General features: G+C 59.7%; 57 protein-coding genes and 3 pseudogenes (1 of these 60 cut by a window edge). 34 read left to right on the top strand and 26 right to left on the bottom strand.

Features of this window, described 5'->3' with window-relative positions; all coding sequences use genetic code 11:
• Positions 1 to 467, top strand: partial view of a hypothetical protein gene (locus EN853_RS27935; RefSeq protein ID WP_127862269.1) — the 3' portion only. It extends 172 nt beyond the left edge of the window; the window shows 467 of its 639 coding nt (coding positions 173-639); its start codon lies beyond the left edge, outside the window; the stop codon is at positions 465 to 467.
• A gap of 15 nt (positions 468 to 482) precedes the next feature.
• Here EN853_RS27935 and EN853_RS27930 read toward each other — a convergent pair whose 3' ends face one another.
• The 4 genes and pseudogenes from EN853_RS27930 to EN853_RS35360 all read right to left on the bottom strand — a co-directional run.
• A complete protein-coding gene (locus tag EN853_RS27930; protein WP_127862216.1) occupies positions 483 to 2000 on the bottom strand; it encodes a PAS domain S-box protein in 1518 nt (505 codons plus the stop codon).
• A 593-nt stretch (positions 2001 to 2593) separates the two neighbouring features.
• Positions 2594 to 3217: a helix-hairpin-helix domain-containing protein gene (locus EN853_RS27925; protein WP_348631612.1), complete on the bottom strand. Its 624-nt coding sequence runs from the start codon at positions 3215 to 3217 to the stop codon at positions 2594 to 2596.
• A 212-nt stretch (positions 3218 to 3429) separates the two neighbouring features.
• Entirely contained in the window at positions 3430 to 3603 is a 174-nt protein-coding gene (locus tag EN853_RS35365; RefSeq protein ID WP_348631615.1) for a hypothetical protein, read from the bottom strand.
• A gap of 136 nt (positions 3604 to 3739) precedes the next feature.
• Positions 3740 to 3886, bottom strand: a pseudogene (locus EN853_RS35360) (hypothetical protein); the annotation flags it as partial.
• A gap of 12 nt (positions 3887 to 3898) precedes the next feature.
• Here EN853_RS35360 and EN853_RS34175 point away from each other — a divergent pair.
• The 4 genes and pseudogenes from EN853_RS34175 to EN853_RS27895 form a co-directional block, all read left to right on the top strand.
• Positions 3899 to 4600, top strand: coding sequence for a hypothetical protein (locus tag EN853_RS34175; RefSeq protein ID WP_168247760.1), 702 nt, complete (start codon positions 3899 to 3901; stop codon positions 4598 to 4600).
• A gap of 82 nt (positions 4601 to 4682) precedes the next feature.
• Positions 4683 to 4964 (top strand): hypothetical protein, encoded by a 282-nt coding sequence (locus EN853_RS27905; RefSeq protein ID WP_127862219.1) that lies wholly within the window; start codon positions 4683 to 4685, stop codon positions 4962 to 4964.
• A 37-nt stretch (positions 4965 to 5001) separates the two neighbouring features.
• Positions 5002 to 5619, top strand: a complete 618-nt coding sequence (locus EN853_RS27900) for an NAD(P)H-dependent oxidoreductase (protein ID WP_127862220.1) — start codon at positions 5002 to 5004, stop codon at positions 5617 to 5619.
• A 53-nt stretch (positions 5620 to 5672) separates the two neighbouring features.
• Positions 5673 to 6455: pseudogene (locus EN853_RS27895) on the top strand (sorbosone dehydrogenase family protein); the annotation flags it as partial.
• Between the two features lie 13 nt (positions 6456 to 6468).
• Here the strand turns inward: EN853_RS27895 and EN853_RS27890 are convergent.
• On the bottom strand, positions 6469 to 7074 hold the full coding sequence (locus tag EN853_RS27890; protein WP_127862221.1) for an alpha-ketoglutarate-dependent dioxygenase AlkB: 606 nt from the start codon (positions 7072 to 7074) through the stop codon (positions 6469 to 6471).
• 87 nt (positions 7075 to 7161) lie between these two features.
• Between EN853_RS27890 and EN853_RS27885 the strand changes: the two genes are divergently transcribed.
• Complete coding sequence (locus EN853_RS27885; protein ID WP_245517210.1) at positions 7162 to 7437, top strand: KTSC domain-containing protein; 276 nt, start codon at positions 7162 to 7164, stop codon at positions 7435 to 7437.
• A 131-nt stretch (positions 7438 to 7568) separates the two neighbouring features.
• On the opposite strand, the gene EN853_RS27875 is transcribed toward EN853_RS27885, so the two are convergent.
• The 6 genes from EN853_RS27875 to EN853_RS27850 form a co-directional block, all read right to left on the bottom strand.
• Positions 7569 to 8582 (bottom strand): ATP-dependent DNA ligase, encoded by a 1014-nt coding sequence (locus EN853_RS27875; protein WP_127862223.1) that lies wholly within the window; start codon positions 8580 to 8582, stop codon positions 7569 to 7571.
• On the bottom strand, positions 8576 to 8992 hold the full coding sequence (locus tag EN853_RS27870) for a GFA family protein (RefSeq protein WP_127862224.1): 417 nt from the start codon (positions 8990 to 8992) through the stop codon (positions 8576 to 8578). Before EN853_RS27870 ends, EN853_RS27875 begins: the two co-directional genes overlap by 7 nt.
• A gap of 89 nt (positions 8993 to 9081) precedes the next feature.
• Complete coding sequence (locus EN853_RS27865) at positions 9082 to 9423, bottom strand: hypothetical protein (RefSeq protein ID WP_127862225.1); 342 nt, start codon at positions 9421 to 9423, stop codon at positions 9082 to 9084.
• Between the two features lie 43 nt (positions 9424 to 9466).
• Positions 9467 to 9670, bottom strand: coding sequence for a CsbD family protein (locus EN853_RS27860; RefSeq protein ID WP_127862226.1), 204 nt, complete (start codon positions 9668 to 9670; stop codon positions 9467 to 9469).
• A gap of 617 nt (positions 9671 to 10287) precedes the next feature.
• On the bottom strand, positions 10288 to 10752 hold the full coding sequence (locus EN853_RS27855; RefSeq protein ID WP_245517209.1) for a group 1 truncated hemoglobin: 465 nt from the start codon (positions 10750 to 10752) through the stop codon (positions 10288 to 10290).
• Positions 10753 to 11261: 509 nt separating this feature from the next.
• Entirely contained in the window at positions 11262 to 11717 is a 456-nt protein-coding gene (locus EN853_RS27850; protein ID WP_127862227.1) for a hypothetical protein, read from the bottom strand.
• Between the two features lie 722 nt (positions 11718 to 12439).
• Between EN853_RS27850 and EN853_RS27845 the strand changes: the two genes are divergently transcribed.
• Positions 12440 to 12673 (top strand): hypothetical protein, encoded by a 234-nt coding sequence (locus EN853_RS27845; protein WP_127862228.1) that lies wholly within the window; start codon positions 12440 to 12442, stop codon positions 12671 to 12673.
• Between the two features lie 331 nt (positions 12674 to 13004).
• Here EN853_RS27845 and EN853_RS27840 read toward each other — a convergent pair whose 3' ends face one another.
• A complete protein-coding gene (locus EN853_RS27840; protein WP_127862229.1) occupies positions 13005 to 13223 on the bottom strand; it encodes a hypothetical protein in 219 nt (72 codons plus the stop codon).
• Positions 13224 to 13597: 374 nt separating this feature from the next.
• Here EN853_RS27840 and EN853_RS27835 point away from each other — a divergent pair, with 374 nt between their 5' ends.
• Together EN853_RS27835 and EN853_RS27830 are read left to right on the top strand one after the other, a co-directional pair.
• Entirely contained in the window at positions 13598 to 14206 is a 609-nt protein-coding gene (locus tag EN853_RS27835; protein ID WP_127862271.1) for a cysteine hydrolase, read from the top strand.
• Positions 14207 to 14747: 541 nt separating this feature from the next.
• Positions 14748 to 15665, top strand: a complete 918-nt coding sequence (locus tag EN853_RS27830; protein ID WP_127862230.1) for a hypothetical protein — start codon at positions 14748 to 14750, stop codon at positions 15663 to 15665.
• A gap of 1013 nt (positions 15666 to 16678) precedes the next feature.
• On the opposite strand, the gene EN853_RS27820 is transcribed toward EN853_RS27830, so the two are convergent.
• Positions 16679 to 17514 (bottom strand): IS5 family transposase gene (locus EN853_RS27820; protein ID WP_210234813.1). Its coding sequence is split into 2 segments (ribosomal slippage): positions 16679 to 17184 and positions 17184 to 17514, totalling 837 coding nucleotides; the frame shifts between segments, so codons are not numbered across the junction.
• Positions 17515 to 18749: 1235 nt separating this feature from the next.
• Between EN853_RS27820 and EN853_RS27815 the strand changes: the two genes are divergently transcribed.
• The 3 genes from EN853_RS27815 (at position 18750) to EN853_RS27805 (ending at position 19861) form a co-directional block, all read left to right on the top strand.
• Positions 18750 to 19010 (top strand): hypothetical protein, encoded by a 261-nt coding sequence (locus EN853_RS27815; protein WP_127862232.1) that lies wholly within the window; start codon positions 18750 to 18752, stop codon positions 19008 to 19010.
• Positions 19011 to 19226: 216 nt separating this feature from the next.
• Positions 19227 to 19460 carry an AbrB/MazE/SpoVT family DNA-binding domain-containing protein gene (locus tag EN853_RS27810; RefSeq protein ID WP_127862233.1) on the top strand — a complete coding sequence of 78 codons (234 nt, stop codon included), beginning with the start codon at positions 19227 to 19229 and terminating at the stop codon, positions 19458 to 19460.
• Positions 19457 to 19861, top strand: a complete 405-nt coding sequence (locus EN853_RS27805) for a type II toxin-antitoxin system VapC family toxin (RefSeq protein ID WP_127862234.1) — start codon at positions 19457 to 19459, stop codon at positions 19859 to 19861. The genes EN853_RS27810 and EN853_RS27805 overlap by 4 nt, the downstream gene beginning before the upstream one ends.
• Positions 19862 to 20009: 148 nt before the next feature.
• Here the strand turns inward: EN853_RS27805 and EN853_RS27800 are convergent, their stop codons facing one another.
• The 3 genes from EN853_RS27800 to EN853_RS27790 form a co-directional block, all read right to left on the bottom strand.
• Positions 20010 to 20414 carry a hypothetical protein gene (locus EN853_RS27800; RefSeq protein WP_127862235.1) on the bottom strand — a complete coding sequence of 135 codons (405 nt, stop codon included), beginning with the start codon at positions 20412 to 20414 and terminating at the stop codon, positions 20010 to 20012.
• A gap of 384 nt (positions 20415 to 20798) precedes the next feature.
• Positions 20799 to 21770, bottom strand: a complete 972-nt coding sequence (locus EN853_RS27795; protein ID WP_127862236.1) for an ornithine cyclodeaminase family protein — start codon at positions 21768 to 21770, stop codon at positions 20799 to 20801.
• Positions 21771 to 21787: 17 nt separating this feature from the next.
• The gene (locus tag EN853_RS27790; protein ID WP_127862237.1) at positions 21788 to 22582 is read right to left on the bottom strand and encodes a glucose 1-dehydrogenase; all 795 of its coding nucleotides are present in this window, start codon (positions 22580 to 22582) and stop codon (positions 21788 to 21790) included.
• 215 nt (positions 22583 to 22797) lie between these two features.
• Here EN853_RS27790 and EN853_RS27785 point away from each other — a divergent pair, with 215 nt between their 5' ends.
• The 5 genes from EN853_RS27785 to ugpC all read left to right on the top strand — a co-directional run bounded on the left by EN853_RS27785 (position 22798) and on the right by ugpC (position 28071).
• Entirely contained in the window at positions 22798 to 23673 is an 876-nt protein-coding gene (locus tag EN853_RS27785; protein WP_127862238.1) for an NAD(P)-dependent oxidoreductase, read from the top strand.
• A gap of 307 nt (positions 23674 to 23980) precedes the next feature.
• Positions 23981 to 25162 carry a sugar ABC transporter substrate-binding protein gene (locus tag EN853_RS27780; RefSeq protein WP_348631614.1) on the top strand — a complete coding sequence of 394 codons (1182 nt, stop codon included), beginning with the start codon at positions 23981 to 23983 and terminating at the stop codon, positions 25160 to 25162.
• A 79-nt stretch (positions 25163 to 25241) separates the two neighbouring features.
• Complete coding sequence (locus tag EN853_RS27775) at positions 25242 to 26153, top strand: sugar ABC transporter permease (RefSeq protein ID WP_127862239.1); 912 nt, start codon at positions 25242 to 25244, stop codon at positions 26151 to 26153.
• The gene (locus EN853_RS27770; RefSeq protein WP_127862240.1) at positions 26143 to 26973 is read left to right on the top strand and encodes a carbohydrate ABC transporter permease; all 831 of its coding nucleotides are present in this window, start codon (positions 26143 to 26145) and stop codon (positions 26971 to 26973) included. The genes EN853_RS27775 and EN853_RS27770 overlap by 11 nt, the downstream gene beginning before the upstream one ends.
• 27 nt (positions 26974 to 27000) lie before the next feature.
• Positions 27001 to 28071, top strand: coding sequence for a sn-glycerol-3-phosphate ABC transporter ATP-binding protein UgpC (gene ugpC, locus EN853_RS27765; RefSeq protein ID WP_127862241.1), 1071 nt, complete (start codon positions 27001 to 27003; stop codon positions 28069 to 28071).
• Positions 28072 to 28277: 206 nt separating this feature from the next.
• Here ugpC and EN853_RS27760 read toward each other — a convergent pair whose 3' ends face one another.
• The 4 genes from EN853_RS27760 to EN853_RS27745 form a co-directional block, all read right to left on the bottom strand.
• The gene (locus EN853_RS27760; protein WP_127862242.1) at positions 28278 to 29417 is read right to left on the bottom strand and encodes an alanine racemase; all 1140 of its coding nucleotides are present in this window, start codon (positions 29415 to 29417) and stop codon (positions 28278 to 28280) included.
• Positions 29418 to 29446: 29 nt separating this feature from the next.
• A complete protein-coding gene (locus EN853_RS27755) occupies positions 29447 to 30967 on the bottom strand; it encodes a M81 family metallopeptidase (RefSeq protein ID WP_127862243.1) in 1521 nt (506 codons plus the stop codon).
• Between the two features lie 93 nt (positions 30968 to 31060).
• Positions 31061 to 31996, bottom strand: a complete 936-nt coding sequence (locus EN853_RS27750; RefSeq protein ID WP_127862244.1) for a LysR family transcriptional regulator — start codon at positions 31994 to 31996, stop codon at positions 31061 to 31063.
• Positions 31997 to 32138: 142 nt separating this feature from the next.
• Positions 32139 to 33581 (bottom strand): aldehyde dehydrogenase family protein, encoded by a 1443-nt coding sequence (locus EN853_RS27745; protein ID WP_245517208.1) that lies wholly within the window; start codon positions 33579 to 33581, stop codon positions 32139 to 32141.
• 289 nt (positions 33582 to 33870) lie between these two features.
• Between EN853_RS27745 and EN853_RS27740 the strand changes: the two genes are divergently transcribed.
• The 3 genes from EN853_RS27740 (at position 33871) to EN853_RS27730 (ending at position 36647) form a co-directional block, all read left to right on the top strand.
• Positions 33871 to 34653 carry an SDR family NAD(P)-dependent oxidoreductase gene (locus EN853_RS27740; RefSeq protein ID WP_127862246.1) on the top strand — a complete coding sequence of 261 codons (783 nt, stop codon included), beginning with the start codon at positions 33871 to 33873 and terminating at the stop codon, positions 34651 to 34653.
• A gap of 166 nt (positions 34654 to 34819) precedes the next feature.
• Positions 34820 to 35896, top strand: coding sequence for a tartrate dehydrogenase (locus EN853_RS27735; RefSeq protein ID WP_127862247.1), 1077 nt, complete (start codon positions 34820 to 34822; stop codon positions 35894 to 35896).
• A gap of 520 nt (positions 35897 to 36416) precedes the next feature.
• Positions 36417 to 36647, top strand: coding sequence for a hypothetical protein (locus tag EN853_RS27730; RefSeq protein WP_167524625.1), 231 nt, complete (start codon positions 36417 to 36419; stop codon positions 36645 to 36647).
• Here EN853_RS27730 and EN853_RS35355 read toward each other — a convergent pair.
• The 3 genes and pseudogenes from EN853_RS35355 to EN853_RS34810 form a co-directional block, all read right to left on the bottom strand.
• Positions 36569 to 36961, bottom strand: coding sequence for an isochorismatase family protein (locus EN853_RS35355; RefSeq protein WP_348631613.1), 393 nt, complete (start codon positions 36959 to 36961; stop codon positions 36569 to 36571). The two genes, EN853_RS27730 and EN853_RS35355, sit on opposite strands and share 79 nt — an antisense overlap.
• 213 nt (positions 36962 to 37174) lie before the next feature.
• Entirely contained in the window at positions 37175 to 37357 is a 183-nt protein-coding gene (locus tag EN853_RS34815) for a hypothetical protein (RefSeq protein ID WP_245517214.1), read from the bottom strand.
• A 124-nt stretch (positions 37358 to 37481) separates the two neighbouring features.
• Positions 37482 to 37688, bottom strand: a pseudogene (locus tag EN853_RS34810) (inorganic diphosphatase); the annotation flags it as partial.
• Between EN853_RS34810 and EN853_RS27715 the strand changes: the two are divergent.
• Entirely contained in the window at positions 37660 to 38094 is a 435-nt protein-coding gene (locus tag EN853_RS27715) for an EamA family transporter (RefSeq protein WP_127862250.1), read from the top strand. The pseudogene EN853_RS34810 and the gene EN853_RS27715 sit on opposite strands and share 29 nt — an antisense overlap.
• A 188-nt stretch (positions 38095 to 38282) precedes the next feature.
• On the opposite strand, the gene EN853_RS27710 is transcribed toward EN853_RS27715, so the two are convergent.
• On the bottom strand, positions 38283 to 39956 hold the full coding sequence (locus tag EN853_RS27710) for a winged helix-turn-helix domain-containing protein (RefSeq protein WP_127862251.1): 1674 nt from the start codon (positions 39954 to 39956) through the stop codon (positions 38283 to 38285).
• Positions 39957 to 40170: 214 nt separating this feature from the next.
• Between EN853_RS27710 and EN853_RS27705 the strand changes: the two genes are divergently transcribed.
• Complete coding sequence (locus EN853_RS27705; protein WP_127862252.1) at positions 40171 to 40368, top strand: hypothetical protein; 198 nt, start codon at positions 40171 to 40173, stop codon at positions 40366 to 40368.
• A 719-nt stretch (positions 40369 to 41087) separates the two neighbouring features.
• On the opposite strand, the gene EN853_RS34170 is transcribed toward EN853_RS27705, so the two are convergent.
• Positions 41088 to 41243, bottom strand: coding sequence for a hypothetical protein (locus tag EN853_RS34170; RefSeq protein WP_167524628.1), 156 nt, complete (start codon positions 41241 to 41243; stop codon positions 41088 to 41090).
• Between the two features lie 1214 nt (positions 41244 to 42457).
• On the opposite strand from EN853_RS34170, the gene EN853_RS27695 reads away from it, so the two are divergent.
• The 6 genes from EN853_RS27695 (at position 42458) to EN853_RS27670 (ending at position 47300) form a co-directional block, all read left to right on the top strand.
• Complete coding sequence (locus tag EN853_RS27695; protein ID WP_281061514.1) at positions 42458 to 43231, top strand: amino acid ABC transporter ATP-binding protein; 774 nt, start codon at positions 42458 to 42460, stop codon at positions 43229 to 43231.
• 85 nt (positions 43232 to 43316) lie between these two features.
• On the top strand, positions 43317 to 44090 hold the full coding sequence (locus EN853_RS27690) for a transporter substrate-binding domain-containing protein (protein WP_127862274.1): 774 nt from the start codon (positions 43317 to 43319) through the stop codon (positions 44088 to 44090).
• 54 nt (positions 44091 to 44144) lie between these two features.
• Positions 44145 to 44858, top strand: a complete 714-nt coding sequence (locus tag EN853_RS27685; protein WP_127862254.1) for an ABC transporter permease subunit — start codon at positions 44145 to 44147, stop codon at positions 44856 to 44858.
• A gap of 1 nt (position 44859) precedes the next feature.
• Positions 44860 to 45579 carry an ABC transporter permease subunit gene (locus EN853_RS27680; protein ID WP_127862255.1) on the top strand — a complete coding sequence of 240 codons (720 nt, stop codon included), beginning with the start codon at positions 44860 to 44862 and terminating at the stop codon, positions 45577 to 45579.
• On the top strand, positions 45567 to 45920 hold the full coding sequence (locus EN853_RS27675; protein WP_127862256.1) for a cupin domain-containing protein: 354 nt from the start codon (positions 45567 to 45569) through the stop codon (positions 45918 to 45920). Before EN853_RS27680 ends, EN853_RS27675 begins: the two co-directional genes overlap by 13 nt.
• Positions 45921 to 45968: 48 nt before the next feature.
• Positions 45969 to 47300, top strand: coding sequence for an FAD-binding oxidoreductase (locus EN853_RS27670; protein ID WP_127862257.1), 1332 nt, complete (start codon positions 45969 to 45971; stop codon positions 47298 to 47300).
• A 224-nt stretch (positions 47301 to 47524) separates the two neighbouring features.
• On the opposite strand, the gene EN853_RS27665 is transcribed toward EN853_RS27670, so the two are convergent.
• Positions 47525 to 48199: an FCD domain-containing protein gene (locus EN853_RS27665; RefSeq protein ID WP_127862258.1), complete on the bottom strand. Its 675-nt coding sequence runs from the start codon at positions 48197 to 48199 to the stop codon at positions 47525 to 47527.
• 137 nt (positions 48200 to 48336) lie between these two features.
• Here EN853_RS27665 and EN853_RS27660 point away from each other — a divergent pair, with 137 nt between their 5' ends.
• The 6 genes from EN853_RS27660 to EN853_RS27635 all read left to right on the top strand — a co-directional run bounded on the left by EN853_RS27660 (position 48337) and on the right by EN853_RS27635 (position 55000).
• A complete protein-coding gene (locus EN853_RS27660; RefSeq protein WP_127862259.1) occupies positions 48337 to 49833 on the top strand; it encodes an NAD-dependent succinate-semialdehyde dehydrogenase in 1497 nt (498 codons plus the stop codon).
• A 426-nt stretch (positions 49834 to 50259) separates the two neighbouring features.
• Positions 50260 to 51531, top strand: a complete 1272-nt coding sequence (locus EN853_RS27655) for an amino acid ABC transporter substrate-binding protein (protein WP_127862260.1) — start codon at positions 50260 to 50262, stop codon at positions 51529 to 51531.
• Between the two features lie 158 nt (positions 51532 to 51689).
• A complete protein-coding gene (locus tag EN853_RS27650) occupies positions 51690 to 52562 on the top strand; it encodes a branched-chain amino acid ABC transporter permease (protein WP_127862261.1) in 873 nt (290 codons plus the stop codon).
• A gap of 1 nt (position 52563) precedes the next feature.
• Positions 52564 to 53556, top strand: coding sequence for a branched-chain amino acid ABC transporter permease (locus tag EN853_RS27645; RefSeq protein WP_127862262.1), 993 nt, complete (start codon positions 52564 to 52566; stop codon positions 53554 to 53556).
• On the top strand, positions 53553 to 54290 hold the full coding sequence (locus EN853_RS27640; RefSeq protein ID WP_127862263.1) for an ABC transporter ATP-binding protein: 738 nt from the start codon (positions 53553 to 53555) through the stop codon (positions 54288 to 54290). The genes EN853_RS27645 and EN853_RS27640 overlap by 4 nt, the downstream gene beginning before the upstream one ends.
• Positions 54287 to 55000: an ABC transporter ATP-binding protein gene (locus EN853_RS27635; protein WP_127862264.1), complete on the top strand. Its 714-nt coding sequence runs from the start codon at positions 54287 to 54289 to the stop codon at positions 54998 to 55000. The genes EN853_RS27640 and EN853_RS27635 overlap by 4 nt, the downstream gene beginning before the upstream one ends.
• The last annotated feature ends 255 nt before the right edge of the window (positions 55001 to 55255 follow it).

Genomic DNA, 55255 nt, shown 5'->3' with positions numbered 1-55255 from the left:
CTCTGCGCCTGCCAGAGGGCTCCGATGCGGATGTTCAGCGGGCTTCGGCGATCGTGTCCGAGGCCATGCACGACATCGAAGACTTGCCGGTGATTCCGCGCGAGGTCGAGGACATCCTGACGATCAAGCAGGGTGAGAGGCACCGCTGGCTGAAGGACGGTCGTTTGCAGAGCGGCGGAACGCGAACGGTCAAACTTCGCGGCCGCGCCAGGAAGATCACCTTTCACGTCTTCGATCCGCGCTACATCGAAGATGTGCTGGACCGCGACCTAGTCACCGTCTGGCGCGAAGAGGACGCAGCGACGGCCGCAGAGAACCGTCGGCGCGCCGCGACAAAGGCCGCCCTAAAGCGCGCGCGGAAGAGGGATCTTGAGGCTCCCAATTCAGCCAGGAATGGCCCAGACGAAAGCTCGAAGGCCAAACTGCGCGGTTGGGAAGATTTTGAGAGCGATGGGCTGCTGCGCTGACAAGCGGCTCGGGCATCAGGCCGAGAATCTTTCAATATTGATCGTGAGCTCAAGAACAACCCCGGCGGGATCCCAATTTCGCACGATTCCGCCAAGCTCACTCGCGGCGGCGCGGATCAAGCGGCTTCCGAAACCTTCGTCTTCGGTTGCGACCGGAGGTGGTCCTCCTACCTCTCGCCAGTGGACAGTCACCTTACCGTCCCGATTGGAGCAAGCGATCTCTATCGAGCCGGTGGCCGCCGAGAGGCTGCCATGTTTGGCAGCGTTGGTGGCGAATTCGTGCAGCAGGAGGGAAAGTGGCGTAATCAGTGCCGCGGGCACGGGGATATCGATGCCTCTGATAGCGAAGTGGGGGAGCTCATCAGTCACATGGCGGTATGGCGCAAGGATCGCGGCGATCAATCCGTGTAGGCTCGTAGCGTCCTGAGCAGGGCTCCTGATTGACGTTAGCATCGTCAGCGCATGCGCCCGCGCCAAGGCACCGAGACGGTCGGACACGATCGAGGCGAGTTCCGCCGGCGTTTCAGCGGCTGGCGCGCTCAACTTGATAATGCTGCTTGTGATGGCGAAAAGGTTCTTCACGCGATGGTCCATCTCGCGAAGCAGCAGCTCCCGTTGCTCTTGCGCGCGTAGCCGCTCGGAGATGCCACGGGCGATTTTGGAGACACCGACAATTGCGCCAGACGCGTCCGCGATTGGGGAAACGGTCAAAGAGATGGGAACGATACTGCCATCCTTGCGCAGGCGAACGGTCTCGAAATGCTCGACATGCTCTCCATTTCGAATGCGCGCCAGCATCTCCCGATCCTCCTTCTGGCGATCGGGTGGTATCAGCAACGTGAGCGGACGTCCGATAATTTCGTTTCGGCTATAGCCGTAGAGTCGCTCGGCGCCGTTGTTCCAGTCCGTGATGCTGCCATCCATATCGGTCGCGATGATTGCGTCATCCGAGGATTCGACGAGCGCGCTCAGTCGCGCCGCAGTGGTTTCCGCCCGCTCCCGTTCGATCGCAAACCCGAGCTGACGGGCAATGGTCAACGCAAGTTCGCGTTCACGATCGGCGAAGCGATGGGGAGCTGGATAGTAGACCATGAACTTGCCGATGAGCTCGCGGGAGCTGACAATCGGGATAAAGGCCAGCGCTTCGATTCCCTCGCCAAGGACCGTGTCGATGAGTTGCCGAGATTCACCGCTGAGACGAATATTCTCGACAAAGATGGGCTTGGCGTCGCGCTCATTGCTTGTCCACGGTGTGTGGCCGTTGACAGCCTTGCGATATTTTTCAGAGAGTGAGCGCCACGCGACGAAGCTCATGACGCCATCTTTGTCAAATCTCAGGATGGAGGCGCGAGACGAGCCGAGGGCGTCGCATATGGCATCCAGCGCTGCATCGTAGATCTCACCAAGGCCGTTGGCTCGGTAAAGTCGGTCGGTGAGGCGAAAGAGGACGGCTTGCTCGCGGACAATATCGCCGTCGGCTTGCTCACGCTGGCCTCGCCCCATGGCCGCATCACTCATGGCCCTGTGCTGCATGGCTTTATCCCCGCGGGACGGCTCTACTGGCGTTCGACCAAGTCCTTGACCCAGCTAGTTGTCGCAGTGCCGCGTCTAGAGCTCATGGACTGACGATTGCGATCCCGGCCTTCCAGACAATATGCGCCTTGCGCAGTTTCGCAATGGGACTTCGTGCGTGACTATGATTAGGACCGTCGGTCGTAATTGCTCGCTTGGGTGCACGACTTCGACAGCCGACGAGACGAAGAACCTTGAGGCAAGACGGCTCAAGCTTTGGCGATCGATACAGGAACAAGTCGGATTGGGCCGAGTTCAAGAACAATGCCCGGAGATCGACGCGAGAAGCTGGCCGAATTGCTACGCCGCCAATTTGCGAGCGAGGCAGTGCGACGGCATCTGCGTGGGCTTCCGATCTTTCGTGTTGAGCAGTGGTTGCCCGAGCAGCTGCGGGCCTTGCTGGACCGACTCGCCAAGAAAGAGGACGGGAGGCCGCGGTAATAGGCGGAGCCGAGAACGCGCCGGCATCACCCGATCGACCAAACGTGCAAAAGTCGCATTGTCCCCGTTATCGCCAGGGGGATCGGGGGATGTGACCGGATAGACAAATCGCGCTACGAAAACCGCTCTAACCAGTGGCGGCGGCGCACCTGGCGCGAGACGCTCGATGCGAGGCCCGTCGATCGTCGATCGAAGACAGCTAAAGAGGGGGCAACTTGGTGCGTTGAGTGTCCTTCGTCCGCACCGGCCTTGTGTAGGTGAAGCTGTGTTTCGCCACTTCGCGCGATGGCCCAGTTCTGCAGGATTTTCGTCTGAAGCGGAGCACCGAGGCCTTTGACTGGCCGGATGCGATCTGCCTTTGCCGCGGCTTCGAGCTCAGCCAACGAATTCACGCCGAGCGCCTGATGAAGCTTCAGGATCTTGTCGGGCCGAAGCCCTGGTATGGCAAACAGCTCCATCACACCCGCCGGCACCTCCTCGCGCAGCTTCTCAAGGCGTGGATGCGTGCCCGTTTCATAGAGCTTGCGCACAATGTCCGCGATCGCGTCACCGATCCCCGGGATTCCCGTGAGGGCGCCGGCGGCGATGATCCGATCGAGCGGCTGCGACAACGCAGCCAGATTATCGGCCGCGCGCAAGTAAGCCTTGGTGCGATAGGGATTGTCTCCGCGCAGCGACGTGCGATGTGCGTATTCCCTTAGGAGGCTGGCGACTGTCCGCGGATCGGTTTTGGCCATGGTCGAGGCAAACGGGGCCAATCTCCGCAGGTTCCAATCAGGCCGAAGCAGCGAACCCCTTAATCCAGCCTTGCTGCCTTTCGCGGTATGTGGCTACAGATTTGGCAATGACTGGTCGGCTCGACCCCATCCCGCCAGAGACTTGCTGGCTGCGCGTTTCTTCAATTCAGGAGCATCGCCGACGTGGAAATGCGAGGGCGCATCAATCGTCTTCATCTCCGCCCAGGTGATCGGGCCCGCGCCGGCGCGCCCGGTCGGGACGTTGCGCTGTAGGGCATGATCGCGGTCGCCCCACGCTGGTTGCGCAAATAGTCCACAAAGATGCGACCTTTTCTGCGCGCTTTCGACAACGCGGCCGTAAAGTGAGCGGGATCGCTTTGAGCCACCGCTTGAGCGAGGCGATGTGCGAAGTCTTTCACTTACGGCCACTCGGTCTGAGGGGTGAGGGGCGCGATCACATGCGCCCTTTTCTCCCATCAGCATCGGGAAGGTCGTAAATCCCAACGATTTCAGAACATCACGAAACTGGAAAGCGGCAGCGCGGACAGCTTCGAAATCGAGACCCTCATCGGGGTCGAGGTCGAAGACGACGCGGTCGGCCTTTTCGACATCCTCGATCCGAGCTCCCCACCCATGTAGCTCGATCGTTCCCATCTGGACGCAAGTCATCAGCCCATTGGCATGGACAGTGATGGTGATTTCTCTGTTCGCATCATCCTTATGCCCAAACAGGGTGGGCCCAAATGCTTTCAGAGCGCTTTCGGGTCATCTTTTGAAATTGGGATGACTCAGAGTCGCTTCCTCGATCTTGGCAATAACTCTCCGCTGAAGTCCTTATTACGGTTGAAAACAACGACGGCAGCTTTTGTGTCTCGCCGGCTCAAGAGAGCGGCTGGCAAGTGCCGCTGCGCCGATCCGCCGGCGACCAGCGATCGCTCTTTCGGAACATTCTCCCGCCGCGACAGTTCAGCGCTAAAGGAATACACCCGTGAAACGATTGGCTTTGATACTGGTCGCAGGCCTCATCGCAGGATGCAGCGACAACGGCGTCGATGGCTCGAAGACGAACTCGGTAAGCAACCAGCCGCCAGACCAGAACCCGCAAATCGACAGGGATCCAACCGCAGAATCAAGCACCGGCGGCAATCAGCAGGGCGTCCAGCCCGCGCAACCCGCCGCGCCGAAGCAATAGGACGATGCGCGATGGAAGACAAATCGATTACGCCCTCAAAATCGGGTCGCGCTCCCGAATGCGACGCCGAAGCCCAGTTCGAGAAACGTCACAAGGGCGCCAAGAACGACGGCGTTGTAAGCGCTGATCCACGTGTCATCTCGGGAAAGAAGGATGGGGACGCGACCTTTCCGATCAAGAAGGACAAATGATCCCTTCGAGACGCCGGAGCTTTGTACGGTCTTCCAACCTTTAATTCCAACGCTTGCAGAAGCCTCCTTCAGGGAAAGCAGCATGCCCAGTTTTCGGTTCGAGGTAATCGCCGGCGGTCAGTCCAACATGATCAAGGAAGATCTTGCGAGCGTCGATCTGGCGAGCCCCAGGGCCGTGGAATTGGCGAAGGGGGCAGCGAGCACCGCTTCTCCAGATGCCGACCATTCAGGCTCCCGCGTGAAAGTCTATGACGCCGCCGGCTATCTGATCGCGACCGTCAATTTCTCCGATGTGTTTGGAGGTGGTCCACTAGGCCAAACCGAGCCGCTCAATGAAGAGCCGGGCGTGAAGCGCTCCGGCTGACCTTCAAAGGATGTCGTCATTCAAAAGGAAAAATAGAATGCTTACCGCCTTCGCCCTCAATTGTTCGCTGAAAGCCTCGAACGACAAGGAGAAATCCTCGACCGAGAAGATTCTCAGTGATCTATTCTCCGCATTTGAAAGTCACGGCGTGAAGGGCGAGATCGTTCGGGCTCTGGATCACGACATCAAGCCGGGCGTTCTTTCCGACATGGGCAAGGGTGACGACTGGCCGAAGCTGCGCAGCAAAATCCTTGCCGCCGATATTTTCATTCTCGGCACCCCGATCTGGCTTGGTCAGCCTTGCAGTGTCGCCAAGCGCGTCATGGAACGGATGGATGCTTTTCTCGACGAGGCCGACGACAAGGGCCGCATGCCGGCGGCCGGCAAGGTTGCCGTGGTCGCCATCGTCGGCAACGAGGACGGCGCCCATCACTGCCATGCCGAATGCTATCAGGCACTGAACGATGTCGGCTTCACCGTGCCTGCCAACGCCGGCGTGTACTGGGTAGGAGAAGCGATGGGCGACGTGAACTATGTCGACCTGCCCAAGACCCCTGACAAGGTCGCGGAAGTAATCGAGATGGCGGCGTCCAACACGGTTCATCTGGCCAAGATGTTGGCGGGCAGCATCTATCCGGGTGTCGGTAAAGGCTGAATCATCATTCCCTGTCCGCGAGGCTGCCACTCGATGAGCCGTGTTATAACCCGGGCGATACCAAGATCACCGCCCCCGGCAAGGTACTGACCGAACTGCCCGGAGGGCCGATCGATCACCATTGGACCAAGAGCCTTGTCGCGAGCCCTGACGGGTCGCTGCTCTATGTCGGCGTCGGCTCGAACAGCAACATCACCGAAAACGGCATCCAGGCCGAGAAGGACCGCGCCGCGATCTGGGAGGTCGACCGCGCCACCGGCCGTTCACGCATCTTCGCCAGCGGGCTGCGCATCCCAACGGCCTTTCGTTCGAACCCGAAAGCAAGGCACTGTGGACAGTGGTCAACGAGCGCGACGAACTCGGGCCAAACCTGGTGCCCGACTACATGACGTCGGTGAAGGACGGCGCTTTCTATGGCTGGTGCCCTACAGCTATTACGGCCAACATGTCGATCCGCGGTGATGCCGCCGCGGCCGGACATGGTGGCGAAAGCCATCCCGCCGGATTACGCGCTGAGTTCGCATGTCGCACCGCTTGGGCTCGCCTTCTACACCGCGACCAATCTGCCGAAATCCTATCGCGGCGGCGCCTTTGTCGGCGAGCATGGCAGTTGGGACCGCGATCGCTTCAATGGCTACAAAGTCGTGTTCGTGCCATTCAGCGGCGGCCACCCCAAGGGCATGGCGCAGGACGTCGTTATCGATTTCCTCAATGACAAGGGCGAGGCGAGGGGCCGGCCGGTCGGCGTGGCCGTCGACAAAGCCGGAGCGCTGCTGATTGCCGACGACGTCGGCAACACCGTCTGGCGAGTGACCGCGGCGGCGCCAGGATCGTAAGGAATCTGCAAGTTCAAGCTGCACGCAGCGTTCGAAAGGTAACCGAGAAGCGGTGTTCCGCGACTGGCGGGATGCTGTGTTCCCATTCATTCCGGGCGGGGCCGGCCATCAGATAGGCGGACCTCGGCTCGACCTCGATCGTTTCGCGATCCCAACGCGTGCCGTTCTTGCGGCGGAGCCGGAAGCTGCATGGCGCCAGAAGCGACACACCTGCGACGAGCTCGAAATGAGGCTTGTCCCTATGCCAGCCTATCCCGGCGCCCGGCCGGTATTCGTTGATCAGCACCTGCGCGAAGGCGCTGGCGGGCTGTCCGGCAAAGTCAGCAACTTTCTCGCGCAAAGGTATCAGGAACTGAGGGATAGGTGGCGCCTCGACGACCTGGCGGCGCTCATAATCGTAGCGAAGGCCGAAGCCGATAACCTGCCTGTTGGCGAGGTGGCCATGAAAGTCGAACGGCTTGAAGGACAGGTCGGCGATGTGGCGGACCAGGACGCCTTCTTCGTTCTGCGTGATCAGTTCCGGCTGGTAGCGGAATCCTTCTGGCAGGCCGTCGGGAGCAGCGAAAAGATCGCCTTGGCGAGCTGGCGCGACGGTTCTTGATCTGGTTGTTGATGTCATGGAGCCTCAGATAGGCACCTCTGCCGCCATCGCAAGCCACTTTAAGAGCCCGCAACAGGGCGGAATCTTGCGGCGGCGTGGATTGCGGTGGCATGCCCTCCACCGACATCCGGAAGATGCACTACGATCCATCGACAAGAACACTGTCCGTTTAGCTCGTTCCAAGCGGCGTATCGCTACGACTACGAAAATGTCGGGCCTGACACCTACAGCGCCTTCAGGGCGGCGTCTTCGAAAGGACGGTCCTTCAATGAGTTCGTGCGCGATCGATATCGATACCGTTTGATGGAACACACGGACCCCGGCATTGAACGCGGGGCCGCGCGATCAAACTCCTCTTTCGGTGATGGGCTATGGCGGTAACGACATCGACGTTTCGCAGATCGCGTCGGAGCTTGTCTCGACGTCGATCGCCGGCGCAAAGGACACGGATGCGGGACTTGCTCGCGTTCAAGGCATGATCAAACACCCTTCTTCGAGAATTGAGGCGCCAGTCACTCGATCTGCTCGAAGGTGCATTGCCGCGGTGCCTTATCCGGCCGCCAGCGCAAGAGTTTCGTTCCGTGCCGGAAGCGCTCGCTGGTGATGTGGTCGAAGCGCACTTCGACGACAAGTTCGGGCTTCACCGGTTCCCATTGTCCGCTGCGCTCGGTGCTCCAGCGGCTCGGCCCGCCCGGCGCCTTGCCGGTGAAGCCGGATCCGCCACGCAGCCGTTCGAGTTTGTCCGTCAGCGCCGCCCGCTCATCATTGGCGATGGTCGAGGTGAAACCGACATGGTCGAGCAAGCCGCGATCGTTATAGAGGCCAAGCAGCAGCGACCCGACCTGCCGCTTGCCGTTCAGATAACGGAACCCGCCGACTACGCAGTCAGCAGTGCGCAGGCGTTTCACCTTCACCATCGCGCGTTCGCCCGGCCTGTAGCGATCGTCGAGCTGTTTGGCAACGACACCGTCCGTGGCATCATTGCCGGCGCCCTCCAGCCACTTTTCGGCCGTCGCGAGGCTGGTGGTGGCGGGCGAAAGCCGCAAGGCCTTGGCCTTTGCCCCGGCAATGAAATCCTCCGCTGCGGCGCGCCGATCGTGCAAAGGCAGTTCCATCAGCGATCGCCCGCCCGGAGCGACGAGCATATCGAAGAGCACCAGTTGCGCCGGCGTCTCCCGGCTGAGCTTCCAAATACGGCTCTCCGCCGGATGAAGCCGCATCTGCAACGCATCGAAGGAGGCGCGCCCATCGACTTCAATGACGATCTCTCCGTCTACGACAAAGTCCGATGTTTCGAGATCACCGAGCATCGCCGTCAGTTCGGGAAAATAACGGCCAAGGGCTTTGCCGGACTTCGCCCTGAGATCGACCGACTTGCCGCCTTTGAAGGCAAGGCAGCGGAAGCCGTCCCATTTCGGTTCGTACTGCCAAGGTCCATCGTCCCGCGGCAATGCCTCCGCCATGCGCGCTTCCATTGGCTCCGTGCTAAAGGGTAAGGGAAACTCGATGCCGGACGCTACTACCATCGCTCTTCCGTATCGCGGTGAGGCAGGTCGATGCCGCAGCAAACCCATCCGAGCCGTTGCGAGGAGCCGTAATTATGGTGCGGCTCGAGCTCCTCAGGCTTGTCGAAGGTTCCGACATGCAGCGCGATTTGACCTGGGTCGGCATCGTAGGAAAGGGTGAGCGGAGAACCGCAAGCCTGACAGAAACCTCGCTGGGCGATAGGCGATGATCTACGCACGGCAGGCGCTTCACAAAGCCAGGAGACAGAGCCGGACGAAACCCAGGCAAGAACCGCGAAGGCGCTACCGGTCGCACGCCGACACATATCGCAATGGCAATAGTGGACACGTGGATCGGCGGTGACGCGATAACGAATTTTGCCGCAGAGGCATCCGCCGGTACGTTCAAGGGCGATAGCCTGAGCCGTCATAGTATCCATCCTGCTTGAACGTTCCATGGGGAATGTGGTTTCGTGCCGCCATCGCGGCATGATGCGGGCGCTAGCTCGGCCCCGAGCAGTCAGGCCTCGAGATCAATCAGCGCCGATCCGATCTCAGGACGTTTCCTATGGCGCAGGATCAGGGCGATTCCTCCACTGTGATTTCCAGCGTCGGTTGAACGATACCTTGAGCCGATTGCCGGACGCATTTTCCAGCGGGGATTGACCATGACTGATAGCCAGACTGCCATCGAGCCCTGTCTTGAAGCAGGGTAGGTTGTCACCGAAGTCAAGCCGGGGAGCATCTCGCCGACCATGAAATGTGCCAGCAGCTTTACTAGTATCAGATCTTCCAGCGTGCAGGCAAAGATCGAGAACTCTCGGGCATTTTCATAGGAGATGGCGAGCCGTATCGCCCGCAATGCGTGCGCTCGAAGAGGCTACAACTTGCCTAGCAGGGCGACGCTACCAGCCTTGGCGGCTCGCCCATTCGTCGATGTCGCGGCGGACGCGGTCCTTCTCGATGCCGTAGCGCTCCTGGATCAGGCCTTCCAACTGGTCGCGCTTGCCGGCGATGCGGTCGAGGTCGTCGTCGGTGAGCTTGCCCCACTGTTCCTTGACCTTGCCTTTGACCTGCTTCCAGTTTCCTTCGACGCGGTTCCAATCCATAGTGTGATCTCCTTCGTTTGCTTGGAAGCTAACGGCGGCGCAGCCCCCCGGTTCCTGGTACGACGAGGGAGCCTTTAGGTGTCATACTGCTGGATGGCGCGCAGTCCCCGCATCCTCGTGGAAGCCGCGCCTAACGACGGGTAGCCAGAATCCGATCTGGCTGCCTCGGATTCCTCCTCCGGGGCGGCCTTCCAAATTGAGAGATCGAGAGGGATTATCCTTTGTGCGACGGCGGACTATTTGGAGCAATGGCCAGGACTTGGCGCGAGGCTGCAACAAAGTCTGCCGACGAGCATTGAGAATTCGTGGATTAGCAATGCGGTTCTTTTCTTCTCCGATCTTTGTCAGGACCAACCGGCCGGGCTTCCGCCATGGGGTCAATCACCTAAAAGAAGCCGCTGAGCAACTCCGCAAATAGTCAAAACGTGGTCCTCGGTGGCACAAGGCAGTGACCTTTGCCAGTGCTGCGAAACACTATCTCGGACTCCTAACCGGTTGCCCGCAACGTCCACAACCGTATTACGCGTGCAGCTTCAGCCCTTTTTGTAGCCGGCGGTGACCTCGTCTTGTGCGCGGCGAAGGCTTCCAGCACCTCGGTCTTTTCGGCCTTCGGAACCTTAAAGTGGTCGAGCGTCCGCCCGAGTTCCGCCGCGACCTCGTCGAATTCCGCGGGAGAAATCTTCAAGTCCCGATGGGCCTCCTCGAGGCCGAGCGGCGTCGCGCCCGGCCTGGTGGCCACGAACTTGAAGGGGCCGCCGGGAAACGTCGCACACCCACAGCGTGCGCATGAACTTGAGGCCCGGCAGCCGTTCGAGGTTCTTGGTGTGCCATTTGCGCAATTGCGGGTTCTTGGACTTCTGGCCGACGATCGGGTTCTTCACCACCGCGTCGCTAAAGTGATCCACCACGGCTGCGATGGCGAACACGCCGCCCAGCCGCTCATATAGGCTTTTGTCAGCCGAGCTCTGCTTGGTCTGCGCGCGCGCATCGCCGGCGGCCAATATGGCAGTTGACGCGGCCGCCGCCGCCAGCACCGCGACGACGTTTCGTCTTGTAAGAGAGGTAGAAACAGCCGTTTTCATTCTCCGGTTCCTCCCAGCTAGGCCAGAGCAAGCCGCTCTGGCGGCTTCAACGCGTGATTTTTCGGGACATATCATTAAGTCGTGCCCCTGCGGATAGTCAGACGCTCTGGCGATCGGAAGACCTTGCGAGAAGATAAACGCGCCTGCGCCCAAGCTTGGCAGGTGCGGTCTCTACAAAAAGCCGTGCCTGAATAGCCCGGCTTTTGCCCAATCAGGTGACCCTGGGTCTAGCAGACCGGGCTATCCAGCGAGTATTGGCCCGCATTCACATTCTGCATCCGACCGGACCACAAGGAAAGCCCGCCGCCTATTGGTGGGACGTTGGCGACGGGCTTTTGCTGCTTGAGGCGGCTACATCCTGAAGGAAATCGACCGCTTCGTGGATCAATTCACAGCAGCGTTCTCGGTTCCAATTTTGATGAGTAAATTTCAAGCTGAGATACGCAGCGATGGATGCTGAGATGGGGAGCTTCCTAGAAACCCCGAAAGCTGGCGCACCGCAGCTTCGGCTATCCCCTAAAAAAGCGAATTACTGGCCAACCGGCGATCGTCTCCCGCAGTTTGCTGAAAAGCTTTCCATCTTCGTTGGCGGCGGCCCGGACTTGCACGGCAACCCAGCCGGCTTTCATGGTGGCGCCGACATGGCAATGGCAAACGACGGCATGCAACTGCCAATCCGATAGCTCGAAGAAGCGTCTCGCCTCGCCATAGGTGTCGCTCTTCAGACCCTGCGCGCGCAAGATTGGATCCGCGAACGCGATGCTCAGCGGAGATTCGGGACATTGCGCTTTGTCTCGTTCATCCAGTCGCATGTACTCGGTGCCGGGCAGCGCTCCGAGGCACCGTTCTGGATCGCGCTCCAGAAGTGCGGCCCAGCGTTCCAATCGCTGGCTCCGCGTCATCGCCGGGCAGGCTGTATCGACCTCCGCGACCGCATTTAGTTCTTCGCGTGTTTGGTGTTTCATGGCCGTCTCCTGTTGGCCAGCCGCTCTGCCTGCCGCAAAGCCGCTACAGGTCGGAGTAGCCCATTTCGTCCCTATGGCGCTCGAAACCTCTATTTCACCCGAAAGTTCCACCGCCACAAAAATATGTTTCGGGGATCCATCTGTAGTGCCATTTCAGATCTTGGCACCGTGGCGGCCTGGCTCCGATGCATGTGCAGGGCAACCTCTGGGCCAGGCCACGCCGACCTTCGCGTATTCGTCTTGTCGAGGTTCCGCGACAGGACTGCGTTGAGCGAGCTTCCACATGGAAAATCCGAGGTCAACTGCAGCAATAGCCGGCCGCCACCTTGTCCTTTGCTGAATCCCGATCGCTTGTTTTGGCGGCACCTTGTTTGTCTATTGGCTGACGGCTGGAATGACGGGGCCTGCATCGACAAGCGTGGGCCTTTGCAAGGATCGACGACCGCGACGAGAGCATTGGTACTGTTCGAAATCGATCAGCCGCTGACGAAACTATCGAAGATGATCGGCGGCGCTGCTGCTGGGCAGGCAATGGCGGCGTTCGCGGCTTGCTCTGTTCAATCCTCAAGGGCGGATAACGGAACTCGGCATCCCCCTGCAGCCAGGTGAGCACTCCGTCGCTGAATCTGGCTGACACTACGCTGGGTCCAACGGACTTGCGAAAGGAAGCTGAGGCACGTCGGCGAACGGGCATCGGCGCATCGTTTCTAACCCGTGGAAGGTTGCGGGATGAATTCGGCATAGATCGCGGCGGCGCCATTCTTAGCCACGATGACCTGGCGCTTTCGAGAAAACTTAGTGCAGGCCTGTTGTTGGCCGCGCTCAACAAAAAGGCGCGCTTCTACGCTCCAGCCGAGGCGATGGTGATCGAGCACAATCGCCCTGGTATAGCCGTCGTCATGCGCCAGGGGGCCCACAATCACAGCCCGCCATCTCGTTCTGACGACTGGTTATGAGCTGTTCGATGTCGTGCCGGCCGTCAGCCACAAAGTCGTTTCTTTATGTCCGTGCGACGGCCGACAGGTGTGTGATTTGCGGCGGCGAGGACGAGGATTTCACCAATAAAAGCGTCGCAACGCACTAACGGACAAAAAGGCAGCTCAGCTCTCAAAAAAGCTCGAGCGGATTTTCCCGTTGCTAGACACCAGGGCGTAGTTCGCCTGGACGGGCACAAGGCTGCGGACCATCGGCGCATTACCCGACCATCCTCGCATACATGCGGTGATAGGCTATGGCGGCAATGCCATCCTCTTTTCACAGATCGCTTCTGAGATCGCGCGGCGTCGATCAAGGGCGCAGAAGAGAGGGGATGCGGCACTGTTCGCGTTCAAGGCGTGATTCCGGGATGATGGCCGACCCGATCACCGCCTCCTGGGCGAGGGCGCTTTGTTCGCGGTCTCGTCGATTAGTTCGAATGTGCATTGGCGTGGCGCCTTTTCCGGCCGCCAAGGCTTTATTTCTGTGCTGGAAGCGCTCGCCAGTGACGTGGTCGATGCGAACGGCCATTCCATTTCGGTTCGTACTTCAGGTAGGCTACAGCCTTCTGGTCAATCGCTTCGACGGCGTCGCGATCCGACGCCAACTTTCGCCAATGGGTTACCCGATCTTGTCTCTTGGGCCGGCATGAGCCCTGCCGCACGATAAGCACGCTCACGGCTTCGATCCTGCGTTTGCTCTTGCATCTAACCGAGAATATGGCCGCTGGTTCCATACGCTGCGCGGCTCGCATTCCTTCCAGGGCAAGCTATCATCGCCGTCGCAGGAACGAACGTCGGTGCGTCGCGTTTGTCGCCGGGTAGAGACCGAATGGGCAAGGCGATGGTCAATGTTGAACGCCGGCAGCTAGCCGCCGATCTGATCGCGCGGGGAACGGCGTCGTGATGTCTGCGCCGGGACTGGCTTACGGTCCGTTGGGTGAGAGGTGCATGCATCTTTGCGTCGACATGCAGCGGCTCTTTGCCGAACCATCGCCTTGGGCGACGCCTTGGATCACCCGTGTCCTGCCGCGGATCGAAAGTCTTGTCGAAAGACGCGCCGCCCAGACCGTGTTTACCCGCTTCCTGCCGGCACGCAAACCGGGGCAAGGCATCGGCACCTGGAAGCGTTACTATCAACGCTGGGCGTCGATGACGCTGGGGGAGATTGGCTTCGAAATGGCCGATCTCTTGCCCTCGCTGGCACGGCACTGTCCACCGGCGGCCATTATCGACAAACATATCTACTCGCCCTGGTTCGAGGGCAAGCTCACGACTCTTCTGGCGGAGCGGAAGATTGACACCTTGGTGATCACCGGCGGCGAGACCGACGTATGTGTGCTCGCCACCGTATTGGGAGCCATCGACTTCGGCTTCCGTGTGGTGCTGGTAACCGACGCGCTGTGTAGCTCGTCCGACGCCACGCATGATGCGCTGTTGACGGTCTACCACCAACGGTTTGCACAGCAGGTCGAAACGGTGGAAATGGAGACGATCCTCTCAAGCTGGACTTGATGCGAAGCTGGAATTCCGCCCGCCGAGCTGATGCGAGACGGCTGGACCCGTCAGTGCTTCGTCAAGCGACCGCAATATCGGCGAAAGACGTGTCGGCTGAGCGCGATGGCACTTCGAGCTGTCCAGACGACCCCTTACCTGTCAATGCAGTCGTCCGGTAGTGCCGAGCATCTGAGGCGTAACCGACCCCAGGTCCAAAACCGCGTCGCATGGGTCCATCCGGGCTCGGTCCGCCCAGTTCGCGCTGGGTCAGGCGAAAGGGCAAGTGCCTTCCGCAGCACATACCGGGCCTCAAGCGGCCCGATCGAGGCCCGCCCGTCCACTTTTGCGGGCAGGTTTTGCCCAATCGAGCTGCCCCTTTAGGGCAAGTCTCGGCGCTTCGTTCATCGAAAGGAACGAAAGCGATTCTGGGGAATTGGGTACAAGCATTTGAATATTGTTGCAGGAGGAAAACATGGGACGAGGTATTCTGCTCTGGCTGCTCGGCGTTCCGATCCCGATCATTATCCTTTTGATGCTTTTCGCGCGTTAGGAGCCGACGATGACCAATGCCTTCTCCGCGGTTGACGAACCTGCCGCGATCGAAACAGCCAGCTCTGCGGTCAGTTGGGGTCCTATTGTGGCCGGCGCTTTTGCGGCAGCCACCCTCACAGTCATCCTGATGCTCGTCGGTTCAGGGCTTGGCCTGACCATGATGTCGCCCTGGGGCAGCGCATCCGTGACGACATTTGCGGTCTCGACCGCGATCTGGCTCGTCATCGTGCAATGGCTGTCATCCGCGCTAGGCGGCTATATTGCTGGGCGGCTTCGCACCAAATGGGTCAATGTTCATACCGACGAGGTGTATTTCCGCGATACGGCGCATGGCTTCCTGGCTTGGGCCTTGGCCACCTTGCTTGTGGCCACCGTCCTTGGCTCGGCGATCTCCGGAATTGTCGGGACAGGCGCCCAGGCTACGACCGGCTTGTTGAGCGGCGCCGTCGCCGGAGCGGCTTCGCAGGCTTCATCGGCACAGGCGCCGTCCGCCAATGATTTGGCCGGATACTTCGTCGATTCGTTGTTCCGACCGGCCGATAGCGCCGCCGGGGCACCGCCTTCGGCTGGTACGCCCCAGAACAATGCCGATGTCGCCGGAGAGGCGACACGCATACTGGCCATCAGCGCGTGGAACGGGGAGATGAGCGCAGACGACAAGGCCTATCTCGCGCGCCTGGTAGCATCGCGCGCGGGCCTTTCCCAGGCTGATGCCCAGAAGCGGGTCGACGATGTCCTGGCGCGGGTCGATAATGCCAAGAACAAGGCCAAGGTAGCCGCCGATAAGGCTCGCAAGGCAAGCGCCACGACCGCACTGGTCGGGGCTTTGTCGCTGGTAATCGGCGCCTTCATTGCAGCCGTTGCTGGAGTGCTTGGTGGCCGCCAAAGAGACGAGGACGAGGCTCGCTTTGCGCGAAACGGCTGATGCGCATCGCCGCCTCGCGTTCGCCGCCTAAAGGCCGGCAAATCCCGCGTCTGATAGCCGTCGCTACTGGTCGCGAGCGGAATGGCGGCCATGAAATTCAGACCGCTCGGAGCGATCCGCAAATCCACTGTCGCCAGCTCGCGAATGGCCAGCCTCATTGCCTCGGCGCCTTGGGCGCGAGCCACGGGCGGACCTTCGACCGTGGTTCTCGCCCTCCCGCCCACCGGCGGCAGGCACTTCTTGCGCGACGATCGACGCCAAATTGATGCCGATGGACGGGCGGCGCGTGATGGCCGCCTGCGATCGAGTTGATCGGCGACGTGACCCATGTCGAGGGAAAGGGTGATCGTGAATTTAGGAATTCCAATCACTGTCGACGCCGACACCGTTAGGCTTGAAACCCCACGTACGGCCTAAGCGCAAGACGACGCTGGTGGACAACGACGCTGGTGGACAAGGGAACCTAAAGAAAAACCCGCCGACCTAGGCCGACGGGCCATCTTCCCTCAAAGGCTGTGCGCCCCTTTCCCGGATGGTCCGCCCAACCCAGGAACCCTGCACAAGGCCCTTTTAGCTCATGTTCCCCCGATGGCGCTGTAGCTTCGCCGCAACAGCGACGCAGATTCACAGTTTGGAAGGTCAGCTTTCGTGCCGGAAATCCTGCAGCGAAGTGTGGCGAAGGTCTACGCTGTCTCATAGATCGGGCCGCGCCTATTTTTTGGCCATTCTTAGAGAAATTCCAGAGCGTCCTCGATGCATGCGAGTTCTTGGAGCAGGCTGCTTCCGCTCTTGACGAAAACAGGGCTATCGAACATCCGGTCGTTCATAGGATCCTCCAAATCGAACGAACAATTGAGTGTTGGCAGAGCCGCGATGTACAGCAATGTCTCTGCCCTAGAGGCGTTTGAGCATTTTTGTCGTCAAGAGGGTTCTCAAACCCAGATTGATCCCCGCTTGGCGCGAACGCAGGTTTGGTCAAGCTGAGAGCCCTAAGAGCCTGACTCGAAACTCGCCTATGCACGACGCAGAGTTGCCTTTCGACGAAGCAGAAGGCGGATGGAGGCGATGAAGATCCACGCTTCGGCGCTGGCGATGGTCGCCTCGAAGTCCTTGGCGAGCCGGCGACAACGTCCCAGCCAGGCGAAAGTTCGCTCGACGACCCATCGTCGAGGCAGCACCTCAAAGCCCTTGGCATCGTCGGAACGCTTGACGATTTCGATGGTCCACGTGCCGAGATCGGTCAGAGCCTGCGTCAGCTTTTCTCCGGCATAGCCGCCGTCGGCGAACAGATGGCGCAACCAAGGATAAAGCCGTCGAATGGAAGCGATGACGCCTACTGCCCCATCCCTGTCCTGGATATCGGCCGTGTGCACCGTCAGCCCGACCAGATGCCCTTCGGTGTCGGTGATGATATGGCGCTTGCGGCCTTTGATCTTCTTGCCGGCGTCGTAGCCACGCAGACCGGTGAGGTCCGTGGTCTTTACCGATTGGCTATCGATGATGCCGGCGCTGGGCTTGCCTCGCGACCGAGTGCAAGGCGTGCTGCGGCCACCAAGTGGAAGTTTATGGTCTTCCACAGCCCATTGTCCCGCCAGGCATAGAAATAGCGTTGAACCGTCGAAACGGGCGGGAAGCGATCCGGCAGCGCCCGCCACTGGCAGCCGGTCCAGGCGATATAGAGGAGCGCGTCCACCACCACCGCTCGAAGTTCAGTCGTCCGCGGACGTCCCGTCGCCTTCGCTTTCGGCAAAAACGGCTCGATCAACTCCCATTCCTTGTCCATCAATGCGTTTGCATCTCGCTGCCCCGCGCGGCAATATTGCCACCGAGTGGCCTTCGTCCAACTCATGTCATGATCTCGCTCGGTCTAGGGGGTGTACTCATGATTCCGCCATGTCCGCTTGAGGGCGAATGTGTACTCGGCCAATGGATGTTCGACTGACAGAAATGGGCAATAGGCAATAATAGAATCCCTTGGAGCTAACTGGAGATCGAAAATGAGGTGGGGCCCCACGACCTCGGTTCAAGGCGAATACCTCATGACACTCTACGTCCCAATCGTCGAAGCGAACAAGCGCGCGCTGCAGGCAGCTTAAACACTCGAATAGCGGCTCCGAGATTTCTCGGAGCCGTACGTGATCTCTCCGGTGCCACTCGCTGATTGAAACAACCGGCTCTTATCTGGAAGGAGCGCTTGGCTTCCCCATAGGTGTCCGAATTCAAGCCCGAGGCATAACAATGGATCGTTTAATGCAACCGAGATCGGCGATCCGGCTTCTTCGCGAACCCCAGGATAAGATGCGGTGCCATCGAGAGCGGCAAGGCAGCGCGAGGGTTTTCTTCGAGCAACTCGGCCCACCGCTCCATTCGTTGCGTCATGGTCGGAATGTCGCGGCAGGATGAGACCGGACGTTCTTGAGCCCGGGCCCCGAGAGGCCGACCGGATTGCGTACCGATCTTGAGCAGACATCAAGTAGCGGTATCTCGTGGCACAGATCTGCCAGCTTTCTCCTATGTTTCAGCTCCAAAGCAAGATTCCACAGGAGCAAGTGGACGGTGAATGAAAAAGTAAAGTGAAATCCTTGAGTTCCAAGGCTTCGCGCTCCCGTGCCGCAGTACCTCTCAGTAACCCTGAGCAGGCGATTTTGGTACATCTCTGTTCCCTTCCCGCTCTCCACAATTCCGTTATCCAAGCGACCTCTAATGTGATAGGGTGCCGACCACCTAGCCCGCATCCGGCCCTGTATCCCTTGTACGGCCAAGCGAGCTTCGTCCGGGGAGGGGCCGGCCACTTCAGGCAACGACCGGGCCCTCTTCCCTTCTCTGCCAATGCGGTTATCCTCACATTCAGCCCGTAGCCTGGGAGTCCCCCTCCTTGGACAGTGCTGCTGGCTAGAGGGCTGCCCGGAGTGGCCCTCTTTTTTCACCCGATAAAACGATGAGACGTCGGACTTCGGTGGCACCCAATTGACTCGAAGCTGACCTTTTTTGGGTGTATCTTCGTCAAGTCGTTCGTACCGGATAGAGGCACGCGGACTGCATGGAAGCGCTACGATGCTTTCGCCCGGTACCGGGAGGCATGGCATGTTAGCGCGCAGCTTGAGAGAGCCCATCCATCAGGCGAAAACGATCAATCACAAACCAGCAAGTGCTGCTGCCAAGGAGATTGTCCGCCAGGCGCTCCTAAGCGGGCAGTTTGGCGAAACGGTCTCGGTCAGGGCAACCATAGCGGCAGTTCGTGAACTCGGCTCCGAACTCATTGAGACGGATTGCCAGCTCACCGAAATCATCATGTTTGAAGCCATTAACCTGGGCCGGTTCATCGCCTTCGATCTGCATGAGTGACACGCACTCCAGCTAGTGAAGCGTTTCCGAGCGTCTCCCATCAATCGCGAGTAGCTCGCGAAAGCCTCATTCAATCAATGTGTGGCGCGAGACCCTGGCCGCTCCCGGCTCAAACCGATATGCGCATAGCAATTAGCAAGTTTCTTTCGATGGAGGTTGAAAATCACCCCGCGAGGTAGTACCTCCTGAAAAACTGGTATTACCGAGGTGTGAGCAATGGCAACGACTGTCACTGCCAAAGGACAGGTGACCATCCCTAAACCGGTTCGCGAGCTGCTCGGGGTGGTTCCCGGCAGTAAGGTCGATTTCCGCCGCGCCGATGACGGTAGCGTAGTCATTGTACCGAGCGACAAGAAACGACCCGCGAGCCGCTTCGCGAAATTGCGCGGCCATGCCGGAAAGGGGCTTAGCACCGACGCGATCTTGGCTCTTACACGTGGCGACAAGTGACGTTGGTCGACACCAACGTCTTGCTCGACCTGGTGACTGATGACCCGACCTGGGCGGATTGGTCGATCGCTGAGCTCGAGAAAGCGAGCCTCCAGGGTCCGTTGTTGATCAACGATGTCGTCTATGCCGAGCTCGCCGTTCGGTACGATCGCATAGAGCATCTCGATGCTTTTCTTGATCAAGCGGGTCTCGAGATGGCTGCAATGCCTCGTTCGGCCCTATTTTTGGCGGGGAAGGTTTTTACCAAGTACCGGAAGTCGGGCGGATCGCGCACGGGCGTTCTGCCGGACTTCTTCATCGGCGCCCATGCTATCGTCAGCGGGCTGGCACTGCTCACCCGAGATGTCGGTCGCTACCGCGCCTATTTTCCCGCGCTGAGACTGATCGCGCCCAAGGCCTGATTGCCTGGCAGGCAGAACGCCCCTATCGGATTAGCCTTGCCGCTCGCCCGAGCTGCCGCGCGGCATCGTTGCAATAGCGAGGACAGATCGATGCTGGATGCTGCGACCATCGCTTCCGGCAGAGGGATACCGCGTCGAGCGGCTTCGGTCAGAAAGCCGGAACGCAGTCCGCGCGCGCTGACAGCTTCTGGATCGAGATCCGAGATCCCGCCTGTAACCAAAGCGCGTCTGCGCCTCGATGCGGAGCGCTCCAGGACTGTCTGCAACGAAGCCAACGTTCTTGTCCGGCCAGGCCTTGACTTGCGATCTGCCGCGGGGCGATCGCGCCGCCAAGTCTGGTACGGTCCGCTGCCGCCGAATCTCGCCAAAGCGGTCCGCGAAAGCTCCTCGCATTCGCCAAGGTTGCAATGTGGTTGTCCTCATTGAGCTTGGCATCGTCGAGCCCGAAGCGGTGGTTGGCCCGCCGCGCGATACTCACATGGTCGATAAAGTCGAGGATCGCTGATGCGCGTTCCAGCGGACGCAAATAACGCGGCGCCTTTTCAATGAGCACTGGCTTGTGGCCGGTCCTAGCCTGCATCACACCGCGCTCGGCTGTCAGACCTGGAGCGTTGGTTCACCCAGCTCGGGGCTTTGAAGAACCCTATCCGGATTTCATGGGACTAACCCATGTTGGATTATGTGGACCAACAAGCATCTGTGGCCGCTGCATCATCAGGCGACTGTCGAGCAAGCACAATTCCACCTTCGGCGACGTTCAGCGCAAATGGACCGCGATATCATGGCTCGGAGCGCGGCGGTTCGGCAGCCGCAACGTGGGGCCGCGCAATTGTTCAGTGTTGGCCGGGGTCAAGTCTTTTCGCAGGCCGCCATGCTCCAACGCAACCGATAACAGAATAATCCCGCCGACCGCGGGCAGCCCAGCCATAGGGAGTGATCAGAATTCCACTCGCGATCCGAGGCCTTTGTCGGTCGCACGCCGCACGGCAAGATTTGCCACGACCAGATCCTGAAGGGACACGCCGGTGCCGTCGAAAATTGTAATCTCCTGTGCCGATCGGCGTCCCTCCGCCATGCCTGCAATGACGGCGCCGATCGAACCGCGAATGTCACTTTCCCCGATCAGGGCCTGTGCGTAAGCATGCTGAAATTCGCCTATGCTGAGTGACTGTGCCATCTCGTCGACGAAGAGCGCCGCGGCGGAGACAAGCTCCGGATCGAGCTCTTGCTTGCCCCGCGTATCTGCCCCCATGGCGGAAATATGGGTTCCGGGCACGACCCACTCTCTTTCGACAAGCACCTTGGTGGAGGGCGTGACCGTGACAAGGATGTCAGAGAGCCGGACGGCGTCCTCGCGGTTTTTATGGGCGCGGTAGGCAATGCCAAGCTCGGCAACCGTCTTGCCGAAGGCCGTCAGATTGTCTGGCGAGGGATCCCAGGCGTGGACGGTCTTAATGCTGCGGACAGCCAGAGTCGCCTTGAGCTGATAGACAGATTGCGTGCCCGTCCCGATGATCCCGAGTGACTCGGAATCGGGGCGCGACAGGTGCTTCGTGGCGATCGCGCTTGCCGCTCCGGTGCGGATGCCTGTCAAGTAATTGGCGCTGACCAGAGCCGAAGCCCGTCCTGTATCGGGATCGAAGAGCAGCGTCGAGGACTGATGATTGGTCAATCCACGTGCCAGATTGTGTGGCCAGTAGCCGCCAGCTTTGAGGCCGAGAAACGGCACGGAATTGTCCGCGCCGGTCTTTACGCCGAATACTGCATCCGCGTGGCCGACCACCTCCCGCACGACAGGGTAGTTCCTCGCCAAGCCGCGGGCCATGGCGCAGAAAGTCTGCTCGACCGCCTCCAGGGCCTCCTCAATGGCCACAAGATCCCGAGCAAGTGTTTCGGAGATGACTAGCATGGATTCCCCTGGCGGTCTCAGGCTTCGAGGATGAATTCATCGATCATGACGTTCATGCCTGCCAGCATGCCGCCGTCGACCGGCAGGACTACTCCCGAAATATACGCAGCATCGTTTGACCCTAAGAAGGAAACAGCCTTGGCGATGTCCATCGGCTCGGCGACGCGGCCAAGCGGATACCAACGGCCAAGCTTCTCGAAGACGCCCGGGTCCTTTTGCTGGCGAATGGTCCAAGTGATGTTGTCGGTGCGCACTGAACCGGGAGAGACGGCGTTACATCGAATGCCGTCGCGGCCGAATTCGGAGGCCACCGACATGGTCAGGTTGATAATGCCCGCCTTCGCAGCGCTGTAGCTCGGATTGCCGAAATAGCGCATCCCGTTTACCGACGCGATGTTGACGATGGCGCCGCCGCCCCGGGATCGCATGCGCGGGAGGACGACGCGTATGCAATGATAGGTGCCATTGAGATTGATATCGATTTCGCGATGCCAGGAGTGGAGGCTTATGCCCTTGAGATCGCCTGCGTCGGTAAAGGCTGCGTTGTTGACAAGCAGGTTGACCGGACCAAGCGCGTTCTCGGCCGCGACGAAGGCACTCTCCACCTGATCGGCATTTGTTATGTCGGCCTTGACAAAAACCGCACGGCCGCCGGCCTCAACGATCTGCCTGACCGTCTCGCTCCCCTTAGGCTCGTCGATTTCGAGAACTGCCACTGCAGCGCCTTCGCATACCAACTGGCTGGCGATGGAACGCCCGATCCCGTGGCCTGCACCCGTCACGACCGCTATCGTCCCGTCATGGCGAGCCATGTCTAATCTCCCGGTCGCCTGTCCAGGCGGTTGCTCTTCTCACCGATCAACCACTACCGGCCGTCAATGCGGTCTTCCAATGCAGAACGGGCATGGCAGGATCAGTATTTCGCATTCGCCTACCGATATCCTGGGACCGTAGGGTGTCCTCGATTGGCTGGCCGGGTGAAATCCGCAGGAGCTTTGGCCGGCGTGGCAGATACAGGGAACATTCAATGAAGAACATCGTCGTTACCGGCGGCAGCGGCAAGGCGGGCAGGGCAGTCTGTCGTGGTCTGGTGGAGCACGGTTACAGCGTCTTGAATGTCGACGTGCAGGCTTCAAAGGATCCCGTCTGCCCGTTCTACAAAGTCGATCTCAATGATCTTGGCCAGGTGATCGACGCTTTGCAGTGGGGCGGCGGCAAGGATCACCCTTTCCGCAAGTTCCGCACGCCAGACGCCGTGGTGCATCTGGCGGCCATTCCGGCACCCGACCTGATGCCCGACGATGTCATTTTCCGCAACAATGTCGTGACAACCTATAATGTCTTTGACGCGGCCATCCGGGTGGGCGCCAAGCGGATCGTTTGGGCGTCGAGCGAGACCACGTTGGGCCTGCCTTTCAGCCCATCCAACCCGCCTTCCTATGTGCCGATTGACGAAGACCATCCCATGCGCCCGGAAAGCGCCTACTCACTGTCGAAGGACCTTGGCGAGGAAATGGCCCGACAGATGCAGCGGTGGAACCCCGAGACGACCTTCATCGGGCTCAGGCTTTCCAATGTCATGGAACCGTCGGACTACGAGCGTTTCTCGTCCTGGCAGCATGACCCGCATGTCAGGAAGTGGAACTGCTGGGGCTACATCGACGCGCGCGATTGCGCCCAGGCAGTGCGCAAGGCGCTCCATGTTGATCTCGTCGGCGCAGATCATTTCATCATCGCCAACGCCGACACCGTAATGGAGCAAGGAAGCGCTGAACTCATGAGATCGGTCTTTCCTGACGTACAGCTCAAGCGCGAGATCAAGGGGCGAGAGACGTTGTTGTCGATAGATAAGGCACGACGTGTCCTCGGCTATGAGCCGGAGTTTAATTTCGGACGAATCTAAAACGCGTCGTTATAACTATACTACTGCAACACAACAGAAGGCGATTAGATCTGCCTTTTGTTGTGCTGCGCTTTTTTTGCGAAAAGCAACTGTGTGTGTGCCGCCATGCATCTTATGCCGCATCTTCATGCCTCCATGCGATAATTGTATTTTCACCTATCGTTTTGCAGGCGCACAGTGTCTTTGTCAGTGCGGCGCCTCGGTGCTGCCGCTTCGGGTCGAAAGAAGAGAAACACCCTATGAGGAGAACAAGTTCATGACTTTCAGCATTCGCAAAGCGATGGCTGCGTCAGCCTTCGCCGTGGGCATGGCTTGGGCGGGCAGCCCGGCTTATGCCAAAACGCAGGTCAACTTCACTGTGGCGGAGTACAGCTCCAAGACTGGTCCGTACTTTGAGGAAGTGGCGGCGGCCTTCGAGAAGGAGAATCCCGACATCCATATCAACATCCAGGTGGTTCCGTGGGACACGCTCCTGCAGCGGCTAACCACCGATATCGCCGGCGGCCAAGCCCCCGACATTTCGATCATCGGTACGCGCTGGCTGGTTGACTTTGCCTCCCAGGGCATCGCCGAACCGGTCGATTCCTACTTGACGCCAGAATTCAAGTCGACCTTCATCGACACTTTCATGGCGCCGTCCGTCATCGATGGCAAGACCATGGGGCTGCCGGTCGCCGCTTCTGCCCGCGCCATGCTGGTCAACACCGAACTGCTCGACAAAGCCGGCGCCAAGGCTCCCGCCAACTGGGACGAGTTCTATACGACTGCCGAGAAGCTCAAGGCTGTTCCCGACACCTTTGCCTTCGGTCTGCAGGGCAAGGAAATCGAGACCGACGCCTATTTCTACTACAGCCTTTGGACTCACGGCGGCGACATCTTGAAGGGTGATGGGACGTCGGGCCTCGACACGCCTGAGGCACTCCAGGCTGTGACATTGTACAAGAAGATGATCGACGAAGGACTGACCCAGCCTTCTCCGACCAACTACACCCGTGAAGACGTTTTCAACCTCTTCAAACAAGGCAAGGTCGGGATGGTCTTCACCTTCCCGATGCTCATTCCCCAGATCAAAGCCGAGGCGCCGAACCTGAAGTACAAGGTCCTGCCCTTCCCGGAAGGCAAGGCCAAGGCGACCTACGGTGTGACCGACACGCTGATGCTCTTCTCTTCCTCGCAAGTGAAGAAGGAAGCCTGGAAGTTCATCGAGTTCGCCTACAAGGACGAATGGCGGACCAAGTTCGATCACGGCGAAGGCTTCCTGCCCGTAACGAAGAATGTCGCGGCCGAGAAATACTACACCAGCGATCCTGACATTGCCGGCTTTGCAGCGGGCCTGCCCTATGCGAAGTTCGCTCCGACCATCGCGAATTGGGAAGAGATCGCCGACACGACAGTTCGCGCCTTGCAGCAGATCTATCTTGGCCAAGCCAAGCCTGACGAAGCGCTCAAGGCTGCCGCGGCCGATATCAACAAAATTCGCAGCAAGTAGGCGCTGCCGCAAAAGATGGGCGGGCGGGGGTAGCCCGCCCATTTCCCTGAGCGAGCCTCAATAGCCGTGGAACGGGACGATGAAATCGCGGACGCGCATACCGACGACACCCCTGTTGATGATCCTGCCGAGTTTCCTTCTGGCGATGTCGATCATCGGCTATCCGATTCTTGACCTCGCCTGGACGTCAATGCAGGAGGTCAGCCGCTTCGGAAAGATGATGGGGTTCGTCGGCTTGGTGAATTTCGCCGAAGTGTTTCGCGATCCGCTTTTCTATTCATCATTGGTGCGCACGGTGATCTGGACGGTCGCGGTGGTTGGCGGAACGCTGATCATATCACTGCCGATCGCGATAATGCTCAACGACGATTTCTATGGTCGAGGCCTTGCCCGCGTAATTGTTATGTTGCCCTGGGCGATTTCACTCACCATGACAGCCGTGCTCTGGCGCTGGAGCCTCAACGGTCGCGCCGGACTCATCAATGCGACGCTGATGGATTTCCACATCATCACCGAGCCGATCGAATGGCTCGCCACGGCTCCACTTGCCTTCACCGTCGAGATCCTTGTCGGTATCCTGGTCTCTATTCCGTTCACAACGACGATCTTTCTTGGCGGTCTGTCCTCTTTGCCGCAGGATTCTTATGAGGCGGCGGTTGTGGACGGCGCCAAGCCCTGGGAACTGTTCCGCTATATCACGCTGCCGCTGATGAAGCCCTTCATCAACATCGCGATCGTGCTCAACGTCATCTATGTCTTCAATTCGCTTCCAATCATCTGGGTCATGACGGAAGGCGGGCCCGCCAACGGCACCGACATCCTGGTGACCTATCTCTACAAACTGGCTTTTCGCTTCGGCCAGCTCGGTAAAGCGTCTGCGATCTCGCTTATCATGTTCTCTGTGCTGTTCGTCTTCACCATCGCCTATGTGCTGATGGTGATGCGGCAGGAACACGACAGCGCTGACGAGGAGGTGAAACATGACGCCTAAGCTGAAAAAGAGCCTTCTTTACTGGCTTTTGCTGTCACCGCTTTGCGTTGTTATCCTGTTGCCATTCGGCATCATGTTCGTGACCGCCCTGCGACCACGCGACGAACTCTTCGTCTACCCGCCTACCTGGACCTTCAGCGAATTTCGTTGGGAAAACTTCGCCGAAATGTGGGTGAAGACCAATTTCGGCGGGGCGCTTCTAAACAGTCTCTATGTCAGCTTGACCTCGACGATCATCGCGATCGTGCTCTCTATTCCTGCCGCTTACGCGCTGTCGCGCTACCGCTTTTCCGGTAAAGGGCTCTACAGGAATTTCCTTTTGATGACACAGATGATGTCGCCGATCGTTCTTGTCCTAGGCCTGTTCCGACTGATGGTGCATCTCAACCTGGTCAACAGCCTCAATTCGCTGGTCGTCACCTATGTCGCCTTCAATATGGCCTTCACGATCTGGATGCTGCAGAGCTACTTCAACACGATTCCGCGCGAGCTCGAGGAAGCGTCGTGGATAGATGGTGCAACCAGCTTTACCAGCTTGGTGAAGATCTTCTTGCCGCTGGCCGTTCCGGCCATGGTCGTGACCGCGATATTCACCTTCATCAACAGCTGGAATGAATTCGTGCTGGCGCTCACCTTGATCCGTAGCCAGAACGACTACACGCTGCCGGTACAGATATTCTCCCAGGTGGCTGGACGTTACCAGGTCGAGTGGCACCACGTCATGGCGGCGACTGTGCTTGCCACGGTCCCTGTCGCCATCGTCTTCTCCTGGCTGCAACGCTATCTCATCCGCGGCATGGCGCTCGGAGCGGTCAAATAAGCCTTGGAAATATAAGGACCTCCCAACATGGCATCGGTTACCATCAGCGGCGTCGAGAAGTGGTTTGGCACCCTGCAGATCCTCCATGGCATCGATATTGACATTGAGGACCAGGAGTTTGTCGTCCTGGTCGGGCCATCCGGCTGCGGCAAATCCACGTTGCTGCGCATGATCGCCGGCTTGGAATCGATATCGGACGGTGAGATATCGATCGGCACACGGATGATCAATGACGTGCCGGCCCGCGACCGCGACATCGCCATGGTCTTTCAAAACTACGCCCTCTATCCGCATATGAGCGTCTTTGACAATATCGGCTTCAGCCTAAAGTTGAGGAAAAGGTCGAAGCAGGAGATTTCGGAAAAGATCAACGAAGCCGCCGAGATACTCGATCTTACGCCCTATCTGGAGCGCTCGCCGCGACAGTTGTCGGGGGGACAGCGACAACGCGTTGCCATGGGCAGGGCTCTGGTCCGGGATGCGCAGGTCTTCCTCTTCGACGAGCCGCTTTCGAATCTGGATGCCAAGCTTCGGGTTGTCATGCGGACTGAGATCAAGGCCCTTCACCAAAGGCTCAAGACCACGTCGGTCTATGTGACACATGACCAGATAGAGGCCATGACGATGGCGGATCGCATCGTCGTCATGAACAAAGGGCGTGTGGAACAAACCGGTACGCCGATGGATCTTTATGACTTTCCGGCCAATCTGTTTGTGGCGGATTTCATTGGCTCGCCGTCAATGAATTTCATCGAGGGCATCGTTGCCGCTGACAACGAGGGGCCTTTTGTAATGGCTAAGGATAGAACCCGGCTCGCCATCTCACGCGAGTCTTCAGCCGCCCTGGGCCAGAAGGTTGTCTATGGAGCAAGACCTGAACATCTGGTCTTGGCTAGTGGAAACGAAGGCTTTGACGCGACCATCGAAGTCATCGAGCCGACTGGCCCTAACATACAGATCTTCGCAGACGTCGCGGGACAGCGAATTTGCGCGCTCTCCACTGAACGTCGTACCCACAAGCCGGGACAGAGGATCAGATTGCATTGTCCTGAGACGTCCGTTCACCTTTTCGATGCATCTTCAGGCGCAAGGATTTGAGAGCGTCTCTCGCAAGTATCCTGTAGCGAATGTTATCCCGAAGCGCGTTAAGTCGAAAAGGCTTCGAGCCACGCGCCTTCCGCATTTCGCGCGACATGCATTAAAGCCCCTGACGCCATGTTGGTGCAGGGGCTTTCTTTGTTGCCAGGCGCGAGGTTTGCAATCAGATCGGTGCTAAACGGGCGCAGGACATCTTCAGCAGCTCCTCACCAGCCGTTGATGCGCGGCCATTCGACGATGTTGCCATCATGGTTCCCGGCAATGGCATGATATCGATCGTACATCGCCGCGGTCATGCAGGCATGGTTGGGGAGAATCCGCACCTTGGAACCCACTGGCAAGGCGTCATAGGGGAAAGGCCCCTGGCTCACCAGGAGGCCGTGTTCTTGGTAAACATGGCCGACAGTGACCCCGGAAATCCGTTCTTGGCAATGGACGTCCATGACCATGCCGAAACCGACATCCTCCCTCAGGCCCGAAGCCGCCGTGCTGCGATCCTTGGACAAGGCAAGCGCGCCCGCATCGATGAGGGCAGTGTTGAACTGGGGCCGATGGCCGATGACCGTCGCCAGAACGGAAAGCGAAATGTCCTCCCGCCCACAGGAATAAATCTCGGACTGCATGACATCGCCGAACATGTAGACGCCGCAACGCACCTCCGTCACGCCGGCAAAGTTCACACCATGGGTCGCTGTCGGTGTCGAGCCGACGCTAACGACCGGAACGGCAAGGCCAATCGCCCTTAGCCGTTCAGCAGCGGACACTGCTACGACACGCTCTTCCTCCGCCACCTTGCGGATATCCTCGATGGTGCGTGATTGATAGGAATGACCGGCATGGGTCAGCACGCCCTCGAGCCGGGTTCCCGGCAGTTCGGCAAGCGCCCGGCCGATATCCAGCAATTCCTCAGAACCGCAAAGAACGCCGGCACGCTGCTCGCCTGAATCGAGTTCGATGAGAACGTCAACCACAATGCCCAAGTCGAGGGCTTGCCGGTTGACTTCCCGGACAAGGCCTAGCTGGTCGAGGATGACGCTCACCTTGATGCCGCGTTTGACGAGTTCGGCGATCCGAGCCAGCTTGTCAGGCAGAACGGTAACGCCATAGGTAATGTCGGAGATTCCGTGGCTTGCGAAATATTCAGCTTCCTTGAGAGTCGACACCATCACCCCGCCGAAATTTCCGGCGATCGCTACGCGTGCAACATCAATGGATTTAGCCGTTTTCATGTGAGGCCGAAACCGGACGCCATGGTCCTTGAGCCGGCGGGTCATCCGGCGCGTATTTGCCTCGAGCAGCATCCTGTCCAGGATCAGGCTCGGTGTGCTGAGATTATTCAATTCCATGGTTCCCCTTGCGCAATTCGTGTCGGAGTTCAGGCGCGCGGCCACGTCACGTTGCGATCGACGGGGAAAATCGGCCGCGGCATGAACTTAAAATCGAAACGTGTGAGAATTGGCGATGACAGGCCGGGCGCGTCCACCTCGATCACCTGGTCTGGCCCGAAGAATTCGTCAAAGCCGGCACGGAAATGACCGCGTGATTTTACGACGATTGAACGCGCCTTGCTGATGTCGATCCCCATCATCTCGAAGAAGACTGGGTCGGCACACTGCGTACGTATGGAGATGATGACAACCTTGATGCCTTCGACGTCGAGAAGCACTGTCGTGCCGAGATCGAGCCTGCGATTGGCATAGAAACCTCGGCGGCCGACACAATCGCCGTCGCGGATCCGTAGCACGGTCGCATTGGCTTCAAATCGGCGGGAGAACCTGTCTGGCTCAACCCGGTTGAAGACCGCCCGGAAACGAGCGCCTTCTCCCAATTCCATGGCCTCCCGCGCCAGCGCCGGATCGTTGAAAATGCCAAGCACGGCTCCATTGGCTCGAGCCTTGATCAAGGCCTCGAGAAGCCATGTCGTGTTGCCGTTCGCCCCGCCGCCGGGATTGTCGGCGACATCGGCGAGGATAACGGCTGGTAGGCTCGGATCTTCTCCAGCGGCGACCGCTTTTGCCACCGCCTCGTCGAGTGGGGTGAGGTGCGGATCATAGCGCCGGTAATCACTCCAGGCATACTCGGCAATATCCTGAGCTACTGCCTCGGCGACGGCGCGGTCGCTGCGGGCGGTCACGATGATGCACAGGCCGTTTTTTGCTGTGTCGGCATAGGCAAAACCGCCGAGTATCGAGACATTCATGATCTCGCCGCCGGACTTGGCCTGACCATATCTCATCAGATCGGCATAGGGTCCCTTGTCGGTGAGAAGGGTCACGGTCGGCGGGCAAACTGGCAGGCGGATGATTGCAGACGCCGGCCGCAATCCAGATAGCATAGAGCTCATTGCAAAAGCCGCCTCGCGACCGCGGGCGACCATGTCGACATGCGGATTGGTCTGGTAGGCCACCACCAGATTGACTGCCTCAACCATCCGGTCGGAGACGTTTCCATGAAGATCGAGAGTCGCGACGATGGGGCAGTCTTTTCCGACCACGGAACGCGCCATTTCGAAGATATCGCCGTCGGGATCTCGGTCTTGTGTCGTGATCATGGCGCCGTGGTTGCATATGTACACCCCGTCGAGCGGCATTGCCGCTTCAAGCCTACCTTTCATGTCTTCCAATGTCTGGGCGAAGAAATCATGGTCAATCGGTCCACCTGCCTCGACAAGGCCGATCAGTATCGGAGCGGCTTCCCATTCGACGGAACTGTCCATCGTGGCGCAGAAGCTGTGCATTTCCGCAGGGATCTTCGACTCGTCCTTACGGAGCTCCTCGGCCATTTCGATGCCGGCCACGTAGAGCCGACTGAGGAAATCATCGCGCCCGGTTACCGGAGCGAAGCTGTTGCTCTCCAGCATAAGTCCCAAAAGGGCGATTTTCTTTTTTCGGAACATAGACCGCACTCTCTCTTGCACCTCCAGGGAGGATAGGCCGGTGTGTCGGCCTCCTCCAATGCAAGCTTGGCCTTGTTCGATGCGTGAGGGGTATCAGTAGTTCTCGGGTGAGAGGAGTTCTGCCGGCCTGGCCTCACCGTCCAGCATCGACCACAACTCTTCCGCCATCGCGGGCAGCCGCTCGCGCGAGCGGAAGATGCGAATTTCAACAGGGATGAACCATCTTTTGTCGCCGGCCAATACAAGGCTGCCGGATGTCAGTTCTTCTGAGATACTGCTCTCCGGAAGCCAAGCCATGCCTCGGCCCTCGCGACTTAGCGTTTTGAGTACAGCCGCCAGTTGGCTGACGAAAACCTTATCCAGGTAGACCGGTTCTTCCACATTTTGGATCATGTGTTCGACAGCCTGCCCGATCGCTGACGTTTCAGTATAGGCTAGGTAGTGAACGGGCTCTTCCTCTGTGCCAGGAAGTTTATCAAGGGGGGAGCCGGCGGAATCGGGCAGTGTAACCGGCAGTAGCCTGTCGGTGCCGACAAGCTTCGACGTGAAGTGCATCGGCGGCAAATTCATCTCGACCTGCGGGTGAGCGTGGCTGATGGCAAAATGGGATTCACCCTTGATCAGCGACTGCATGCAATCGTTGAACTGGCACGAATCCAGCCTGATGTTGAAGGTATGGGTCTTGGCCTCGATCGACCTGATCCAGTTGGGAAAGAAGGTCAGTGAAAGGCTGTGCGTTGCAGAAAAGCGGATGAGATTGGCCGAAGTCTCACCGACCCGGCGTGCATCCTCCCGTCCCTGAAGGAGTCTTCTAAGTACCTCCTCGGCGACAGGCCGGAACCGTTCACCCGAGGGCGTTAGACTGATCGGTTGGGTGGTCCGATCAAAGAGCTTCGCGCCGACCCAGTCCTCAAGGCTCTTGATACGTCGGCTGAAGGCTGGTTGGGTAGTGTAGCGCGCCTCGGCCGATCGGGAGAAATTTCGAGTGTCCACCAGGCTGAGAAAGTCCTCAAGCCAACGGCTTTCCATTTCGCTCCCCGGTCACTCGCTTTTAGTCCCAGTATTGTCAAAACGAAGGCCATGTCCAGCCAAGTTATGACGTCGTTTCGCCGCTCCTGCCCGTCATGCCCATGGCGCACAGGCTGGAGATTGGCGCGACTGCGGCGATAAATTACAGCTTGATCCCGATGTTCTTGCTCTGCACATAGCCTAGAAGGGCTTCCTGTCCCTTTTCTCGGCCATAGCCGGAGCGCCGCGTCCCGCCAAAGGGCGTCTCGACACCGCCTACCCACCAGTCATTCACATAGACCTGGCCAGCGACGAGACGATCGGCCGTCCAAAGCGCCAGTTTGAGGTCGCGGGTAAAGACTCCAGCCGCGAGCCCGTAGTCTGTCCCATTGGCAATAGCGATAGCTTCCTCGGGAGTGTCAAACGGGATAACAACCAGGACCGGTCCGAAGAATTCCTCCTGCGCGACGCGCATATCTGGCCGAACGTCGGTGAAAATCGTTGGCGGCAAGAAAAATCCCTCGCGCGCGAGCCGCTTTCCACCTGTTGCCAGGGTGGCGCCCTCGGTAACGCCAACTTCACACAACGTCTCGATGCGCTGCAGCTGGCGCTCAGAGATCACGGGCCCCATGTCGCAGCCCTCAGCCCCCGGGCCGACAGTGCGTCGAGCTGCCTCGGCCTTGAGCTTTTCAACCAAAGGCCCGACGATTGAACGATGGGCCACAAGCCGCGAGGCGGCCGAACAGATTTGGCCGGCATGATGCAGTATCCCGCGGGCGATGTTTCGCGCCGCATTGTCAAGATCTGCGTCTGCATAGGCAATGGCGGCCGATTTACCACCAAGTTCCATGACGCACGGAATAACCCGTTCTGCAGCCGCTCGTAGCACGCTCTTTCCTGTTGCCACTGACCCAGTGAAGACGATGTGGTCTATATCCTTATGTGCAACGAGAGCCGCACCCGCCTCCGGGCCATATCCGCAAACTATGTTGACGGCGCCTTTGGGGACACCTGCGCGTTCGCAGGCTTCTGCCAATACGAACAGACTGAGAGGCGAGTCCTCCGGCGACTTCAGCACGACCGTGTTGCCTGTCACAAGGGCGCAGGCGATGGATCGCGCGCCCACCGGAAGCGGTCCATTCCAGGGCACGATCTGAGCGGACACGCCGTAAGGCATTCTAATCGTATAGTCGACGACGTTCTCGCCGAGCGGGATCTGCCGTCCTTCCAGCTTGTCGGCCATACCGCCGTAATACCGAAGGTAGCGTTGGGTGAGCTTCACCTCGTTGTAGCCGGCGGCGCGTGTCTTGCCGTTGTCGTGGACTTCCAGCTCCGCGATCTCGTCCGCAAGCGTTTCGAGCTCCTCGGCAATCGCAAACATCAGTTCGCCACGCGCCGCTGGCGTCAGCGACTGCAGCCGGCGTTCCTGGAAGCAGCGCCTTGCGGCGGCGACGGCCAGATCAATCTCAACGGCTCCTCCGCACGCGACCTGAGAAATGACCTTGCCAATGCCCGGGTCGACGATGGGAATCGATCGCCCATCTGAACTATCCAGCCATTCGCCGCCAATAAAGTTTCGCCAATAAGGTCGAATTTCCGCAGCCACGATGCACCTGATGTTTCTCTGACTATGTCTGAGGGTAGGGCTTGCGCAGGCAGGCTGCCAATGTCTTTCGTCGATAACGTGATGTAAATTTGGAATAGGGTGTCCATTCTCCACGACAGTGGCCCCCGTGCCCGCGCTGCCCTCAAGGAATGGCTTGATTCCTGAGTGCCGCCGTCCATGCCGCGGATGCATGGGAATATCCGAGTTTGGCATTCCACAAGGCGCGCGGCGTCGCGTAAACGAGGCGTGACGGCCCTGCTTGGGTGGCCGTGCGCGAGAGTGCGGCAGCATGGGTGTTTTTGATCGGCTTCGCCTTGATGGCAAGCAGGTGTTCATCACGGGCGGCAGTCGCGGGCTGGGGCGTGAAATGGCCCTCGGGCTTGCCGAAGCCGGCGCCGACATTACGATGGCGGGCCGCACAGCGGAAAGTCTGGACAAGACCGCCGGCGACATCCGCGCGCTGGGCCGCAAGGTCGCGACCATCGTTGCGGATATGAGCGATCCCTCCACCTGCGAAGCCGCCTGCCTTGAGGCGGTGGCCGCGCACGGGAGTTTTGACATCCTCGTAAACAATATCGGCGGGCGGCGGATGAACGTGCCTCTCGAGGATATGCCATTGGAACAGTGGAAGGGACTGGTTGACCTGAACCTGACTTCGACCTTCCTATGTTGCAAGCACATCGGCGGCGCGATGATCCGGCGCGGCCAGGGCGGGCGCGTGATCAACCTTGCCTCGATAAACGCCATGGTCGCGGGCCGCTACATCCAGGGCCGGCATTACGAGGCGGCAAAGGCCGGGGTGCTGATGCTAACCCGGAGCCTTGCTGTGGACTGGGCACGGCACGGAATCACTGTCAACGCGATCTGCCCGGGCATCTTCGAAACCGAGCCGAACAAGCTTTGGGCACAGAAGAACCCGGAAATCATTGAAGCCTATGTGCAGACCATCCCGATGGGCAAGCTGGGAGATCCCGAGGACCTCGGCGCACTGGCGGTCTATCTGGCGAGCGACGCCGCCCGCTACATGACTGGGGCGGCGTTGGTGATCGACGGCGGTTATGTATGCCTTTAAGTGCATGCCTACCCGCGCGACGCCTCCGCTACTTAGGCGCTGTGGCCAGGGCCGGAAGATCGAGTGCGAGGCCGCCCTGAAGCTCAATGCGCAGAGCGCCCGGTCACGATAGCCTCCATCTCTTGGCTTGGCGTTCCCTGCCCATCGCATGCCAAGGAGATTGACAATGCGCAAATATTCGATCGCCGCAATTCCCGCAGACGGAATTGGACCAGAGGTCATTGATGCAGGGATCACCGTGCTCGAGGTGCTGGCCGAGCAGCGCGGCGACCTGAAGCTGGAATTCAGCCACTTCGATTGGGGATCGGATTATTATAAGCGCAATGGCGTCATGATGCCGGCCGACGGACTGGAACGGCTCAGGAAATTTGACGCCATCTATTTTGGCGCCGTTGGCGCGGTCGACGTACCCGACCATGTCACCCTTTGGGGGCTGCGGCTGCAAATCTGTCAGGGTTTCGATCAATACGCCAATGTGCGGCCGACCAAGATCCTGCCCGGTATTGCTTCTCCGCTGCGCGACGTCCGGATCGGCGACCTCGACTGGGTGATCGTGCGCGAGAATTCCGAGGGTGAATATTCAGGCGCCGGCGGGCGGGTGCATCGCGGCTTGCCGGAAGAAGTCGGTATGGACGTGTCCGTCTTCACCCGCGTCGGTGTGGAACGCATCATTCGCTACGCTTTCCGGTTGGCGCAGTCGCGGCCGCGCAAGCTCCTGACCGTCGTCACCAAATCGAATGCGCAGCGCCATGGCATGGTGATGTGGGACGAGATCGCCGAGAACGTCTCGCACGAGTTTCCCGACGTGACCTGGGACAAGATGCTCGTGGATGCCATGACCGTGCGCATGGTGCTGAAGCCGCAGAGCCTCGACACGATCGTGGCGACGAACCTTCATGCCGACGTGCTTTCAGATCTCGCAGGCGCGTTGACTGGCAGCCTTGGCGTTGCGCCTACGGCCAACATCGACCCCGAAAGGCGTTTCCCGTCAATGTTCGAGCCCATTCACGGATCGGCATTTGATATCGCCGGCAAAGGCATTGCCAATCCTATTGCTACATTCTGGACCGCGGTGCAGATGCTCAGTCACCTGGGCGAGCATGGGGCGGCCGATCAGCTTATGCGAGCCATCGAGCGCGCAGGTGAAGCCGGCATAATGACGCCGGATGTCGGCGGCAAGGCAACCACGCGGCAGGTCACCGAAGCGGTCTGCAACGCCATACGGGGGTCAAGTTCAGCATAGTGGGGCGGCCATGATGGCTGGTCATGCGGCTCGTCGCGGGGCCATCGCTGACCGTGCCAGAACCATAGAATCTGCGAAATTCGCCGTACCAATCTTCAGAAAAAAGTACGGCGGACTGCCGCCAAGTCATTGAAAGCATGGTGATCCCGACAGGAATCGAACCTGTGACCTACAGATTAGGAATCAGAGGGGTGCTCATTTGAGTTCTTACCCCGTACGCAACGGAATACGAGAACATACGAAGGATATGGCTTGGCGAACCACCCGCTAACTGTTTGTTTTTGTTGACAAGACGACGTCCCTCAGCGACTAATATATTCGTTATTCGCCAATGGGTTACGAAGCGGTTCGCCAAAGTTGATTTCAACAAGCTGATCCAGCCACCCCCTGGGCGATCGAGAGTTCCGCCCCACACAATTTTTCAAAGGGTTTGGACGGCATCGCGAACATCCTCACATGCGCGATGACTCTAAGCGCTCAGTCCACCGCCGCGGCCGCTGGTACCCCGGAACAACTCGGCATGAAGGATGCCCTGCCGCTCCTGCGCGAGACCCTGAAGCAGGAAGCGGCGACGGACGAGGCGCTGAGCCAGCTGGGCGAGGGCGACGCCAACGAGGGGACGCTGCAGCCTGAACTTTGCGCCCGCCTCTCGACAAGGGAGGCGCGGCGAACTCAAAAAGCGTTCACTTCCACCAATCCAGGATCTCCTCGACCGTTCCGACCTCGACGTGGTGCGAATAGCGTTCGTTGAACAGCCTCAGGATGTTGTCGTAGCGACGTCGGACGTGCTGCAGATCGCGTCCTCCGCAAGCACGACGCGGACCCCAGATCGATCGCGCCCATTACCGTGGCGAGGACGCACATGTCGGCCTCGCCACCGCTGATGATGACGGTGTCGACCTCTTCCCTAATGAGGGTCCGCGCAAGCTGGCCCCCGAACCACGGCGAATAGACCGTCTTGTCGAAGGTACGGGCCGGCGGGGCGAATGCATCGCTAACTCGACGATGCCCCTGCCGGCCCTCTCCAAAGTCATCTCCTCCCAGCGCTGGAAATAGCTTCGCCACATGCCGTGTCGTTCGCCCGGTCGCCGAGCCGGAATGAAGCGCGTGAAAATCTGAAAATCGTCCGAGCAGGGTTCTTCTCAACCAATTGGATTGCCCTTGGCAATGTCGCCGGGAGCCAGTTCACGGCCCACGGGCCGGGCGGCATAAACATCTTTTGCATGTCGACACAGATATGTGCCGTCCTGTCGGAAAGGGGCCGCTCGACGGGCATCGTCAACCCGCTCGCCGGCGCCGAAACGCCTTCATGCCCTTGCGCAGGGATACTGCCGCCTCTTCAGCATCCTGCCAGCCTTTCAGCTTAAGTTTCTTGCCGGTGCCGAGCACGGAGGAAAAGAAGAACTGCTCGATCTCGCGGCGTAGTTCGTCGGGCACATGATCGGCCGCGACGGGCTCCATCAGGCGCATCCTCTTTGTGCGGACAGAAGATGTAGCGGTCATTGCGGATCTCATTGCCATCGGGGTCTTTCTGCTTGATGCGTAACGCTCCCAGCACTTCGCACTTGATGACGACGCCCGGTGCGGTCGCGGCCTGGTGGATCACCATGCCGTCGAGCGGATTACCGTCCTCTGCCAAGGTCGAAGGGATGAACCCCCAGTCGAACGGGTACGTGTTCCCGACTGGTAGGGGTGGCAAGTATTGGAAAACACCGGATTTCGGATCGTAGGCGATTTTAGCGGCGGAGCCTCTAGGCGTCTCGATGACGACCTGGAACCAGCTTTTCACCATTGCGGGAAGTTTGATGAGATTTTGCCATGATGCCTCCCTTTCCGTGGCTCTCGCCAACATCGTCGCGGCCATTTTTGCGTTCTTTTTCGCTGATCCATTCAGTACCCCCATCGGCGAGGTAGCGCTGCTCGGTCTTTTTGGCATCATCACGCAAGGTGTCGCCCTCGGGATCTACACGATGGGCGCACGACGCTTGCCCGCCGCTCAAGCCACTTTGCTCAGCTCGGCGCAGACGCCCATGGGGCCGCTCTGGGTCTGGCTGTTCTTTAATGAGACGCCTGCCACCGAAACCTTCGCGGGCGGCGCATTGGTGCTTGCGGCGATCCTGGGGAACATTGTCGTCGAGCTGCGGGCCAGACCAACTGCAGAGACCGCTTTATCGGGAAATCCGGTAGCCCTCGTTTAAATTAGCCACACCATCAGAATGTTTGACGCCCAGATATTAGGAAATCGCTAGAGTACTTGAGTAGGCGGTTTCCTACCGTCCCTTTCGTTGCCCGGAACAAGCAACTTGCGCCCACTGTGACATTTGCCGGGGCGCAGCGAAGGTTGCGTTCAGAGCCTTCCACGGACATTGCTCGTGCGGTCGGGCCGTCACTCCGGTAGCCCCGCGATGCGCATATGTGCGGCCCAGCGTTCGAACCGAACGGGGTCGGTGTATGAGTTCTCCCATTTCTTGCGTTGTTCGCGAATGGTATCGCCCGGCGAGTCCTTTAGGAAAACCGCAAGCGCTTTCTTTGCCTCCCGCTCCTTTCCCAGGCAAGCGTAGATCCCGGCAAGCATTCGATGTGCGCCGCTCGGAATACTGGACATTTTCCGCATCTCCGTCAGCGCAGCCCCGCAATCATTCTTTTCGTAGAGCGCCCAGCCCATGTCCCAATGGTACCAGTCAGGGTAGAAAGGATCGATGCCCATGGCCTGCTTGATCCGATCGATCGCTTCGTCGATGCGGCCGACGAAGAGCAGAGGGGCCGAGCTGGCTTCGAGGATCTCCGATTTGCTGGGGTTCAGGGCGATCGCCTGATCATACCGAGCAAGGGCCTGCTCCAACTCGCCGGCTTCGGTATGGATGCGGGCGCGAACATAATACGCGTCGGCGTCTTCAGGAGCGAGCAGGATAGCCTTGTCGGCGTACCAGGCGGCCCGCTTCAACGCCTCTTCGAAGGTGTATTCCTGCCGGTGCCACCCGAATACCGCGTCATTGCGATAGGAAAAGGCCAGCGCCATATAGCCGAATTGCGAGTTCGGATCCGCTTCGATCGCCTTCAGGTTCAGCTGCCGGAACAGATCGTTCCCCGCGGCAGAGAAATCCTTGTCAAGCTTGGAAAGCCCCATCAGGTGATAGTGGAGCGCGCTGACCCGGGCAGAGCTGCTCTCTGGCCAGGCGCGCTCGATCCTGTGCCCGACCCGGTCCGCAAGCGTGCGGATGATTTCTTCCTGGACGACGAAAAGATCGCCGATTTCACGATCGTAGGAATTGGCCCAGACATGTGATCCATCATGTGCATCCAGCAACTGGGCGGTCACTTTCAGCCGGTCTCCGATCTTCTGCTGGCTGCCTTCGAGCAGGTAGTCCACACCGAGGTCATCTCCAATTTGCCTGGCGTCGGTGGGCTTATCACGGTACCTGAAGCTCGAGTTCCGGGCGATGACGGCATAAGTCTTGCTCCGCGCCAGCTCGGTAATGACCCCGTCGGCAACGGCATCGCTGAGATATCCCTTATCGGCGCCTGTGCTCATGTCATCGAAGGGAAGGACGGCAATTCTCGGCATGTCGCTGGAACGAACCGTAGCGGCTCGCCAAATCTCGGCTCCGTGGTATGCGCCGACCGCTGCCGCGACGAAAACGATCGTAGCGAGAATGAAGCCGGCTCGCGCGAATCGTGACCTGGCTCGTCCCGTGGCGGCGGCGGCGCCTGGAGCAGTTGCCGACGGATCGGCATTCAGCCGATAACCCCTCTTGGGGAAGGTTTCCACGATTGCGTGCGCGTCCTCGCCCAACGCGCGGCGAATGTCGGCAATGCATTGCGTAAGACTGTCTTCGGTAACGAAGGTATCAGGCCAGACCGCCCGCATCAGCGCATCCTTGGACACGATCTCGCCCGCTCGCGCCGCGAGTGTTGAGAGCACCTCTGCGGACTGGCTGCGAAGATCTATCGCTTTGCCTTCAGCGGTCCGGAGTTCTCTCTTTTTCGTCAGGAAAACAAAACCGCCGAACGTGATCGTTTCAGCAGATTTCGGGTCAATTTCAGGAGGCTTTCGGGACATTTCACGCCCCTGACGCGCTTCCTCAGTCTAGCCAATTCGGCCGTCGCTTCCAAGCGATTCCACAAGCACCGGATTGGAAGGAGGAAGACATGAATCGCATCGGCCTTATGACCGCTGTCGCGCTTCCTTTGGCAGCGCAAACGTCCGCAGAAGCGGATTCCCGCATCGCGAAACTCTGTGGCCCTGACCATGTCAGGGCAATTAGGGGATAGCGATGGAACAGTTTCTTTTAATTACCTTTCTGTTAAATTTTGACGGCACTGTAGTAGCCGGAAATTATGAAAATGGCTTTCCTCCTAAGGTGTTGGCTTCAGAACCCGAATGCAAATATCTGAAACATCAAAATGAATTTATCGGGCCTCCTGTTGGTCTGAAATATCTTTCAACCGCTTATGTATGTGTGAGAAAATAGACGATTATCGCGCCTGGTTATCATGCTCAGGCGACGTCCCAACCCCAGCGGTTACTATCTCGCTAGCCTCAGGCAGCAGGTCAGCGAAGGCGACCCTCGCATAATCCTGAGCACGAACGACGATTTCTATCTCTGTACCCGACCGGCCGCGACTCCCGATATGGAATCTACAAAGGCGCTGTTGCTGATGCGCGAACGCATCGTGAGTACCTATTCGTGCCAGTCATGCGGCGCGACACTCGTCGGCCATCCTAAGCCGCCGATAACCATCGAGAGGAGGATTCACCCCCTAAACCGCGATCGGTCACACGGTATCGACATGCTTCCGTTCTCACTGGGCGCCGTCGGGCTGATGACGTCAGCCTCGGGAGGCGCCTGGCGTAAGGGCCACTCAGTCGAAGGACCGCAAACCACCTTTTGCGGACCTGGGCCCGACACAGACCAAATGACTGCAGCGGGTCAAAAGCCGACCACTAGCAGGCGGTTCGCCTAATTTCGGCCGTGGAGTTTTGTCGTCCACTGAACCGTCCCGAACTGCCGGAAACCACGCCCTAAGCGAACACTCGTTCGCCCCGGCCGAATTCACACCCATCGCCCATTTGAAGCTCGTCGTCCTCACCACAGAGGGATCACGCGAAGTCGCGGGCGCAGGTCTCATCGCTGATCGGGTGGCTGGAGGCGGAGGCCAACGCGCGGCAAGCAATCCCATGACAGGTTGCTCACCCACCGCATCGAACCCTGCAAGTGTTTGCTGCAGCAATCGCCTCGCAAACCAGGCTCGCGACCTGGTGCGTTGTTGCTGCTTCGATGAACTGGATGCGACCACCGACCGGGATCATTGCCTGCAGGATCTGGCGCCGATCGATCAGCGCCATGTCCCTGCAGATCGTGCCCATTGCGTCGAAGTCGACGAAATAGGGCTAGAGCTGGCGTCGGGTTATGGCTCGGCGGAGTTCGCCGAAGTCGGAAAGGCCCAGTTCATTGATCATGATAATTTCGCCGTCGATGACCGCCGCGCCTGCGAGGACCTGGGCGGCGTCCCTGGTGATCTGAGGATACCGCCCGGAGAGCGCTCAGGGGTGAAGCGACTGTCAGTGGGCGTTGGCCGATGGCGCCGTCTTGCCGTCAATGGCCGACGGCATGCTCCTGGTCGAGGCGCCCGTCTGTGTGTCGGTAGCCGGCACTGTGTGATCCTCACCCGACAGCGGACTACCTCCGCCCGGCACAGCCTCGGCTGTTGGAGCAGTGTTGTTTATGCCATTCTGGAACGGTTGGCTCGAGGTCGTCAAACCGCCTGCCGCTGTGGCAGTGAAGAGGTGGTCGGCGGCTGACGCGGGGCCAGCGAGCAGCGAAAACGTTGCAATGAAAATAAGCGTACGCATCATCGGTTCTCCAAGATTGCAAGGAGTTCAAGTCCCGTCCGATGCGCGACCTTGAGGTGCTCGGAAGGTCAACAGCGGCGGGGGCGGCCGTCCCTTCGATGTCTTCAACGCCTTGCTTCGTCGCCGTATTCCCGAAAATCGCGGGGCGACGGTAAGCGCGGCCAATGATCAACCAAGGATCGAAGTCCTCAGCGGCATAGAAATTCCCTTCAGATACGGAGCGTCTGCAGTTGCCCGCACTCGGCGACGAAAGTGCCACTCCTCAACATGACGAAGTAGCCGTGCGCTTGCTCCGTCTGGACCAGCATGCGCCGCAGGTAGCTTGCGTAGCAAACCTAGCTCGACCATGAGATCGCGCTCACGCGGCAGCCGGTCGCCTGGTTCAAAATAACCGTCATACAGCCACTTCGGCAGACGCAAGCAGACTTTTTTCCGCAACCAATTTGATCCATCTTGACACCGGTTGCGCTACCAATGTCATATTGGTTCCAGAGATTGGTTGCGCGCAACTGCTGGAGGCAGCGAGCCGATGAGTGTGACTGATGGCAAGGGATAGATGCGTTGCAGAGGGCGCCGTCACCGACGGCAGCCGGATCGATGGTCACAGTCGCCAAGCAGCAATGCATGAACTCGCGCAGACGACGGACAACTGGGCCCGGCCCGGTGATGAGAAGATGCAAGCCGAATGGGACCCAAGACGCCATGACATACCCCCGGTTCTCAAGGTTCATGAACTCAGCAAGGCTTTCGGCGCAGTCAGGATCCTCAACGACGTTACTTTCCGGATGGCCGAGGGGGAGGTCATTTCCCTTATCGGCGCGTCCGGCTCGGGAAAGAGCACGTTGTTGCGCTGTATAAATTTTCTGGAGACGCCGACCTCAGGGAGGATCGAGGTGATGGGCGACGCAATCTCCATTACCAATCGACCGGGGAAGAGCGAAATCACCAACCGTGCGAAGATCCGGCTCTTTCGCCAGCGGACTGGCATGGTGTTCCAGAGCTTCAACCTGTGGCCGCACCGCACCGTGATCGGCAACGTGACGGAGGCGCTCGTCTACGTGCTTGGGAAAGGATGGCGGGAGGCCGAGGATATGGCCCTTTCGGCTCTTTCCAAGGTGGGCATGGCCGAGTTCCGCGATCGCTATCCCAGTCAGCTTTCGGGCGGTCAACAGCAGCGCGTGGCGATCGCGCGGGTGCTGGCGATGCGACCAAAGATCATGCTTTTTGACGAGCCCACCTCCGCGCTCGATCCGGAACTAGTAGGCGAGGTGCTGAAGGTGATCCGCACGCTTGCCGAGGAGGGTGCGACCATCCTTCTCGTCACCCATGAAATGCGGTTTGCGCGCGACGTGTCGAACCGAATGATATTCCTGCGCAAAGGTATGCTTGAGCAGGACGATGCGCCGGAAGAGCTATTTCGCAACCCCGCCTCGGAGGCGGTGAAACGGTTTCTCTCCAGCGTCATGTCAGCCGCCGCGTGAACGCGGCTTTCTTCAAAATAAAGAAAAAGGGGTAACACTCATGCTTTCAGTTCAAGCGTTTCGCTCGATTTTCCTGTCGGGTTTCATGCTCGCCGCCGTAGCCGGAGCCGCGCGCGCCGAGGAAGGCGTCCTACGCGTCGGTACGGAGGGCGACGCGCCGTTGTTCAGCATGGCCGACGCAAACGGAAACGTCACCGGCTTCGACGCCGATGTCGCCAACGGCATCTGCGCCGAACTCAAGATGAAGTGCAAATTCGTGGTGCAGGCTTTCAGCTCGCTGGTTCCCTCTATGGACAGCGACCGCTTCGACGTGATCATTTCCGGCCTCGGCATCACTGCCGAGCGCCAAAAGAAGATCGACTACTCCATCCCGTACGCCACGACGCCGCTCTATTTCGTGGTCCCCAAAGTCTCCCCCCTTGCTGGGCTCAAGAGTCTCGAGGAGATCGAAAAGGAGCTCGCTGGAAAGAGCGTCGGCGTCGTGACAGGCACGACCTACGCCAAATTCATCGGCAAACGCGCAACCGGCGCCGACGTCAAGACTTACGATGCCACCACGCAGCAAACCGCTGACCTTGCCGCTGGCCGTCTGGAAGCTGCTTTCGGCGACTCCCCGACTTGGATGGATTTCCTCGCTACGCCGGACGGTGCCAACTTCACGAAGATCGACGTGAAGATTACGGCGATGAACGATCCTGAAACCCTGGGCCACGGCATGGGCGTCGGTTTGCGCAAGGGCAATGCCGAACTGAAAGCCAAGGTAGATGCCGCGCTCTGCAACTTGATCAACGGAGGTAAGATCAGGGAGTCTTCACTCAAGTGGTTCAAGGACGACTACACCATTCCCTGCAAGAAGTGATCCTCTCGCAACAAACGGCCGTCGCAGCCCGCGACGGCCTGACGGGTGTCGTCCATGTTTGAAATTTTCTGGTCGCTGATTGTGGAGCAGGGCTGGGGGCTCGCTTTGCTGCGCGGCGCCTTCGTCACGATCTGCATCGGTGTGCTCGGCATGGTGATCGGGTTGATCGCAGCCGTTCCGTTTGCCATCGCCCGCTGGCAGCGAGTCCCGGTGCTGTCCCAGGTGGTCGACGTTTACAGCATCGTCGTCCGGGGCGTGCCGGGCCTTCTTGTGATCTATCTCCTGTTCTTCGGCTCCGTAGACTGGGTGCAGAAGGTCGCCGTCGCCTTCGGTTACCGGGACGTGGCTGAAAGTGCCTATCCTTCCATCATTGGCATCCTCGCCATCGCGGCCATCTCCTGCGCCTATTCAGTCGAGGTGATGCGCGGCGCTTTGGAAGCCGTTCCCAAAGGCCTTCTTGAAGCCGCGAAATCTCTGGCGTTGCCGCCCCATGTCGCCTTTTTCCGAATTACGTTGCCACTCGCGTTGAGACTAGCTCTCGGTGGGATCAACAATGTCTGGCAGATGACGATCAAGGATACGTCGCTCGTTTCCATCGTCGGCATGCAGGAACTGATGCGCATGGCGGTCATCGCGGCCGGCATTACGCGTTCGCCGCTTCTTTTCTATTGCATTGCCGCTTGTCTGTTCTTCGCCATGACAGCAGTCAGCCAGACCCTGTTCGGCTTGGGTGAGCGCCATATCAACCGCGGCTTCAGCGGAGGTTAGAATGGATTTCACCATTGTTGCCTATGCGATCCCGTTCCTTCTCACCGGCGCAAAGACCACGCTCCTGATCTCGATGTTCGGCGTGGGACTAGGACTGCCACTGGGCATCCTCGTGGCGCTCGCTCGCACTTCGCGCAATCGCTTGGTTTGCAAGGCGGCCGACGCCTATTGCGCTGTCTTTCGCGGCACGCCCATGCTGGTGCAGATATTCGTGATCTACTATGGACTAGGGCAGGTCGGGCTCTTTCGCTCCAACCCGGTGATTTGGTGGCTTATCGGCGACGGCTTGCACGCAGCCATTCTCGCGGTCCTGTTGAACACTGGTGCCTACACAGCCGAAATCTTTCGCACCGCCTTCCTGTCGCTGCCGCGCGGCCTGATCGAGGCGGCGCAATCCTGCGGCATGTCGCCCTGGATTATCTTGCGCCGGATCAAGTTTCCGTTGGCTTTGCGACAAGCGCTGCCATCCTACAGCAGTGAGGTTGCCATCATCGTCAAGGAATCCAGCCTCGCCTCAACCATCGCTGTGCTCGAAATCACCGGTTGGGCCAAACGCCTGATGAGCGAAACCTTCGCCATTATGGACATCTTCATCATCACTTCCGTCTTCTACCTCACCCTCAATGTCGTCGGACTGACTGCCTTGAAGCTTCTGGAACGGCAACTTTGGTTCGAACGGCGTTTAACGCGCACAAAGGCCACATCCCCATGTCCAAGTTGACGTTCATCGACCAGAATGTTCTTCCGCGCCCACGCGAAGGGCAGCCTCTGCCCGACCGTCTTGTAGAGGGCGATCCACGTTTTCTGAGCTGGGATATCGCCCAGACTGCGGACGGCGCCGTGAAGGCAGGGGTCTGGGAGGTCACGCCCGGCGCTTATCGTTCGATTAAGGGCGAGACTTTCGAGTTCTGCTACATCCTTTCGGGTGTCTCCGAACTCACTGAGGATGGCTGCCCGCCGCGCCGCATCGCGGCTGGCGACGCCTTCGTCATGCACCCGGGTTTTAGCGGCGTATGGCGCGCCATCGAAACCACGCGCAAACTCTGGGTCTCACGTGATTGACCGGTTGTGCTTGCCCGCGCTTATCCGACCCAAAGCTGGTATGTTCCCATGACCGCCGACTCCGCTGGCCTCTTCAAATCCACGCCCTATTGGTGGGAGGATTGCACCTTCTCTCGCCTCCCAGTCCGACGCGTCGGCTCCAAATGCGACGTGGCGATCGTTGGGGGAGGCTATGCAGGACTTTCGGCGGCCATCGAGCTTGCTCGTGCCGGTCGCAGTGTCCAGCTTTTCGATCGCCAGTCGCTGGGGCAGGCGGCTTCCAGTCGTAACGGCGGCATGGCGAGCGGGAGCATTCGACCTGGGCGCAAGGAGTTGATCAGAAGATTCGGCGAGGCCCGCGCCACCGAGATCCTGATGGAGGGAAAGGCCGCACGAGAAGATCTATGGGCCTTTCTGAAAGAGGAGAATGTGGATTGTGACTTCCGTCTCTGCGGCCTGTTCGTCGGCGCGATCAACGCGGATGAATGCGACGAACTCAGCCGCACCGCCGATCTACTGCGGCGCTTTCTGGGCATCGAGGCTCATCCCGTCGCCCGGTTGGAGGTCCCGGCTTATATCGGGACGGATTTCTACATGGGTGGTTTCGTGCGGATGGATACCGGAGGCCTGCATCCGGCCAAGCTGCTTGCGGGTATGATACGGGTGGCAATGGCAACGGGGGCGGTAATCCATGAGAACACAGCCGTTACCGGAACGATCGCCGAGGCCGGCGGGGTCCGTGTGAGAACGTCGCGCGGTGACGTTCTCGCCAGGAAGGTGCTGATCTGCACGGATGCCTATACCGACGGCTTCGATCCTTGGCTGCGACGCCGTATTGTGCCGGTGCGCAGCCGCATCATCGCTACCGAGCCCTTGGCAGAAGGTGCGATGGACCGGTTGATGCCGAAGCGCATGATGTATGGCGACGTACGCCAGCTCAGCTATTACTATCGCCCTTCGGCGGACGGATCGCGCATCCTCTTTGGCGGCAGGGACGGTACGACGGCGGGTGACGCGCTGGGGCCGACCACCCATTTGCGCAGCGAACTTGGCCGGATTTTCCCCGAACTGAGGGGCGTCGGCCTGACCCATAGTTGGTTTGGCCAAGTCGCCATGCATCGCGACATGGTGCCGCGGATTTTCACAGCGGGCGACACGGTTTACGCCACCGGGTTCTGCGGCTCCGGAGTGGTCTGGGCCCGCTGGCTGGGCAAGAAGGCTGCCTTCAAGATCCTCGGCGAAGCCGAAAAGGCGCAGTCCGCCTTCGATTTCGATTCCGCGCCGAAGGCCGTACCGTTTTACCGCGGCAAGCCGTGGTTCATCCCGCTTGTCTATTCCCTTTACGAATGGCGCGATAAGCGTGCGATACGGCGCCGGCAGTCCGAAGCAAAGCGGCGATGACCTTGCTCGTCCTTGCGGACGGGCCCGCCGCGCACATCGCCGGAACCTTCGGATCTCATTTATCTGACACCCACTTCACCAGGACTCCCGGGGGGCGATCGCGCCCACCGCGTCCGTCGTTGAAAGTGTCAGGTGCCCCGCCTTGAATAGAGCGACAAGCGATTAGCGTTCGAAGGCCGCCATCCCGCTCCTAATCTCAAATCTTCTTTGGCGATGAAGCCTACTCAGCCCATTGTCTCTGATCCGAGTATGTTGGCTCTCGCGGTCAAGATATGGCTGTGCATTCTTTGTTCGGCCTGCCCACCATCGCGGTCAGTGATCGCCTGTAAGATCGCGCGATGATGAGCCGTATACTCCTGCATACGCTCTTTTGTCAGAGACAGCTCTTTCATGCGGCCCCAAAGACGCCCCGCCCGAAGGGAGTGAATACCTTCGTAGAGCGAGGCCAGCAATCCGTTGCGGGCCGCCGCCACTACCAACTGATGGAACGCGGCGTCCCAACGCTCGAACTCCGCCAGCGTCGCGGCGGTACTGCCATGCTGGATGACCTTCCGCATCTCTTCGGTTTCGTAAGGGGTCGCCCGCAACGCCGCGAGTGCGGCCACCTTTGGCTCGATGATTAATCGTGCTTCGAAGACCTCAGCGGGATAGGTCCACAGTTCCTTCCGGGAGGCATCGTGTGCTCGGTACGGAGCGCTTGCGGTTGCGCCGCGCTCGGCGACGAAAGTGCCACGCCCCACGTGACGAAGGAGGCGCCCTTCTTGCTCCATCTCGGCCAGCATGCGCCGGAGGGCCGTGCGGGGCAAGCCTAGCTTGACCGCGAGATCGCGCTCGGGTGGCAGCCGGTCGCCTGGCTGCAATCCTGCCGCCTCGATGAAATCCCTCAAAACGACGGTCATGCGGCCACTCCAGAACGAATAGGGCTGATTTTCTCCGCAACCAATTTGATCTATATTGACACCGGTTGCAATACCAATTTCATAATGGTTTCAGCAATCGACAGACTGGTTGCGCTGTTTTCCAAAGGCGCGAGAGGATGCGTGTGAGTCAGACAGCAAGGGATATCGAAGCTTTTTGCGCGGACGCTGCGGCTATCATTGCAAGGGCTCCTGTAGATCTGCTGGTGGGCGGCAAATGGACAAGTGCAACCGGCAGCAATCGGTTTGATGTCGTCGATCCGTCCAATGGGCGCACGATTGCATCTGTCGCAGACGGCGCAGTCGTCGACGCAATCCGGGCGATCGATGCCGCGCAGGCCTCTGCGACGATGTGGAGGCAAACACCCTCACGCCGGCGATCGGATATCCTGATGCGCTGCCATCAGCTCATGCTCGATCGTGCCGAATGGCTGGCGCAACTGATATCGCTGGAGAACGGCAAGGCGCTCCCGGACGCTCGCGGCGAGGTAACCTATGCCGCAGAGTTTTTTCGTTGGTACGCCGAAGAAGGGGTGCGCACTCTCGGCGACATCGGCCACGCGCCGGGGGGTGCAAACCGAATTCTGGTTCAATACCAGCCGATTGGCATTGCCGTTCTCATCACGCCTTGGAATTTCCCTGCTGCCATGGCGACCCGCAAGATCGCGCCGGCGCTCGCGGCGGGTTGCACCTGCGTACTAAAGCCAGCGGCTGAGACGCCGCTGACCGCGTTGGCGATCGGCGCGATCCTCATGGAAGCCGGTCTCCCCGAAGGTGTCGTCAACATTGTGACGACTGCGGCCGCAGGGCCTGTGGTGAGCGCGATGCTGCACGACAGTCGGGTGCGTAAACTGTCATTCACAGGTTCGACCGCCGTTGGATGCATCCTGCTGCGCGAGGCCGCCAACCGGGTCATCAGTTGTTCGATGGAACTCGGTGGCAACGCTCCTTTCATCGTGTTCGATGATGCGGATCTTGAGGATGCCGTCGCCGGCGCCATGGTCGCCAAGATGCGCAACGGCGGAGAAGCCTGCACTGCAGCGAATCGCTTCTATGTGCAGCGTGGCGTCTACGACGCCTTTGTCCGCCGGCTTACCGAGCAAATGTCGTCGCTTTCAGTGGGGCCGGGTCTTCAAGCGACGACTCAGCTCGGGCCGCTTATTACAGCGACCGCGGTGGAGAAGGTCGATCGCTTACTGAAGGACGCCGTTGCCCGTGGGGCGCGTATCGAAACGGGCGGAAAGCCGGGCTCCGGGGAGGGCTTCTTCTATCCTCCTACAGTGCTAGCCGATGTATCTCCCGATTCCGACATCGCGAAGGAAGAGATCTTTGGGCCGGTCGCAGCGGTCACGCCCTTCGATACGGAAGACGAAGCCGTACGGCTAGCCAACGACACCGAATATGGCCTCGTCTCCTACGTGTTCAGCGGTGACCTCAGGCGCGCCCTTAGCGTCGCCGAGCGCATCGAAAGTGGGATGGTCGGTATCAATCGGGGCGTGGTCTCGGACCCGGCAGCGCCGTTTGGAGGGATGAAGCAGAGCGGGCTCGGCCGGGAGGGAGGGCATCACGGCCTGCTAGAATATCTCCAACCAAAATACATCGCGACCAACTGGTAACGATATGTTCAGACCGGCAACCGGGATCGAAACGGCCGGCACCACATATGGCAAAAATTGGCCCAAAATTTTGCCCGCATGCAGAAAAAACGGCAAGGGGGAGGAAATTGTCCCGGCGACGGCTCAGACATGGGAACTGCCAAGTCGGGAGCTATATATGGCTTTTGGCGAACGGCGATCGAGGTAGGTCTGCCCGATCGCCTGTCGGGCTGGAATCCGTGTCGTCAAAGCGATCTCGTGCGCATTTCCAGCTTCTCACGAGGCGGGCCGGTGAGGAGTCGTATTGATTTGACACCGACACTGAGCGAACGGGCGCTGCGCTGACGACCAACGAAAGTGTGCCACCGGTTTTCCAATCGAAGTAGCGGTGGCGAAAGTTATCGGAAAAGGCTTCACCGCCATGAGAAGCAAGGGAGGATTTGCAAAATGGCTATAATCGACCGTTTTTTCTCGCGTCGCCGGTTCCTTGGCGGCAGCGCCATGGCCATCACGGCCAGTGCACTGGGCATGCCCTCCGTGCGAACGGCGCGCGCCCAGGCAGCGACCTTCAAGGCCGGCGTGATCACCTCGCTCTCGGGCGAGAACATTCTTGGCGGCAACCTGACCAAACAGGGCTATGATCTTTGGGCGGATGCGATCAAGGCCAAGGGCGGCGTAGAGGTAGCTGGTGACCGCTTCAAGGTCGAGATGTTCTACGGCGACGACCAAAGCAGCCCGGCGACGGGTGCAGACGCCGCCGAGCGGCTGATCGTGCAAAACGGGGTCGACGTGCTGTTCGGTCCCTACACCAGCGGCTCGACGATCGCCGTACAGCCGATCTGTCAGAAGTATCAGGTCCCGATGATCTCCGGTTCGGCCGAATCGCCCAATGTCTGGAAGGCGAAGCCTGAGTTCAATTTCGGCATCATTCCGGCAGTGGACACGACTTCGGGCCTGTCGTTAGGGGTGTTGGCGAAGCTTTCCAATCCCGCCGCCAAGACCGTGGCAGTGATCAGCGTCAACGAGCCGTTCTCGAAGGAAACGGGCGAAGGTTTTCGCGACGGCGCCAAGGCCGCCGGCCTCGAGTTGGCCACCTACGAACTGGTACCGCCGGAAGGGGACCTCACGCCGGTCATCTCCAAGATCGCCGCGCTTAATCCCGACATCGTCGCGGTCGGTGGCCATGAGGAGGTACTGATCAATGTGGTCAAGACCTCGAAGTCGCTGAATTACCGGCCGAAGGCGCTGATCATGCACTACGGCATCACCAATCCCGCCTTCGCCCAGGCGCTCGGCGCCGATGCCGACGGCACGACGGGTGTGGTGGTATGGCTGCCTACTGTGTCCTACAAGGACGACCTATTCGGCACGGCCAAGGACTTCGCCCAGATGGCGCAAAAGAAGTTGGGAGGCGAGCCGGACTATACAGCCGCGGCCTGCGCGGCCAGCGGTCTGGTGCTGGGCGATGCGCTGAAGCGCCTCGGCAAGAAGCCCGCGCTGACGCCGGAGGACCGCGTGGCGTTGAAGGATGCCATCGCCGAAACTGACATCCAGACTTTCTACGGGCCAATCAAGTTCGAGAAGGACGGGCCGCATTATCACGACAACATCCAGCCCGTGCCGGTCCTGGTCCAGATCCAGGGCGGCAAGACCGTCGCGGTCGGCCCGAAGGAGGCTGCGGCGGCCGACTACATCTACCCACTGCCGGCCTGGAAATAGGCGTGCCGGGCAGATGCGGACGGTTTCGCCGCCCGCATCTGCTGGTAGGTGCGGCACCCATTGGGCATAGCTGTGAAACGATGGACTGTTCCGCTTCGCCCATCCGGGCTTGCCAGAATATCCGCCTTCCCGTTCCTTGACGAAAAACGGATGCCGCCTTGGATCTTTTTCTCCAGACCTTGCTGAATGGCCTTCTGATCGGAGGCGTCATCGCCACATTTACCATCGCCTTCCAGCTGGCCTTCGGCGTGTTGCACGTCATCGACTTCGCGGTCGGCGGCTGGGTCGTGCTGGGCGGCTACCTCGGCTACTATGTCACCGCCTGGCTCGGGCTCGACGGCTTCATCGCGATCCCGCTGGCTTTCGTCCTTTTCGGCGCCGTCGGCTATCTGATCGGCCCGGTCCTTTACAACGTTCGTAACAGCCGCACAGCGCGACCGGAGTTGATGGCGCTGGCGCTCAGCTTCGGCTTGTTCACGTTACTGCGCGGCGGCATGCTGACCGCGTGGGGCTTCAACACCCGCAATGTCACTACCACGCTGAGCGGCGAAAGCCTGGCGATCGGCCCGGTCACGGTTCCGTTGATCCGGGTTGTGGCAGCAGTGTTCGCCGCGGCGATTGCCGGCGGGCTCTTCCTGTTTCTCTATCGTAGCCGCTACGGACTGGCGATCCGCGCGACTGCCGAGAACCGGCACAATGCCGCGCTGATGGGCGTCAACATCGGACGGCTGAGCGCCAATGTCTATGGGCTCTATGCCGGCATCACCGCCATGGCCGGTGTCCTGATGGGGGCGATCTATTCGGTCAATCCGGAGGTCGGTTTGCGCTACACGCTGTTTGCCTTCTTCGTAGCCGTGCTTGCCGGTCTGGGTTCAGTCGAGGGCGCGCTGGTGGCGGCGCTTTTGCTAGGCGTCATCGAAGCTTTCGTTTCGACCTATGTCGGTGCCAGCTATTCGCTGCTGGCGATCTTCACCACGCTGTTCTTAGTTCTTTTGATATCCCCGCGTGGGATCCTGCGGCGGGGGCTCTGATATGGCGCTAATACCGACAAACCCGCAATGGCGAGGCCTCGTTCTCCTCGCCATCATCATCGTCGTGCTAGGCGTCCTGCCCTGGACGGTGAACAATTACTGGCTGCGCATTGCCACCGGCGCACTGATGTGGGCGGGGCTCGCTTGCTCATGGAATATGCTGGGCGGATATGCCGGCTACATCAATTTCGGCCAGTCGGCCTTTTTCGGCCTCGGCGCCTATGTGACCGCGTTCCTGATGGGCGATCCGTTCGGCTTGCCCTTCTCGGCTACGATTCCCGCCGGCATGGTGGTGACCGCATTGTGCGCCGTCATCATCGGCGCACCGACACTGAGGCTGCGCGGCGCCTACTTCGCCATCGCCACCTGGGCCTTTGCCGAGGTCCTGATTCAGTTCGCTTCGGCGATGGACTTCACCGGCGGCATCGGTGGTATCGGACTGCCCCCGTATCTCAACGAACGCTTCTTTTATTTCGCCATGTTCGGTACCGCCGCGCTGTCGTATTTCCTCACCTGGGCGCTGTTCGAGCGTTCCCGCTTTGGGCTGAAGGTGAAGGCGCTACGCGACCACGAGCCAGCGGCAGAGGCGATGGGCATCAACACAGCCCTGGTCAAACTGCAGACTTTCGTGCTCAGCGCTGTCACTGCGTCCGTCTTCGGCGCCATCTTCGCCTACTGGGTCACCTTCATCAATCCGAAGTCCGTTTTCGGCGGCGACATCACCGACCAGATGGTCGTGATGGTGCTACTGGGCGGCCTGGGCACACTGTGGGGACCGGCAATCGGCGGCGTCGCGTTGTTCGTCGTGAACCGGCTGATTTGGATGTATTGGGGCGACACCGCCTTCTACATCGCCATCCTCGGCACCGCCATCGTCTTGGTCGTGCTGTTTCTGCCGAACGGTATCGCCGGGCTGTTCGCAAGGCGCAAAAACGACGCGCTTGACAAAGTCCTGGACAAGCTGGTCGGCAGCGGTGAGGGAGGTCACCCATGAGCGGAGGGATGCAGTCGGCAGCCGATCCGATCCTGAGCGTGCGCGGGCTCTTTAAGCATTTCGGCGGCATCAAGGCCGCCAACGGCGTCGAACTAGTGGTCGGGCGGCACGAAATCGCCGGACTCATCGGCCCAAATGGCTGCGGAAAATCGACGCTGTTCAGCCTCGTCTCTGGAACGGTGATACCGGACAAGGGCGAGATCCGCTTCGACGGCCGTGCCGTCGCCGGAATGAGCGCGCACAGGATCGCCCGGCTCGGGCTCGCCCGTACCTTCCAGATCCCGGCCCTGTTCGACAATATGACGGTGACCGACAACCTTCTTGCGGCGGCGGCGGAAGGTCACTGGCAGGGCGCATACGAGCGCGCGGCCGAGACGCTTTCCCTCCTCAAGCTCAATCATGTTGCCGACAACCGCGCCTCGGACCTGTCCGGCGGTCAGCAGAAGCTGCTGGAATTTGGCCGCGCCGTCATGCGGCAGGCATCGCTGATCCTGCTCGACGAGGTGACGGCAGGAGTCCATCCCAACATCCGCAAGATCATCCTGGAAGCGATTGCCCGGCTACGCGAACAGGGCGTGTCCTTCCTCGTCATCGAACATGACATGGAGATGGTTCGCAACGTCTGCGACCGAATTATCGTCATGGATTCGGGACGGGTGGTAACCACCGGCTCTTTCGAGGACATCGTGCGCAGTTCTGAAGTCATGCAGACCTACCTGGGACGCCCGCAATGAGCACGCTGGCCTCCGAGAACATCATCACCGGCTACGGCAAGCAGGAGATCGTCCATGGCATCTCACTGACGGCCGAGCTCGGGAAAATCACCTGCATCTTCGGGCCGAACGGCTGCGGCAAATCCACCTTGCTAAAGGCCATCGCCGGGGCGCTTCCGGTATGGAGCGGCGCCGCCCGCCTTGGCGACACTGTGCTTTCCAATCTGCCCGTGCACGAGGTGGTACGGCAGGGACTGGTGCTGATGCCGCAGGGCGGCGGCGTATTCCCGCGCCTGACGGTGGTGGAGAACCTGCGCATGGGTGGTTACGCTATCGCCGACAAGCGGCTGGTGGAAAGGCGCATTGAGATGTTGATCGGCCAGTATCCGTCGCTGGCCAGGCGGCGCAAGACGGCGGCCGGCGCGCTGTCGGGCGGCGAGCAGGCGATGCTGTCGCTGGCCCGCGCACTGGTTTCGGAGCCGCGCTTTATCCTGCTCGACGAGCCCTCCGCCGGCCTGTCGCCGGCCATGGTGATCGAGACGCTGGAGCGCATCACGACGCTGACGAAGCAAGGCATTGGCATATTGATGGTGGAGCAGAACATCCGCGAAGCCATGCCGATTGCAGACAAACTCTACATCTTGGCCGCCGGCGAGAAACGTTTCGAGGGCAGCCCGCAAGACGTGCGCGACGACCGGCAGATCATGGACATTTACATGGGCGGAGCCTGAAGGCTCGAACCCAGTCATGTACGAACGGGGCGTCGGACGATTAAACGCAGCGCCTTTCAAGCCAAAGAGCGAAGTGTAGTCGCGAGGCGGTGCAATAGTATGCGCCGAGATGCCGAACGTTGAGATGTCGGTTGTGTGCGTCAAGTTCTGCAAAAGGGGCGGCCATGAAGCTGGTCATGCGGCTTGGCGCAGGGCGAGCTTCTTGTGCTCGCGCAGGTCGTCCATGTTGATGTAGCGGTTGGCCTCCATCCAGTT

The organism is Mesorhizobium sp. M1C.F.Ca.ET.210.01.1.1 (assembly GCF_004791585.1).
Lineage (GTDB): Bacteria > Pseudomonadota > Alphaproteobacteria > Rhizobiales > Rhizobiaceae > Mesorhizobium.
This window is presented reverse-complemented; position numbering and strand designations above follow the sequence as displayed.

Coding starts and splice junctions, on each gene's coding strand:
- EN853_RS27715 (WP_127862250.1), top strand. CDS start 37,660: ATGACGACCTGGAACCAGCTTTTCACCATTGCGGGAAGTTTGATGAGA.
- EN853_RS27740 (WP_127862246.1), top strand. CDS start 33,871: ATGGGTGTTTTTGATCGGCTTCGCCTTGATGGCAAGCAGGTGTTCATC.
- EN853_RS27780 (WP_348631614.1), top strand. CDS start 23,981: ATGGCTTGGGCGGGCAGCCCGGCTTATGCCAAAACGCAGGTCAACTTC.
- EN853_RS27905 (WP_127862219.1), top strand. CDS start 4,683: ATGCCCAGTTTTCGGTTCGAGGTAATCGCCGGCGGTCAGTCCAACATG.
- EN853_RS27675 (WP_127862256.1), top strand. CDS start 45,567: ATGTCCAAGTTGACGTTCATCGACCAGAATGTTCTTCCGCGCCCACGC.
- EN853_RS27795 (WP_127862236.1), bottom strand. CDS start 21,770: ATGCTAGTCATCTCCGAAACACTTGCTCGGGATCTTGTGGCCATTGAG.
- EN853_RS27815 (WP_127862232.1), top strand. CDS start 18,750: ATGTTAGCGCGCAGCTTGAGAGAGCCCATCCATCAGGCGAAAACGATC.
- EN853_RS27900 (WP_127862220.1), top strand. CDS start 5,002: ATGCTTACCGCCTTCGCCCTCAATTGTTCGCTGAAAGCCTCGAACGAC.
- EN853_RS27660 (WP_127862259.1), top strand. CDS start 48,337: ATGCGTGTGAGTCAGACAGCAAGGGATATCGAAGCTTTTTGCGCGGAC.
- EN853_RS27855 (WP_245517209.1), bottom strand. CDS start 10,752: ATGAAAACGGCTGTTTCTACCTCTCTTACAAGACGAAACGTCGTCGCG.
- EN853_RS27770 (WP_127862240.1), top strand. CDS start 26,143: ATGACGCCTAAGCTGAAAAAGAGCCTTCTTTACTGGCTTTTGCTGTCA.
- EN853_RS27860 (WP_127862226.1), bottom strand. CDS start 9,670: ATGGATTGGAACCGCGTCGAAGGAAACTGGAAGCAGGTCAAAGGCAAG.
- EN853_RS27750 (WP_127862244.1), bottom strand. CDS start 31,996: ATGGAAAGCCGTTGGCTTGAGGACTTTCTCAGCCTGGTGGACACTCGA.
- EN853_RS27840 (WP_127862229.1), bottom strand. CDS start 13,223: ATGGCCGTTCGCATCGACCACGTCACTGGCGAGCGCTTCCAGCACAGA.
- EN853_RS27685 (WP_127862254.1), top strand. CDS start 44,145: ATGTTTGAAATTTTCTGGTCGCTGATTGTGGAGCAGGGCTGGGGGCTC.
- EN853_RS27870 (WP_127862224.1), bottom strand. CDS start 8,992: ATGACGGCTCAGGCTATCGCCCTTGAACGTACCGGCGGATGCCTCTGC.
- EN853_RS27670 (WP_127862257.1), top strand. CDS start 45,969: ATGACCGCCGACTCCGCTGGCCTCTTCAAATCCACGCCCTATTGGTGG.
- EN853_RS27830 (WP_127862230.1), top strand. CDS start 14,748: ATGACCAATGCCTTCTCCGCGGTTGACGAACCTGCCGCGATCGAAACA.
- EN853_RS27810 (WP_127862233.1), top strand. CDS start 19,227: ATGGCAACGACTGTCACTGCCAAAGGACAGGTGACCATCCCTAAACCG.
- EN853_RS27890 (WP_127862221.1), bottom strand. CDS start 7,074: ATGACATCAACAACCAGATCAAGAACCGTCGCGCCAGCTCGCCAAGGC.
- EN853_RS27680 (WP_127862255.1), top strand. CDS start 44,860: ATGGATTTCACCATTGTTGCCTATGCGATCCCGTTCCTTCTCACCGGC.
- EN853_RS27735 (WP_127862247.1), top strand. CDS start 34,820: ATGCGCAAATATTCGATCGCCGCAATTCCCGCAGACGGAATTGGACCA.
- EN853_RS27645 (WP_127862262.1), top strand. CDS start 52,564: ATGGCGCTAATACCGACAAACCCGCAATGGCGAGGCCTCGTTCTCCTC.
- EN853_RS27760 (WP_127862242.1), bottom strand. CDS start 29,417: ATGGAATTGAATAATCTCAGCACACCGAGCCTGATCCTGGACAGGATG.
- EN853_RS34175 (WP_168247760.1), top strand. CDS start 3,899: ATGGACAGTGATGGTGATTTCTCTGTTCGCATCATCCTTATGCCCAAA.
- EN853_RS34170 (WP_167524628.1), bottom strand. CDS start 41,243: ATGGCGCTGATCGATCGGCGCCAGATCCTGCAGGCAATGATCCCGGTC.
- EN853_RS27925 (WP_348631612.1), bottom strand. CDS start 3,217: ATGGCCAAAACCGATCCGCGGACAGTCGCCAGCCTCCTAAGGGAATAC.
- EN853_RS27665 (WP_127862258.1), bottom strand. CDS start 48,199: ATGACCGTCGTTTTGAGGGATTTCATCGAGGCGGCAGGATTGCAGCCA.
- EN853_RS27875 (WP_127862223.1), bottom strand. CDS start 8,582: ATGGTAGTAGCGTCCGGCATCGAGTTTCCCTTACCCTTTAGCACGGAG.
- EN853_RS27790 (WP_127862237.1), bottom strand. CDS start 22,582: ATGGCTCGCCATGACGGGACGATAGCGGTCGTGACGGGTGCAGGCCAC.
- EN853_RS27775 (WP_127862239.1), top strand. CDS start 25,242: ATGAAATCGCGGACGCGCATACCGACGACACCCCTGTTGATGATCCTG.
- EN853_RS27755 (WP_127862243.1), bottom strand. CDS start 30,967: ATGTTCCGAAAAAAGAAAATCGCCCTTTTGGGACTTATGCTGGAGAGC.
- EN853_RS27835 (WP_127862271.1), top strand. CDS start 13,598: ATGTCTGCGCCGGGACTGGCTTACGGTCCGTTGGGTGAGAGGTGCATG.
- EN853_RS27730 (WP_167524625.1), top strand. CDS start 36,417: ATGAAGGATGCCCTGCCGCTCCTGCGCGAGACCCTGAAGCAGGAAGCG.
- EN853_RS27785 (WP_127862238.1), top strand. CDS start 22,798: ATGAAGAACATCGTCGTTACCGGCGGCAGCGGCAAGGCGGGCAGGGCA.
- EN853_RS27655 (WP_127862260.1), top strand. CDS start 50,260: ATGGCTATAATCGACCGTTTTTTCTCGCGTCGCCGGTTCCTTGGCGGC.
- EN853_RS27640 (WP_127862263.1), top strand. CDS start 53,553: ATGAGCGGAGGGATGCAGTCGGCAGCCGATCCGATCCTGAGCGTGCGC.
- EN853_RS27930 (WP_127862216.1), bottom strand. CDS start 2,000: ATGCAGCACAGGGCCATGAGTGATGCGGCCATGGGGCGAGGCCAGCGT.
- EN853_RS27850 (WP_127862227.1), bottom strand. CDS start 11,717: ATGAAACACCAAACACGCGAAGAACTAAATGCGGTCGCGGAGGTCGAT.
- EN853_RS27710 (WP_127862251.1), bottom strand. CDS start 39,956: ATGTCCCGAAAGCCTCCTGAAATTGACCCGAAATCTGCTGAAACGATC.
- EN853_RS27690 (WP_127862274.1), top strand. CDS start 43,317: ATGCTCGCCGCCGTAGCCGGAGCCGCGCGCGCCGAGGAAGGCGTCCTA.
- EN853_RS34815 (WP_245517214.1), bottom strand. CDS start 37,357: ATGGAGCCCGTCGCGGCCGATCATGTGCCCGACGAACTACGCCGCGAG.
- EN853_RS27705 (WP_127862252.1), top strand. CDS start 40,171: ATGGAACAGTTTCTTTTAATTACCTTTCTGTTAAATTTTGACGGCACT.
- ugpC (WP_127862241.1), top strand. CDS start 27,001: ATGGCATCGGTTACCATCAGCGGCGTCGAGAAGTGGTTTGGCACCCTG.
- EN853_RS27635 (WP_127862264.1), top strand. CDS start 54,287: ATGAGCACGCTGGCCTCCGAGAACATCATCACCGGCTACGGCAAGCAG.